Origin of the sequence: Allobosea sp. UNC402CLCol (assembly GCF_000745475.1) — a bacterium.
Taxonomy (GTDB): Bacteria; Pseudomonadota; Alphaproteobacteria; order Rhizobiales; family Beijerinckiaceae; genus Allobosea; species Allobosea spartocytisi.
Genome location: NZ_JQJJ01000013.1, coordinates 115344 through 170482, shown reverse-complemented (window position 1 = coordinate 170482; position 55139 = coordinate 115344). Strand labels below are relative to the sequence as shown.

57 protein-coding genes (2 of these 57 cut by a window edge) are annotated in these 55139 nt (G+C 67.7%); 39 read left to right on the top strand and 18 right to left on the bottom strand.

Annotated features, from left to right (window positions below; translation table 11 throughout):
- The 4 genes in view from ugpA to GY40_RS17045 are tightly spaced (at most 7 nt apart) and all read left to right on the top strand, a layout consistent with a single transcriptional unit that may run on beyond the window.
- Positions 1 to 649, top strand: the 3' portion of a protein-coding gene (gene ugpA / locus GY40_RS17060; protein ID WP_038364681.1) for a sn-glycerol-3-phosphate ABC transporter permease UgpA. Its footprint begins 233 nt before the window's first position; 649 of the gene's 882 nt are visible here — the last part of the coding sequence; its start codon lies off the left edge, out of view; its stop codon occupies positions 647 to 649.
- Positions 649 to 1398: a creatininase family protein gene (locus tag GY40_RS17055; RefSeq protein ID WP_038364679.1), complete on the top strand. Its 750-nt coding sequence runs from the start codon at positions 649 to 651 to the stop codon at positions 1396 to 1398. Before ugpA ends, GY40_RS17055 begins: the two co-directional genes overlap by 1 nt.
- Positions 1398 to 2246: a sn-glycerol-3-phosphate ABC transporter permease UgpE gene (ugpE, locus tag GY40_RS17050; RefSeq protein WP_038364677.1), complete on the top strand. Its 849-nt coding sequence runs from the start codon at positions 1398 to 1400 to the stop codon at positions 2244 to 2246. The genes GY40_RS17055 and ugpE overlap by 1 nt, the downstream gene beginning before the upstream one ends.
- A gap of 7 nt (positions 2247 to 2253) precedes the next feature.
- On the top strand, positions 2254 to 3333 hold the full coding sequence (locus tag GY40_RS17045) for a sn-glycerol-3-phosphate import ATP-binding protein UgpC (RefSeq protein WP_038364675.1): 1080 nt from the start codon (positions 2254 to 2256) through the stop codon (positions 3331 to 3333).
- A 123-nt stretch (positions 3334 to 3456) separates the two neighbouring features.
- Here the strand turns inward: GY40_RS17045 and hemW are convergent, their stop codons facing one another.
- The 3 genes from hemW to rph are packed head-to-tail and all read right to left on the bottom strand — an operon-like array spanning position 3457 to position 6019.
- Entirely contained in the window at positions 3457 to 4656 is a 1200-nt protein-coding gene (gene hemW / locus GY40_RS17040) for a radical SAM family heme chaperone HemW (protein WP_197062768.1), read from the bottom strand.
- Positions 4653 to 5300: an RdgB/HAM1 family non-canonical purine NTP pyrophosphatase gene (gene rdgB, locus GY40_RS17035; protein WP_038364674.1), complete on the bottom strand. Its 648-nt coding sequence runs from the start codon at positions 5298 to 5300 to the stop codon at positions 4653 to 4655. Before rdgB ends, hemW begins: the two co-directional genes overlap by 4 nt.
- 2 nt (positions 5301 to 5302) lie before the next feature.
- Positions 5303 to 6019, bottom strand: coding sequence for a ribonuclease PH (rph, locus tag GY40_RS17030; RefSeq protein ID WP_038364673.1), 717 nt, complete (start codon positions 6017 to 6019; stop codon positions 5303 to 5305).
- Between the two features lie 144 nt (positions 6020 to 6163).
- Between rph and hrcA the strand changes: the two genes are divergently transcribed.
- The 3 genes from hrcA to GY40_RS17015 all read left to right on the top strand — a co-directional run bounded on the left by hrcA (position 6164) and on the right by GY40_RS17015 (position 8228).
- Positions 6164 to 7249, top strand: a complete 1086-nt coding sequence (gene hrcA, locus GY40_RS17025) for a heat-inducible transcriptional repressor HrcA (RefSeq protein WP_051988210.1) — start codon at positions 6164 to 6166, stop codon at positions 7247 to 7249.
- Positions 7250 to 7287: 38 nt separating this feature from the next.
- On the top strand, positions 7288 to 7908 hold the full coding sequence (locus tag GY40_RS17020; RefSeq protein WP_038364670.1) for an ankyrin repeat domain-containing protein: 621 nt from the start codon (positions 7288 to 7290) through the stop codon (positions 7906 to 7908).
- A 68-nt stretch (positions 7909 to 7976) separates the two neighbouring features.
- Complete coding sequence (locus GY40_RS17015; protein ID WP_038364668.1) at positions 7977 to 8228, top strand: DUF3297 family protein; 252 nt, start codon at positions 7977 to 7979, stop codon at positions 8226 to 8228.
- Positions 8229 to 8355: 127 nt separating this feature from the next.
- Here the strand turns inward: GY40_RS17015 and GY40_RS17010 are convergent, their stop codons facing one another.
- Both GY40_RS17010 and GY40_RS17005 read right to left on the bottom strand, forming a co-directional pair.
- On the bottom strand, positions 8356 to 8898 hold the full coding sequence (locus GY40_RS17010; protein WP_051988209.1) for a GNAT family N-acetyltransferase: 543 nt from the start codon (positions 8896 to 8898) through the stop codon (positions 8356 to 8358).
- Positions 8895 to 9494, bottom strand: coding sequence for a helix-turn-helix domain-containing protein (locus GY40_RS17005; protein WP_038364665.1), 600 nt, complete (start codon positions 9492 to 9494; stop codon positions 8895 to 8897). Before GY40_RS17005 ends, GY40_RS17010 begins: the two co-directional genes overlap by 4 nt.
- A 269-nt stretch (positions 9495 to 9763) precedes the next feature.
- Between GY40_RS17005 and lepA the strand changes: the two genes are divergently transcribed.
- Positions 9764 to 11569 (top strand): translation elongation factor 4, encoded by a 1806-nt coding sequence (gene lepA / locus GY40_RS17000; RefSeq protein WP_038364663.1) that lies wholly within the window; start codon positions 9764 to 9766, stop codon positions 11567 to 11569.
- Positions 11570 to 11728: 159 nt separating this feature from the next.
- On the opposite strand, the gene xylB is transcribed toward lepA, so the two are convergent.
- Both xylB and xylA read right to left on the bottom strand, forming a co-directional pair.
- Positions 11729 to 13180: a xylulokinase gene (gene xylB / locus GY40_RS16995; RefSeq protein WP_038364661.1), complete on the bottom strand. Its 1452-nt coding sequence runs from the start codon at positions 13178 to 13180 to the stop codon at positions 11729 to 11731.
- A 9-nt stretch (positions 13181 to 13189) separates the two neighbouring features.
- Positions 13190 to 14497, bottom strand: coding sequence for a xylose isomerase (gene xylA, locus GY40_RS16990; protein WP_038364659.1), 1308 nt, complete (start codon positions 14495 to 14497; stop codon positions 13190 to 13192).
- Between the two features lie 139 nt (positions 14498 to 14636).
- Between xylA and GY40_RS16985 the strand changes: the two genes are divergently transcribed.
- The 6 genes from GY40_RS16985 to GY40_RS16960 all read left to right on the top strand — a co-directional run bounded on the left by GY40_RS16985 (position 14637) and on the right by GY40_RS16960 (position 21626).
- A complete protein-coding gene (locus tag GY40_RS16985) occupies positions 14637 to 15659 on the top strand; it encodes a LacI family DNA-binding transcriptional regulator (RefSeq protein ID WP_038364657.1) in 1023 nt (340 codons plus the stop codon).
- A gap of 115 nt (positions 15660 to 15774) precedes the next feature.
- Entirely contained in the window at positions 15775 to 16830 is a 1056-nt protein-coding gene (locus tag GY40_RS16980) for a sugar phosphate isomerase/epimerase family protein (protein ID WP_038364655.1), read from the top strand.
- 10 nt (positions 16831 to 16840) lie between these two features.
- The gene (locus tag GY40_RS16975; RefSeq protein WP_038364654.1) at positions 16841 to 18013 is read left to right on the top strand and encodes a Gfo/Idh/MocA family protein; all 1173 of its coding nucleotides are present in this window, start codon (positions 16841 to 16843) and stop codon (positions 18011 to 18013) included.
- Positions 17998 to 19566 (top strand): sugar ABC transporter ATP-binding protein, encoded by a 1569-nt coding sequence (locus GY40_RS16970; protein ID WP_051988208.1) that lies wholly within the window; start codon positions 17998 to 18000, stop codon positions 19564 to 19566. Before GY40_RS16975 ends, GY40_RS16970 begins: the two co-directional genes overlap by 16 nt.
- Before the next feature lie 77 nt (positions 19567 to 19643).
- Complete coding sequence (locus GY40_RS16965) at positions 19644 to 20591, top strand: ABC transporter permease (RefSeq protein WP_248311212.1); 948 nt, start codon at positions 19644 to 19646, stop codon at positions 20589 to 20591.
- Between the two features lie 96 nt (positions 20592 to 20687).
- Complete coding sequence (locus GY40_RS16960; RefSeq protein WP_038364652.1) at positions 20688 to 21626, top strand: ABC transporter substrate-binding protein; 939 nt, start codon at positions 20688 to 20690, stop codon at positions 21624 to 21626.
- A gap of 193 nt (positions 21627 to 21819) precedes the next feature.
- On the opposite strand, the gene GY40_RS16955 is transcribed toward GY40_RS16960, so the two are convergent.
- On the bottom strand, positions 21820 to 22155 hold the full coding sequence (locus GY40_RS16955) for a GIY-YIG nuclease family protein (protein WP_038365164.1): 336 nt from the start codon (positions 22153 to 22155) through the stop codon (positions 21820 to 21822).
- Between the two features lie 129 nt (positions 22156 to 22284).
- On the opposite strand from GY40_RS16955, the gene GY40_RS16950 reads away from it, so the two are divergent.
- The gene (locus tag GY40_RS16950; RefSeq protein ID WP_038364650.1) at positions 22285 to 23055 is read left to right on the top strand and encodes an SDR family NAD(P)-dependent oxidoreductase; all 771 of its coding nucleotides are present in this window, start codon (positions 22285 to 22287) and stop codon (positions 23053 to 23055) included.
- Positions 23056 to 23152: 97 nt separating this feature from the next.
- Here the strand turns inward: GY40_RS16950 and GY40_RS16945 are convergent, their stop codons facing one another.
- Positions 23153 to 23845, bottom strand: a complete 693-nt coding sequence (locus tag GY40_RS16945) for a GntR family transcriptional regulator (protein WP_197062767.1) — start codon at positions 23843 to 23845, stop codon at positions 23153 to 23155.
- A 308-nt stretch (positions 23846 to 24153) separates the two neighbouring features.
- Here GY40_RS16945 and GY40_RS16940 point away from each other — a divergent pair, with 308 nt between their 5' ends.
- From GY40_RS16940 to GY40_RS16895, 10 genes are all read left to right on the top strand, one after another.
- Complete coding sequence (locus tag GY40_RS16940; RefSeq protein ID WP_038364649.1) at positions 24154 to 25686, top strand: ABC transporter substrate-binding protein; 1533 nt, start codon at positions 24154 to 24156, stop codon at positions 25684 to 25686.
- Positions 25683 to 26636, top strand: a complete 954-nt coding sequence (locus GY40_RS16935) for an ABC transporter permease (RefSeq protein ID WP_038364647.1) — start codon at positions 25683 to 25685, stop codon at positions 26634 to 26636. The genes GY40_RS16940 and GY40_RS16935 overlap by 4 nt, the downstream gene beginning before the upstream one ends.
- Positions 26633 to 27460, top strand: coding sequence for an ABC transporter permease (locus GY40_RS16930; protein WP_038364644.1), 828 nt, complete (start codon positions 26633 to 26635; stop codon positions 27458 to 27460). Before GY40_RS16935 ends, GY40_RS16930 begins: the two co-directional genes overlap by 4 nt.
- 44 nt (positions 27461 to 27504) lie before the next feature.
- Positions 27505 to 28332 carry a creatininase family protein gene (locus GY40_RS16925; protein WP_038364642.1) on the top strand — a complete coding sequence of 276 codons (828 nt, stop codon included), beginning with the start codon at positions 27505 to 27507 and terminating at the stop codon, positions 28330 to 28332.
- Between the two features lie 78 nt (positions 28333 to 28410).
- Complete coding sequence (locus tag GY40_RS16920) at positions 28411 to 29466, top strand: extracellular solute-binding protein (RefSeq protein ID WP_038364639.1); 1056 nt, start codon at positions 28411 to 28413, stop codon at positions 29464 to 29466.
- Between the two features lie 21 nt (positions 29467 to 29487).
- Positions 29488 to 30543 (top strand): ABC transporter ATP-binding protein, encoded by a 1056-nt coding sequence (locus GY40_RS16915; RefSeq protein ID WP_038364637.1) that lies wholly within the window; start codon positions 29488 to 29490, stop codon positions 30541 to 30543.
- Positions 30540 to 31382: an ABC transporter permease gene (locus tag GY40_RS16910; RefSeq protein WP_051988207.1), complete on the top strand. Its 843-nt coding sequence runs from the start codon at positions 30540 to 30542 to the stop codon at positions 31380 to 31382. The genes GY40_RS16915 and GY40_RS16910 overlap by 4 nt, the downstream gene beginning before the upstream one ends.
- Positions 31379 to 32167: an ABC transporter permease gene (locus GY40_RS16905; protein ID WP_038364633.1), complete on the top strand. Its 789-nt coding sequence runs from the start codon at positions 31379 to 31381 to the stop codon at positions 32165 to 32167. The genes GY40_RS16910 and GY40_RS16905 overlap by 4 nt, the downstream gene beginning before the upstream one ends.
- A gap of 68 nt (positions 32168 to 32235) precedes the next feature.
- Positions 32236 to 32913, top strand: coding sequence for an RraA family protein (locus GY40_RS16900; protein WP_038364631.1), 678 nt, complete (start codon positions 32236 to 32238; stop codon positions 32911 to 32913).
- Between the two features lie 58 nt (positions 32914 to 32971).
- On the top strand, positions 32972 to 33937 hold the full coding sequence (locus tag GY40_RS16895) for a 2-hydroxyacid dehydrogenase (protein ID WP_038364629.1): 966 nt from the start codon (positions 32972 to 32974) through the stop codon (positions 33935 to 33937).
- Between the two features lie 9 nt (positions 33938 to 33946).
- Here GY40_RS16895 and GY40_RS16890 read toward each other — a convergent pair whose 3' ends face one another.
- The gene (locus GY40_RS16890) at positions 33947 to 35833 is read right to left on the bottom strand and encodes a TRAP transporter large permease (RefSeq protein ID WP_038364628.1); all 1887 of its coding nucleotides are present in this window, start codon (positions 35831 to 35833) and stop codon (positions 33947 to 33949) included.
- 189 nt (positions 35834 to 36022) lie between these two features.
- Here GY40_RS16890 and GY40_RS16885 point away from each other — a divergent pair, with 189 nt between their 5' ends.
- Both GY40_RS16885 and GY40_RS16880 read left to right on the top strand, forming a co-directional pair.
- On the top strand, positions 36023 to 36490 hold the full coding sequence (locus GY40_RS16885) for an MmcB family DNA repair protein (protein WP_038364626.1): 468 nt from the start codon (positions 36023 to 36025) through the stop codon (positions 36488 to 36490).
- 138 nt (positions 36491 to 36628) lie between these two features.
- Positions 36629 to 37798, top strand: coding sequence for an MFS transporter (locus GY40_RS16880; RefSeq protein WP_038364624.1), 1170 nt, complete (start codon positions 36629 to 36631; stop codon positions 37796 to 37798).
- Between the two features lie 69 nt (positions 37799 to 37867).
- Here GY40_RS16880 and GY40_RS16875 read toward each other — a convergent pair whose 3' ends face one another.
- From GY40_RS16875 to GY40_RS27635, 3 genes are all read right to left on the bottom strand, one after another.
- Positions 37868 to 38434, bottom strand: coding sequence for an ActR/PrrA/RegA family redox response regulator transcription factor (locus GY40_RS16875; RefSeq protein ID WP_038364622.1), 567 nt, complete (start codon positions 38432 to 38434; stop codon positions 37868 to 37870).
- 88 nt (positions 38435 to 38522) lie between these two features.
- The gene (locus GY40_RS16870) at positions 38523 to 39842 is read right to left on the bottom strand and encodes an ActS/PrrB/RegB family redox-sensitive histidine kinase (protein WP_038365158.1); all 1320 of its coding nucleotides are present in this window, start codon (positions 39840 to 39842) and stop codon (positions 38523 to 38525) included.
- A 29-nt stretch (positions 39843 to 39871) separates the two neighbouring features.
- Positions 39872 to 40042, bottom strand: a complete 171-nt coding sequence (locus GY40_RS27635; protein ID WP_156115984.1) for a hypothetical protein — start codon at positions 40040 to 40042, stop codon at positions 39872 to 39874.
- A 126-nt stretch (positions 40043 to 40168) separates the two neighbouring features.
- Here GY40_RS27635 and phaZ point away from each other — a divergent pair, with 126 nt between their 5' ends.
- The 6 genes from phaZ (at position 40169) to GY40_RS16840 (ending at position 47029) form a co-directional block, all read left to right on the top strand.
- Complete coding sequence (gene phaZ, locus GY40_RS16865; RefSeq protein ID WP_081925507.1) at positions 40169 to 41470, top strand: polyhydroxyalkanoate depolymerase; 1302 nt, start codon at positions 40169 to 40171, stop codon at positions 41468 to 41470.
- A 74-nt stretch (positions 41471 to 41544) separates the two neighbouring features.
- A complete protein-coding gene (locus GY40_RS16860) occupies positions 41545 to 42285 on the top strand; it encodes a M48 family metallopeptidase (RefSeq protein ID WP_038364621.1) in 741 nt (246 codons plus the stop codon).
- 104 nt (positions 42286 to 42389) lie between these two features.
- Positions 42390 to 42605, top strand: a complete 216-nt coding sequence (locus GY40_RS16855) for a hypothetical protein (protein ID WP_038364619.1) — start codon at positions 42390 to 42392, stop codon at positions 42603 to 42605.
- 113 nt (positions 42606 to 42718) lie between these two features.
- The gene (locus GY40_RS16850) at positions 42719 to 43876 is read left to right on the top strand and encodes an amidohydrolase (protein ID WP_038364618.1); all 1158 of its coding nucleotides are present in this window, start codon (positions 42719 to 42721) and stop codon (positions 43874 to 43876) included.
- A gap of 3 nt (positions 43877 to 43879) precedes the next feature.
- A complete protein-coding gene (locus GY40_RS16845; RefSeq protein ID WP_038364617.1) occupies positions 43880 to 45388 on the top strand; it encodes a serine hydrolase domain-containing protein in 1509 nt (502 codons plus the stop codon).
- 51 nt (positions 45389 to 45439) lie between these two features.
- The gene (locus GY40_RS16840) at positions 45440 to 47029 is read left to right on the top strand and encodes an ABC transporter substrate-binding protein (protein ID WP_038364615.1); all 1590 of its coding nucleotides are present in this window, start codon (positions 45440 to 45442) and stop codon (positions 47027 to 47029) included.
- Positions 47030 to 47038: 9 nt separating this feature from the next.
- Here GY40_RS16840 and GY40_RS16835 read toward each other — a convergent pair whose 3' ends face one another.
- Positions 47039 to 47941, bottom strand: a complete 903-nt coding sequence (locus tag GY40_RS16835; RefSeq protein ID WP_038364614.1) for an aldose 1-epimerase family protein — start codon at positions 47939 to 47941, stop codon at positions 47039 to 47041.
- Between the two features lie 193 nt (positions 47942 to 48134).
- On the opposite strand from GY40_RS16835, the gene GY40_RS16830 reads away from it, so the two are divergent.
- The 5 genes from GY40_RS16830 (at position 48135) to dapD (ending at position 51351) form a co-directional block, all read left to right on the top strand.
- Positions 48135 to 48917 (top strand): VOC family protein, encoded by a 783-nt coding sequence (locus GY40_RS16830; protein ID WP_038364613.1) that lies wholly within the window; start codon positions 48135 to 48137, stop codon positions 48915 to 48917.
- 140 nt (positions 48918 to 49057) lie between these two features.
- Positions 49058 to 49327 (top strand): hypothetical protein, encoded by a 270-nt coding sequence (locus GY40_RS16825; protein WP_038364612.1) that lies wholly within the window; start codon positions 49058 to 49060, stop codon positions 49325 to 49327.
- Positions 49317 to 49634: a hypothetical protein gene (locus tag GY40_RS16820; protein ID WP_051988206.1), complete on the top strand. Its 318-nt coding sequence runs from the start codon at positions 49317 to 49319 to the stop codon at positions 49632 to 49634. The genes GY40_RS16825 and GY40_RS16820 overlap by 11 nt, the downstream gene beginning before the upstream one ends.
- A gap of 53 nt (positions 49635 to 49687) precedes the next feature.
- Complete coding sequence (gene cobF / locus GY40_RS16815) at positions 49688 to 50449, top strand: precorrin-6A synthase (deacetylating) (protein WP_038364611.1); 762 nt, start codon at positions 49688 to 49690, stop codon at positions 50447 to 50449.
- A gap of 59 nt (positions 50450 to 50508) precedes the next feature.
- Positions 50509 to 51351: a 2,3,4,5-tetrahydropyridine-2,6-dicarboxylate N-succinyltransferase gene (gene dapD, locus GY40_RS16810; RefSeq protein ID WP_038364609.1), complete on the top strand. Its 843-nt coding sequence runs from the start codon at positions 50509 to 50511 to the stop codon at positions 51349 to 51351.
- Between the two features lie 100 nt (positions 51352 to 51451).
- Here dapD and GY40_RS16805 read toward each other — a convergent pair whose 3' ends face one another.
- The 4 genes from GY40_RS16805 to GY40_RS16790 form a co-directional block, all read right to left on the bottom strand.
- Entirely contained in the window at positions 51452 to 52009 is a 558-nt protein-coding gene (locus GY40_RS16805) for a DUF1269 domain-containing protein (RefSeq protein WP_038364607.1), read from the bottom strand.
- 85 nt (positions 52010 to 52094) lie between these two features.
- A complete protein-coding gene (locus tag GY40_RS16800; protein ID WP_038364605.1) occupies positions 52095 to 53591 on the bottom strand; it encodes an MDR family MFS transporter in 1497 nt (498 codons plus the stop codon).
- A gap of 110 nt (positions 53592 to 53701) precedes the next feature.
- Positions 53702 to 54106 (bottom strand): VOC family protein, encoded by a 405-nt coding sequence (locus tag GY40_RS16795; protein WP_038364603.1) that lies wholly within the window; start codon positions 54104 to 54106, stop codon positions 53702 to 53704.
- Between the two features lie 34 nt (positions 54107 to 54140).
- Entirely contained in the window at positions 54141 to 54581 is a 441-nt protein-coding gene (locus GY40_RS16790; protein WP_038364601.1) for a MarR family winged helix-turn-helix transcriptional regulator, read from the bottom strand.
- 116 nt (positions 54582 to 54697) lie between these two features.
- On the opposite strand from GY40_RS16790, the gene GY40_RS16785 reads away from it, so the two are divergent.
- On the top strand, positions 54698 to 55139 hold the 5' portion of the coding sequence (locus GY40_RS16785) for a hydrolase (RefSeq protein WP_038364599.1). It continues 89 nt past the right edge of the window; only the first 442 of its 531 coding nucleotides appear in the window; the start codon lies at positions 54698 to 54700; the stop codon falls past the right edge of the window.

The window sequence follows — 55139 nt, the reverse complement described above, 5'->3', positions numbered from 1 at the left end:
GACCTTCGTCTGCGTGTTCTCGCTGTCGATCGCCCTTCTTTTCGCCGTCATGGCCGACCGGCAGATCCGCGGCGCCGAAATCTACAAGACCCTGCTGATCTGGCCCTATGCGGTGGCGCCCGCCATCGCCGGCGTGCTCTGGCTCTTCATGTTCGATCCCTCGCTCGGCATGCTCGGGCGCGGCCTGCAATCCCTGGGCATTGCGTGGAATCCGCGGCTCAACGGCAACCACGCCATGCTGCTGGTGATCCTGGCCGCCACCTGGAAGCAAATCAGCTACAATTTCCTGTTCTTCCTCGCCGGCCTTCAGTCGATCCCGAAGAGCGTGATCGAGGCGGCGGTGATCGACGGCGCCAAGCCGATGCGCCGCTTCTGGACCATCGTCTTCCCGCTGCTCTCGCCGACGACCTTCTTCCTGCTCACGGTCAACATCGTCTACGTCTTCTTCGACACCTTCGGCATCATCGACTCCGTCACCGGCGGCGGCCCCTCGGGCGCGACCGAGACGCTGGTCTACAAGGTCTTCGCCGACGGCAAGGGCGGCTCCAATCTCGGCGGTTCGGCGGCGCAGTCCGTGGTGCTGCTGGTCATGGTCATCGCGATGACGGCGGTCCAGTTCAAGTTCATCGAGCGCAAGGTGAGCTACTGATGGCCTCCGTGCTCTGGATGGACCTGACCGCGGAGGAGTTGCGGGCGAAGGCGGCGGTGGATGCCGTCGTCATCCTGCCGGTCGCCTCGATCGAGCAGCACGGCCCGCATCTGCCCGTCGGCGTCGACACGGTGCTCTGCGGCGGCGTCTGCAAGGCGGCGGCCGAGCGCGCTGATGATGTCGAGCTCGTCGTCGCGCCGACGCTCTGGTGCGGCATGGCCGAGCACCACATGGCCTTCGGCGGCACCTTCACCTTCGACATCCCGACCTATCGCGCGGTGCTCCTTTCGCTGCTGAAGAGCATCGAGCGCCATGGCTTCCACCGCGTGCTGATCGTCAACGGCCATGGCGGCAACATCGCCGCGCTCACCGCCTTCCTGCCCGACTTCGCCCGCGAGACGCGGCTGCATGTCGAGGCGACAACCTATTTCCTGCTGGCGCAGGACGCGCTCCCGTCGCTGCTGGAAGACCAGCAGGGGGTGCAGCACGCCTGCGAGGTCGAGACCTCGATGATGATGGTGCTGGCGCCAGGCTCGGTCCGCGAACCGCGCCTGACTGAAGCTTTCGGCGCGCGAGACGGCGCGCCCGGTCGGGCGACCGTCTCGCGGCACCGTTCTTTCCGTGAGATGACCGAGACCGGCGTGATCGGCGATGCCCGCCGTGCGAGCGTGGAAAAGGGCCGGGCCTGCCTCGATGCCTGCGCCGAGGCGCTGGCCGGGCTCTTGCGCGAGATGGGGAGGGCCGCCTGATGGTCGAGGACCGCCGCTTGGGCGACATGCTCGCCTACATCATCCTGACGATCGGTGTGCTGATCGTCGCCTTTCCGGTCTGGCTGACCTTCGTCGCCTCGACCTGGGACGCGGCGACCGTGATCAACGGCCATATGCCGCTCTATCCCGGGCCCTATTTCTTTGAGAACTACAACCGCATCCTGTTCATCGGCACGTCCAGCACGACGCGCGAGCCGGTGGTGCACATGCTGCTGAACTCCTTCATCATGGCGATGGCGATCGCGCTGGGGAAGATCTTCATCTCCGTGCTCTCGGCCTATGCGGTGGTTTATTACCGCTTCCCGTTCCGGATGACGGCGTTCTGGATCATCTTCGTCACGCTGATGCTGCCGGTCGAGGTCCGCATCTTCCCGACCTTCAAGATCGTCTCCGATCTGAACATGCTCGACACCTATCAGGGCCTCGCCATCCCGCTGATCGCTTCTGCGACCGGCACGCTGCTCTTCCGTCAGTTCTTCATGACGATTCCCGACGAATTGCTCGAAGCCTCCAAGATCGACGGCGCGGGCCCCTTCAAGTTCTTCAAGGACACGCTGCTGCCGCTCTCGATCACCACGATCGCGGCGCTCTTCGTCATCCAGTTCATCTATGGCTGGAACCAGTATCTCTGGCCGCTTCTGGTGACGACGAAGGACTCGATGCAGACCATCGTCATCGCCATCAAGAAGATGATCGTCACCGCCGACGCCCTGACGGAGTGGCAGCTCGCCATGGCCACCGCCATGCTGGCGATGCTGCCGCCCGTCTTCGTCGTCATCGCCATGCAGAGGCTCTTCGTGAAGGGCCTCGTGGAAACCGAGAAGTAATCCGCGAATGGCTCAGGTCACTCTCAGCAACGTCAAGAAGGTCTATGCCGGCGGCGTGGAGGCCGTGAAGGGCGTCTCCTTCGACATCCCCGATGGCGGCTTCTGCGTGCTCGTCGGCCCCTCCGGCTGCGGCAAGTCCACGCTCCTGCGCATGGTCGCCGGGCTGGAGACGATCTCGTCGGGCGAGGTCGCGATCGGCGAGCGCGTCGTCAACCAGATCGAGCCGGCCGACCGCGACATCGCCATGGTGTTCCAGAACTATGCGCTCTACCCGCATATGAACATCTACGACAACATGGCCTACGGCCTGCGCAACCGCGGCACGCCGAAGGACGAGATCGACAAGCGCGTGCGGGAAGCCGCGCGCATCCTCGCGATCGAGCCCTTCCTCGAGCGCCGGCCGCGCCAGCTCTCCGGCGGCCAGCGCCAGCGCGTCGCCATGGGCCGCGCCATCGTGCGCAAGCCGCAGGTCTTCCTCTTCGACGAACCGCTTTCCAACCTCGACGCCAAGTTGCGCGTGCAGATGCGCGTCGAGATCAAGAAGCTGCAGCGCGCGCTCGGCGTGACCTCGATCTACGTCACCCACGACCAGGTCGAGGCGATGACGCTCTCCGACAAGCTCGTGGTGATGAATGCCGGCCGGGTCGAGCAGATCGGCGTGCCGGCGGATGTCTATCGCAAGCCGGCGAGCAAGTTCGTCGCCACCTTCATCGGCTCGCCGCCGATGAACATCCTGCCGGGCCTCGTCGACGGCCACGGCATCGTCGCGCTGGGCGACACGGTGTTGCAGGTGCATGATTTGCGCGACGACCTGCCGCCGCAGATGCCTGTCGAGGTCGGCCTGCGGCCGGAGGATATCGAGATCGTCTCCGACGATGATGCCGGTTCGCTGCCCTTCGACGTCGAGTTCATCGAGGAGCTCGGTGCGACCCAGCTCTTCCACGGCAAGCTCGCAGGCCAGCCCTTCGTGATGCAGGCGGCGACGGGCGACGTCCCGGCGCAGGAAGGCCGACTCTGGATCACGGTCGATCCCGGCAAGGTCCATGTCTTCGATCCGAAGACGGGCGTGCGGCTGGGGAAGGACTGAGCACGGCACAGCCGTCATGCTCAGGCTTGACCCGAGCATCTCATGACGCGGAGCTTCCGGAGTCTCGTCCTGCCAGAGCTTCTCGGGTCTGCGCTGCGCTCCGCCCGAGAATGATGCCCTGTTTTAGGCCGCCAGATCGGCCACCAGCGCATCGAGCAGCAATGCACCGTCCGGCGTTGCCGCAAGCCGGCCGCCTTGCCGGTGCATCAGCAGCTTCTCGTCGATCAGGCTGGCGATGCGCTTGGCGTTGAGTTCGCGCCCTGACAGCGCCTTGAACACTGTGGGATCGATCCCCTCGACGAGGCGAAGTCCCATCAGCAGGTATTCGTCACCCTGCGCCTCTTCGCTCAAGCGCTCGTCCTCGACCAGCGCATGGCCTTCGGCCTCGACCCGTTCAAGCCAGATTTCCGGCCGCTTCTCGGTCGAATGCGCCATGCGGCCTTCCGCCGTCACCAGCCTGCCATGGGCGCCGGGGCCGATGCCGGCGTATTCGCCATAGTGCCAGTAGACAAGGTTGTGCCGGCACTCGGCGCCCGGCCGCGCATGGTTCGAGATTTCATAGACCGGCAGTCCGTGCCTGGCCGTGATCTCCTGCGTCGTCTCGTAGAGCGCCGCGCCGGCATCGTGGTCGGGAATGGCGAGCTTGCCGGCCCGGAACAATCGTTCGAACGCCGTGCCGGGCTCGATGGTGAGCTGGTAGAGCGAGAGATGCTCGGCCGCATGGCTGATCGCCAGCTCCAGCTCGGCGCGCCAAAGGGCCGGAGTCTGCAAGGGCGAGCGGGCATAGATCAGGTCGAAGGAATAGCGCTCGAAATATTGGCGCGCGATCGCCACCGCCGCCAGCGCTTCCTCAGCCGAATGCATCCGGCCGAGCGCTTTGAGATCGGCATCGTTCAACGCCTGCACGCCGAGCGAGACGCGGTTGACGCCGGCCGCCCGGAAATCGCGGAAGCGCCCGGCCTCGACGCTGGTCGGATTGGCTTCGAGGGACACTTCGCAGTTGGAATCGACCGCCCAATGCTCGCCGATGGCGTCGAGGATCGCGCCGACGGTGCGCCCCTCCATCAGCGAGGGCGTGCCGCCGCCGAAGAAGATCGAGGACACCGTGCGGCCCGGCACCAGCGCGGCCCGATGCGCGATCTCGCGACGGAAGGCGGCGATGTAGCGGGCTTGGTCGGGTGGCTGCAGCCGGACATGGCTGTTGAAGTCGCAATAGGGGCACTTCGCCAGGCAGAAGGGCCAGTGCACATAGACGGCGAAGCCCGCATCCGCAGTCGGATGCAGGAGCGGTGGCCGCTGGGAAAGGGCGGCCCCGGCGCTCACGCCGGCTTCCTCAGGCAGGCGGCGGCGAGCGCATGGAAGGCGCGCGCGCGGTGCGACAGGCCGGGCGAACCGTCGGCCGGGATGCCGTGCTTCTCCTCAGCCGTCATCTCGCCGAAGGTCTTGTCATGGCCATCCGGCAGGAAGATCGGATCGTAGCCGAAGCCGCCCGCGCCCCGGATCCGCTCGGTGATCGTGCCGTAGACGCGGCCCTCGAACAATTCCTGGTGCCCGTCCGGCCAGGCGATGACCAGCGCCGAGACGAAATGCGCCTTGCGCTGCTCGGGCGCATGGGCGCCGCGCTTGGCGAGTTCCATCTGGACGCGGGCGATCGCCGGGGCGAAATCCTTGCCCGGCCCGGCCCAGTTGGCCGAGAACAGCCCGGGCGCGCCGTCGAGCGCGTCGATGCAGACGCCGGAATCGTCGGAGAGCGCGGGCAATCCACTCGCCTTGGTCGCGGCGACCGCCTTGATCGCCGCATTCTCCGAGAACATGTAGCCATCCTCGACCGGCTCGGGCAGGCCGAGCTCCCCGGCCGAGACCAGTTCGATGCCGTAAGGCGCCAGCAAGTCGCGCATTTCGCGCAGCTTGCCCTGGTTATGGGTCGCGATCACGACCTTGCCGGTGAGGAGGCGGTGGGTGGTCATCGTCAGGCCACCGCGGCCTTCTGCAGCGCGACGAGCTTGGAAACGCCGCCCTTGGCGAGCTTGAGCAGCGAAAGCAGCTCCTCTTCCGAGAATGGCGCCCCCTCGGCCGTGCCCTGCACCTCGACGAGGCCGCCGGAGCCGGTGATGACGAAATTCGCGTCGGTCTGCGCGCCGGAATCCTCGACATAGTCGAGATCGATCACGGGCTGCCCGGCGACGATACCGCAGGAGACGGCGGCGACATGGTCCTTCAGCGGATTGGTGCCCTTGAGCAGGTTGCGGCCTTCCATCCACTTCAGCGCATCGTGCAGCGCGACCCAGGCGCCGGTGATCGAGGCCGTGCGGGTGCCGCCATCGGCCTGGATTACGTCGCAATCGACGACGATCTGGCGCTCGCCGATCGCGGTCAGGTCGACCACGGCGCGGAGCGAACGGCCGACGAGGCGCTGGATTTCCTGGGTACGGCCGGAGGGCTTGCCGGAGGTGACCTCGCGGCGCGTGCGCTCATGCGTGGCGCGCGGCAGCATCGAATATTCGGCGGTGACCCAGCCCTTGCCGGTGCCGCGCAGCCAGGGCGGACCCTTTTCCTCGACGGTCGCGGCGCAAAGCACCTTGGTCTCGCCGAACGTCACCATGCAGGAACCCTCGGCATAGCGCACCACGCCGCGTTCGAGCGTGACCTTGCGCATCTCGTCGGCGGCGCGTTTGGAGGGTCGCATGAAATGATCCTGTCTTGCGGGGAGAGGCGGCTTGTAGGCTCTCCCACGTCACCGGGCAAGGCAGGGCGAGCCATATAGCCCTCTTGATCCGCGCGCCCGCCATGCCGACAATAGGGCACGTGCGCGATTTCGCAGCCGAGGTTCATGAGCGCTCATACAACCCGCCCGGAGACGACGAGCAGCCTGGTCGAGATCGACCAGCGCTCGCGCGAGATCTTTCGCCAGATCGTCGACGGCTACCTGACGACCGGCGAGCCGCTCGGCTCCCGCAACATCGCCCGCCTGCTGCCGATGGCGCTCTCGCCCGCGACGGTGCGCAACGTCATGACCGATCTCGAGCTTGCCGGGCTGATCTATGCGCCGCACACCTCGGCGGGGCGCCTGCCCACCGAACGGGGGCTGCGCTTCTTCGTCGATGCGATGATGGAGGTCGGCAACCTCACATCCGACGAGCGCAAGCGGATCGAGGCCCAGATCCGGGCGGCGGCGAGCCATCACAGCCTCGACCAGACACTGACGGAGGCGTCCGCGCTGCTGTCAGGCCTCTCGCGCGGCGCCGGCGTCGTCGTCACCACCAAGGCCGATCCGCGGCTGAAGCACATCGAATTCGTCCGGCTCGATCCTGCCCGTGCCCTGGTGGTGCTGGTTTCGGAAGACGGCGCGGTCGAAAACCGCCTGCTCGCCTTGCCGCCGGGCCTGCCCGCCTCGGCCCTGACGGAAGCCGCGAACTTCCTCAACGCCCGCATCCTCGGCAAGACGCTCGGCGAAGTGCGTGGCGAGATCGGGGCGCAGCGCGCGCTGATGGAGCGTGAGCTCGACGCGCTCACCGCCCGCCTCGTCGAAAGCGGCATCGCCACCTCCTCGGGCCCGAGCGGCGATCGCCACCTGATCGTGCGCGGCCAGGCCAATCTGCTCGACGATCTCAGGGCGCAGGAGGATCTGGAGCGCATCCGCATGCTCTTCGGCGATCTCGAGACCCAGACCGACGTGATCGATCTGCTCTCTCGCGCCGAGGAAGGCGACGGCGTCCGCATCTTCATCGGCTCGGAGAACAAGCTGTTCTCGATGTCCGGTTCCTCGATGGTGGCGGCGCCCTTCCGCGATGCCGAGCAGCGCATCGTCGGCGTCGTCGGCATCATCGGCCCGACGCGGCTGAATTATGCCCGCATCGTCCCGATGGTCGACTATACCGCCAAGGTCGTCGGCCGCCTGCTGGACGGCAGCCGGTGACGCGCTGGCTGCGGGCTTTAGCCCTTGGAGCTTGCCTGATGACGACCGCTGCCGCTCATGCCGCCTCCGATCTGCTCGCCGCTGCCGAATCCGGAAGAACGGCCGAGGTGAAGGCCCTGATCGCGAAGGGAGCCGATCTCGAAATGCGCGACTCGCAAGGCCGCACGGCGCTCCTCCTCGCTGTCGCCGGCAACCATGTCGAAATGGCCAGGGCCCTGCTCGCCGCCGGTGCGAGCCCCAACACGCAGGCCGCCAACCGCGACACGCCCTGGCTGCTCGCCGGTGCCTCCGGCCGCACGGACATCATCGCGGCGATGTTGCCGCTGAAGCCCGATCTGCGCTTGCGCAACCGCTATGGCGGCAATGCGCTGATCCCGGCCTGCGAGCGCGCCCATGTCGAGACGGTGAAGCTGCTCCTAACCAGCGGCATCGACGTCAATCACGTCAACGATCTCGGCTGGACCTGCCTTTTGGAAATCGTGATCCTCGGCGATGGCGGCCCGCGCCATCAGGAGGTGGCGAGGCTCGTCCTCGCCGCAGGCGCCGATCCGAACCTCGCCGATCGCGACGGCCTGACGCCGCTTGCCCATGCTCGCGCGAGGGGACAGGCAGCCGTGGCTGAATTGATCGAGCAGGCGGGCGGCCGGGCGAAGCGCTGAGTTGGCTTTGAGGGCGGAAGCGGCTATCGAGCGCGGAAAGCAACCGTTTCCGCATTGCAGGTTCCGCCATGTCCGACCAGCTTCCCGACCGTCTCTCCGTCAATCCGGACAGCCCCTTCTATGATGCCGACGTGCTGGCACGCGACATCGGCATTCGCTTCAAGGGCGTCGAGAAGACCAATGTCGAGGAGTATTGCGTCTCGGAAGGCTGGGTGAAGGTCGCGGCCGGCGCCGCCAAGGATCGCTTCGGCCGGCCGATGACGATCACCCTCAAGGGCCCGGTCGAGCCTTATGTGCGCGGCGAGGCCAAGGAAGGCTGAGGCAGCCCGAGCGACCGCCTTTCATTCTCGGGCGCGCGCAGCGGCGACCCGAGAAACTCTCCCAGAGGACGCCGGAGCCTCTTCCGGCGTGAGATGCTCGGGTCGAGCCCGAGCATGACGCCTGTCCTCAGACGAGATCCTTGTAGAAAAACGTCGAGCCGCATTCGGCCCCGTCCGGCATCAGCGCGAAGCGCGGGATGGTGCCGAGCTCCGTCCAGCCCAGCCGGTTGTAGAGCCTTCGCGCGGCACCGTTCTCATCCGTGTCGAGCACCAGCAGGTCGCGTCCCCTTTCTCGGGCGATGGCCTCGGCCCGGCTCATCAGCGCCTCGCCGATCCCCTGCCGGCGCGCGCGGGAATGCACCAGCACCTTGGCGATCTCGGCGCGATGCGGCTGGTTCGGCTTGCCGATCAGATGAAGCTGAGCCGTCCCGACGATGCCGTCCGCATTGCGGGCGACGAACAGCACGATCTGTCCTCCCGCGACGCCAGCCGCGACATCGCGCCAGAAGCGCTCGTAATCGGCGGCCGTATTCCACGCCATGAAGCCGACCGAGGCGCCGTTGGCGACGCAGTCGCGCAGAATCTCGGCCAGCGCCGGCAAGGCGGCCCCAGCAGCCGGAGCGTCGAGGATGTCGATGGCGATGTCGGTGGTCGTGGGGAGAGCGTTCATGCGGCATGTCCCGGAAAAGTACCGCTGCCCGCGGTGAGGATGACGGCGTAGCGCACGGGGTCGGCGCCCGGATTGCGGTAGGTGATCGGGCCGCGCAGATGCATCTGCAGGCAATCGCCTTCGGCGAGAGTGTGACTTGTGCCTTCGACCGTCAGGTCGAGCCGGCCGCGCAGCACCCAGATCTGCTGGTCCAGCGTCGGCGCGCCGGCAGCGCTGTCGAGCCGGACCTCAGCACCCCCCGGCAATTCCACCTCGACGATCTCGAAGCTGGAGCCGGTTCCGCGCGGCGAGACGTTGCGGCGCAGATAGCCGCTTGCCGGATCGCGCCAGACCGGTTGCGACGCGCGGCGCGACAGCGGCCCGGTGCCGGCCTCCTCCTCCAGCAGGGCGGAGAGCGACAGCCCGAGCCCGGAGCCGAGCCGGACCAGCACCGTCGCGGTCGGACTCGATTCGCCGCGCTCGATCCGCGAAATCATGGCGCGGCTGACGCCGGTGCGCTGGGCAAGCTCGTCCAGCGTCAGGCCGTGGCGCTGCCGGGCGGCCTTGAGCCGTTCACCCAGCCGGCGGTCGATATCGGTGTCGCTCTCGAATTCCATGAATGTGAGAATAATTCTTATATATTGGAATTGGCAAGATGCTTTCGTAAGCCTCCAAAACCTCCGCCGTCATCCCGGGCGACCGAAGGGAGACCCGGGGTCCATGCCGGGGCGTTTCCGATGACGGTTCAGGGATGGATCCCGGATCGGCGCCGCTTTGCGGCTTGTCCGGGATGACCGGTGTGGTTCTCGCGCCAGCACATGGCTTTGATGCCGCCTGAATCGCGCAACCGCTTGGCGCAACGCGGCTTCACTGCTATGGCGCGCGCATGAGCACCCGTACCATCGACAACATCCGCAACTTCTCGATCGTGGCCCATATCGACCACGGCAAGTCGACGCTGGCTGACCGGCTGATCCAGCAGACCGGCACGGTCGCCGCACGCGACATGAGCGAGCAGATCCTCGACTCGATGGATATCGAGAAGGAGCGCGGCATCACCATCAAGGCGCAGACGGTGCGGCTCGACTATCAGGCGAAGGATGGCAAGACCTACATCCTGAACCTGATGGATACCCCCGGCCATGTCGATTTCGCCTATGAGGTCTCGCGCTCGCTGGCGGCCTGCGAGGGCTCGCTGCTGGTGGTCGACGCCTCGCAGGGCGTCGAGGCGCAGACGCTCGCCAATGTCTATCAGGCGCTCGACGCCAACCACGAGATCGTCACCGTCCTCAACAAGATCGACCTGCCCGCCGCCGAGCCGGAGCGGATCAAGCAGCAGATCGAGGACGTGATCGGGCTCGATGCTTCGGAAGCCGTGCCGATCTCGGCCAAGACCGGGCTCAACATCGAGGGCGTGCTGGAAGCCATTGTCCAGAAGCTGCCCGCCCCGAAGGGCGACCCCGACGCGCCGCTGAAATGCCTGCTGGTCGATTCGTGGTATGACGCCTATCTCGGCGTCGTCGTTCTCGTGCGCGTCATCGACGGCGTGCTCAAGAAGAACATGACCATCCGCATGATGCGGGCCAAGGCGTCCTACGGCGTCGACCGCGTCGGCGTGTTCAAGCCGAAGATGCTGGAGGTCAAGGAACTCGGCCCTGGCGAGGTTGGCTTCTTCACCGCCTCGATCAAGGAAGTCGCGGACACCGCCGTCGGCGACACCATCACCGACGACAAGCGGCCGATCGCCGAGCCGCTGCCGGGCTTCAAGCCGGTGCAGCCGGTAGTGTTCTGCGGCATCTTCCCGGTCGATGCCGCCGATTTCGAGGTGCTGCGCGCCGCCATGAGCCGGTTGCGCCTGAACGACGCCTCGTTCTCCTACGAGATGGAAACCTCCGCCGCGCTCGGCTTCGGCTTCCGCTGCGGCTTCCTCGGGCTGCTGCATCTGGAGATCATCCAGGAGCGGCTCGAACGCGAGTTCAACCTCAACCTGATCTCGACGGCGCCATCGGTCGTCTATCGCCTGAAGCTGCGCGACGGCACGTCGATCGAGCTCCACAACCCGGCCGACATGCCGGACGTGATGAAGATCGAATTCATCGAGGAGCCCTGGATCAAGGCGACGATCTTCACGCCCGACGAATATCTCGGCTCGGTGCTGAAGCTCTGTCAGGATCGCCGCGGCATCCAGACCGACCTCTCCTATGTCGGCTCGCGCGCCAAGGTGGTCTACGACCTGCCGCTGAACGAGGTCGTCTTCGACTTCTACGACCGCTTGAAGTCGATCTCGAAGGGCTATGCCTCCTTCGACTACGCCATCACCGACTATCGCGAGGGCGACCTCGTGCGCATGTCGATCCTGGTCAATGCCGAGCCTGTCGATGCGCTCTCGATGCTGGTCCATCGCTCGCGCGCCGATGCGCGCGGCCGCGCCATGTGCGAGAAGCTCAAGGAGCTGATCCCGCCGCATATGTTCCAGATTCCGGTGCAGGCGGCGATCGGCGGCAAGATCATTGCCCGCGAGACCATCCGCGCGCTGCGCAAGGACGTCACCGCCAAATGCTATGGCGGCGACGCCACCCGCAAGCGCAAGCTTCTGGAGAAGCAGAAGGAGGGCAAGAAGAAGATGCGGCAGTTCGGCAAGGTCGAAATCCCGCAGGAAGCCTTCATCGCCGCCCTCAAGATGGACGATTGAGCGCGTAGCGCTCGCCGTTCCCAGCAAAAACTCGACCGTCATCCCGGACGCAGCGAAGCGGAGATCCGGGATCGATGTCGGAGCGCTTCCGTTCGGCGCTTTGGCATGGATCCCGGGTCAAGCCCGGGATGACGCGGCGGTTCCGAGGCCAATCGGAAGTCAGGCGTTTCCTTCCCGGCGATAGGCCGCGCGATAGCGCGCATAAAGCCGCTGATAAGCCTCGCGCCACTCGGCGCGCGGCGTGACCACCCTCTCCAGCGCCGGCGGCTTGCATAGCGCCTCCGGCGCCTCGCCGGTGACGGCAAGCCGCGCCAATCGCGCCGCCCCGAAGGCACCGCCTCTTTCGCCGCCGGCGCGGTATTCCAGCGGCCGGTCGAGGATCGCAGCCAGAATCTCGCCCCAGAGCGCCGAGCGCGCCCCGCCGCCGATCACGCTCAGCGTCTCGATGCGCGGCCCCACTGCCTCGAGGGCGGCGAGCCCGTCGGCGAAGCTGAAGCCGACGCCCTCCAGCACGGCCCGGCCGAGATCGCTGCGCCGCGTGCCATGGGTCAGCCCGGCGAAGAGCCCGGTCGCCTGCGGGTCGTTGTGCGGCGTCCGCTCGCCGGAGAGATAGGGCAGGAAGACGACCTCGCCCGGCCGGTCGGTCTCGTTGGCAATCTCATCCAGCAGCGCCGCTTCCGTCGTGCCGGTCACGCCGCTGACCCAGCTCAGGCTCGAAGCGGCGCTCAGCATCACCGCCATCTGGTGCCAGAGGCCAGGCAGGGCATGGCAGAAGCTGTGCACCGCCTGTGTGGGATTGGCCGAGTAGGCGGCGCTGGTCGTGAAGATCACGCCGGACGTGCCGAGCGAGAGGAAGCCTTGCCCCGGCGTGATCGCGCCGATGCCGACAGCGCCGGCCGCATTGTCGCCCGCCCCGCCCGCGACAACGACGCCCTTAGGCAGCCCCCATTCTGTTGCGAGCGTATCGCGCAGTACGCCGCCGGGCTCGCTGCCCTCGACGAGGCGCGGCATCGCCGTCTTGGAGAGCCCGGTCGCGTCGAGCATCGCTTGCGACCAGCGCCGTGCCGCCACGTCGAGCCAGAGCGTGCCGGCGCTGTCCGACATGTCGGAGATCGGCTCGCCGGTCAGGCGCAGCCGCAGATAATCCTTCGGCAGCAGCACCTTGGCGATGCCGGCGAAAATCTCGGGCTCGTGCCGCTGCACCCAGACCAGCTTCGGCGCGGTGAAGCCGGGCATGGCGAGGTTGCCGGTGATCGCGCGTGAGCGCGGTTCGCGCTCCTCCAGCAACCGGCACTCGGCGCCGCTGCGCCCGTCATTCCAGAGAATGGCCGGGCGCAGGACCCGGTCCTGCGCATCGAGCAGCACCGCGCCATGCATCTGGCCGCTGAGGCCGAGACCGCGCGCTCCCGCCATCTCCGCCGGCCGTTCAGCCTTGAGCCGCCTGAGCACTCGGTCTAGCGCCTGCCACCAATCCTCGGGGCTCTGTTCGGACCAGAGCGGCTGCGGCCGCGAGACAGTGAGCGGCTCGCTCGCCTCCGCGACGACGCGCTCGTCCGTGTCGACCAGGACGGCCTTGAGCGAGGAGGTGCCGAGATCGATGCCCAGGAACATCGCCGCGCCTCAGATGAAGCGCTGCACGAGGTTCTCCAGCATCTCCTGCCGCCCCGACACGGGATGCGGCTCCGGTCCGGCAGCCGCCTTCTCGGCGATCTCCGCGAGCGAGAGCCGCCCGGCGAGGATGTCCTGTCCGAAGCCGCCGTCCCAGCCGGCATAGCGGCGCGAGACGAAATCGGCGAGGCTGCTATCCGCGATCAGCTTCTCGGCGTTGAGCAGCGCTCGCGCCAGCAGATCGAACCCGCCGACATGGGCATGCAGCAGGTCGATGGCATCGATCGACTGGCGCCGCACCTTGGCGTCGAAATTGAAGCCGCCGGTCTTCAAGCCCCCCGCCTGCAGGATGCGGTAGAGCACCAGCGTCATCTCGTTGAGATCGTTCGGGAACTGGTCGGTGTCCCAGCCGTTCTGCGGGTCGCCGCGATTGATGTCGAGACTGCCGAGCAGGTCATGCGCCAGCGCATAGGCGATCTCATGCTCGAAGCTGTGGCCGGCGAGCGTCGCGTGGTTGGCCTCGATGTTGAGCTTCACCTCGCCGACGAGATCGTAGCGCGAGAGGAAGCCGTGCACCGTCGCGGCGTCGAAATCATATTGGTGCTTGGTCGGCTCGCAGGGCTTGGGCTCGATCAGGATCGTGCCGGTGAAGCCGATCCTGTGCTTGTGCTCGACGACCAGCGCGAGGAAGCGGCCGAGCTGGTCGAGTTCGCGCTTCAGATCGGTGTTGAGCAGCGTCTCATAACCCTCGCGTCCGCCCCAGAGCACGTAGTTCGTGCCGCCGAGCCGCTTCGTCACATCGAGCACGGCGCGCACCTGCGCGGCGGCATGTGCGAAGATATGCGGGTCGGGATTGGTCGCGGCGCCCGCGGCATAGCGCGGATGCGAGAACAGATTGGCCGTGCCCCAGAGCAGTTTCACCCCCGTCCGCTCCATATGCCCGGCAAAGCGGTCGGCGATGGCATCGAGATTGGACCAGCCTTCGCGGATGCTGCGCCCCAGCGGCACGGCGTCGACATCGTGGAAGGCGAAATAGGGTGCGCCAAGCTTGGCGAAGAAGTCGAAGGCGGCATCGGCCTTCGCCTCCGCCATGGCGAGGGCATCGGGCCCGCCGAGCCAAGGCCGTTCGAAGGTGCCGCTGCCGAAGACGTCGCTGCCGGGCCAGCAGAAGCTGTGCCAGTAGGCCACGCAAGGGCGCAGGATCTCCGCCATCGGCTGACCCAGCACGAGGCGATCGGGCTCGTAGTAGCGATAGGCCAGTGGGTTGCGGCTCTCCGGTCCCTCGAAACGGATCGCGGGCAGATCGGCGAAATAGCTCATGGCGTTCCCTCGGCTTGGAAGCTCGGGCCTTCACCTGCGAGGCCTGGAGAAATGCCTCGATATTTCAGGTGTGACCCATCATTTTGAGTTGCGCACATCTAATCCCGTCTTTATCGCTTTGGGAAGGGGAGGGTGGCGCATGGCGCGGACCACGCTGCAGGATGTCGCGAGCGAGGCAGGGGTCAGCCTCGCCACGGTCGACCGCGTGATGAACGGCCGCTCCGGCGTCCATGCCCGCACCGTCGAGCGCGTCCAGGCGGCGGTGAAGGCGCTCGATTTTCATCCGGATCGCCACGCCTCGCGGCTGGCGCGCGGCCGCGACTACGATTTCCGGATCATCCTGCCCACCGGCGAAAACGACTTCATGAAGATGTTGGAGGGCGAGTTGCGCGAGACTGGCGCGCGGCTGCGGCATGAGCGGATCAAGCTCTCCGTGCAGCAGGTCGACGTCTTCGACGGCCCCCTGCTGGCCGCCGCCATCGAGGAATTGCCCGCGACGATCGACGGTCTTGCCGTGGTGGCGCTCGATCATCCCGCCGTCGTCGAGGCGATCAACAATCTGGTCGCGGCCGGTGTCACGGTGCTGACGCTGGTTTCCGATCTGCCGTCGAGCCGGCGCAGCCATTTCGTCGGCATCGACAATGTCGCGGCCGGGCGCACCGCCGCCAATCTGATCGGCCGTTTCGTGCATGGGTCGGGCAAGGTCGGGCTGATCGCCGGCTCGCTGGCGCTCCGCGACCATATCGAGCGGCAATATGGCTTCGAGCAGGTCATCGCCCGCGAATATCCGAATCTGCAGGTGCTGCCGCTGCGCGAAGGGCGAGACGACAATAGTCGCGTCGAAAGCGCCGCCCGCGCCCTACTGGCCGACCATCCCGATCTCGTCGCGATCTACAGCGCCGGCGGCGGCCAGTCCGGCGTCGTCGCCGCGCTCGAAGCCTCGGGCCGGGCGCGGGAGGTCGTCTTCATCGCCCATGAATTGACGCCGCTCGCACGGCGCCATCTGGTGCGCGGCACCATCGACGCCATCATCAATCAGGATGCCGGCCACATGGCCCGCAGCGTCGCGCGCGTGCTGCAATCGGCCCGCGAAGGCGCGCCGATCGTGCCGGGGCAGGAGCGAATCCGCATTGACGTGTTTTTGCGAGACAACTTGCCTTGAGCATGGCAATCTGAGGTACGCACCGCAAAGCCGGCGATAAGACCGAGAGGCGGGCAGACGATGGACGGCTGAGCGGAACGGCAGTTTCCGAAAGGCCGACGGGAGGAGACGAGGGATGAAAACGATCAAGGGACCGGCGATTTTTCTCGCCCAGTTCGCGGGCGACGCCGCTCCGTTCGACTCGTTCGAGGCGATCTGCGCCTGGGCCGGATCGCTCGGCTATGAGGGCGTGCAGATCCCGAGCTGGGACGGGCGCCTCTTCGATCTGAAGAAGGCTTCGGACTCCAAGGATTATTGCGACGAGATCGCCGGCATCGCCCGCTCCCACGGCTTGGCCATCACCGAGCTTTCGACCCATCTGCAGGGCCAGCTCGTCGCCGCCCATCCGGTCTATGACGAAATGCTCGACGGTTTTGCGGCCCCGGAGGTGCGCGGCAATCCCAAGGTGCGGCAGGCCTGGGCGGTCGACCAGTTGAAGCGCGCCGCCCGCGCCTCGCGCCATCTCGGCCTCGACGCCCATGCGACCTTCTCCGGCGCGCTCGCCTGGCCCTTCCTCTACCCTTTCCCGCAGCGCCCGGCCGGGCTGATCGAGACGGCCTTCGCCGAACTCGGCAAGCGCTGGCGGCCGATCCTCGATGTCTTCGACGAGAACGGCGTCGATGCCTGCTTCGAACTGCATCCGGGCGAGGACCTGTTCGACGGCACGACCTTCGAGATGTTCCTCGACCATGTCGGGCAGCATCCCCGCGCCAACATCCTCTACGACCCCAGCCATTTCGTGCTGCAGCAGCTCGACTATCTCGCCTTCATCGATATCTACCGCGAGCGCATCAAGGCCTTCCACGTGAAGGATGCCGAGTTCAACCCGACCGGCCGCCAGGGCGTCTATTCCGGCTATGCCAACTGGGTCGACCGGGCGGGGCGCTTCCGCTCGCTCGGCGACGGGCAGGTCGATTTCGGGTCGATCTTCTCGAAGATGGCGGCGAACGACTTCGCCGGCTGGGCCGTGCTCGAATGGGAATGCGCGCTGAAGCACCCGGAGGACGGCGCGCGCGAGGGTTCGGAGTTCATCCGCAGCCACATCATCCGCGTCACCGAGCGCGCCTTCGACGATTTCGCCGGTGCCGGCACCGACGAGGCCGCTAATCGCCGCCTGCTGGGCATCGGCTGAGGAGGCGCGCATGGTCATCGAAGCAGGCAGGCAGACGGGCCACGGCCACCGCATCCGCCTCGGCATGGTCGGCGGCGGGCAGGGCGCTTTCATCGGCGGGGTGCATCGCATCGCCGCAAGGCTCGACGACCGCTATGAGCTGGTTGCCGGGGCGCTCTCCTCGGAGCCGGAGCTGGCGAAGGCCTCGGCGCGCGAGCTCGGCCTCGCGGAAGAGCGCGCCTATGGTTCCTATGAGGAGATGGCCACGGCCGAGGCGGCGCGGCCGGACGGCATCGAGGCCGTCTCGATCGTCACGCCCAATCACATGCACGCGCCGGTTGCGCGTGCCTTCCTGAAGGCCGGCATCCATGTCATCTGCGACAAGCCGCTGACGACGACGCTGGCGGAGGCGCGCGATCTCGCCGCCCTTGTGCGCGAGAGCGGCAGGCTCTTCATTGTCACGCATAACTACACCGGCTATCCGCTGGTGCGGCAGGCGCGCGCGCTGGTCGCGAGTGGCGCGCTCGGCACGCTCCGTCTGGTCCAGGTCGAATACGCCCAGGACTGGCTGACCGAGAAGACCGAGGCGACCGGCCAGAAGCAGGCCGCCTGGCGCACCGATCCGAAACAGGCCGGCGCTGGTGGCGCGCTCGGCGATATCGGCACCCACGCCTATAATCTCGCGAGCTTCGTCACCGGCCTGAAGCTCAAGGAGCTCTGCGCGGAGCTGACGAGCTTCGTCGAGGGGCGCGCGCTCGATGACGATGTCCAGATCCTCTTGCGCTTCGAGGGCGGCGCCAAGGGCGCGCTCTGGGCGAGCCAGGTCGCGCCCGGCAACGAGAACGGGCTGAAGCTGCGCGTCTATGGCAGCAAGGGCGGCCTCGAATGGGCGCAGGAGAACCCGAACCAGCTCTGGTTCACGCCCTTCGGCGAGCCCAAGCGCCTGCTGACGCGCGGCGGCGCCGGCGCCCTCTCCGAAGCCGCGCGGGTGACGCGTATCCCGAGCGGCCACCCCGAGGGTTATCTCGAAGGCTTCGCGACGATCTACAGCGAAGCGGCCAACGCGATCATCGCCGCGCGTGGCGGCGCCAAGCCCGATCCGGCCGTGACCTATCCGACGGTCGAGGACGGGCTTGCCGGCATGGCCTTCATCGAGGCGGCGGTCGCCTCCTCCAGGGCGGGCGGGCGATGGACGAGCCTCTGATCCATCACGGTGGCGCACCGCCGGGCGCCAGCCCGCCCGTGCTGGCGGCGCGGGGCGTCGCCAAGGCCTTCGGCCCGGTCGAGGTGCTGACCGATGTCGGGCTCGCGCTGGCGGCCGGCGAGGTCCATGCCGTCATCGGCGAAAACGGAGCCGGCAAATCGACGCTGATGAAGCTGATTTCCGGCCATCTCGCGCCGACGCGCGGGGCGATTGAGATCGACGGCGAGGCCGTGCATTTCGCCGGCCCCGTCGATGCCGAGAGCCGCGGCATCGTGCTGGTGCATCAGGAAATCCTGCTCGCGCCGCATCTCACCGTGGCGCAGAACATCTTTCTCGGCCGCGAATTGAAGCGCGGCCTGATGGTCGACGACCGCGCCATGAATGCGCAGGCCGCCGCGGCGCTGCGCCAGCTCGGCGTCGACATCGACCCGAGGGCGCTGGTGTCCCGCCTCTCCATCGCCCGGCGCCAGCTCGTTCAGATCGCCCGCGCCTTGGCTGTGCCGCACCGCGTCGTCATCTTCGACGAGCCGACGGCGTCGCTGACCCCCATCGAGACCGAGGCGCTGCTCAAGGTCATCCGCGCTCTGAAGGCGCGCGGCGTCGCCATCCTCTACATCTCCCATCGCCTGCCCGAGGTCGCCGCCATCGCCGACCGCATCACCGTGCTGCGCGATGGCCGGCTGATCGCGACGCGCGACGCGGACACCCTCTCGCCCGTCGAGATGGCCCGGTTGATGGTCGGGCGCGACATGGCGCAGCTCTATCCCCAGCGCAGCGAGGCGCCGCCCGGCGCTATCGCCCTGGAGGTTCGCGATCTCTCCGTGCCGGGCTTCGCGGCCGATATCTCCTTCACCTTGCGCAAGGGCGAGATCCTCGGCTTCGCCGGGTTGATCGGCGCCGGCCGCACCGAGCTGATCGAGGGCGTCACCGGCTTGCGTCCCGCTCACGGCGCGGTCTCGGTTGAAGGCAGGCCGATCCGCCTGGGATCGGTGCGCGAGAGCATGCAGGCCGGAATCGTCTATCTGAGCGAGGACCGGAAGGGAAAGGGCCTGCTGCTCGGCCAGAACCTGCGGGTCAACCTGACGCTCGCGGCGCTGCGCCGCTTCCTGCGCCATGGCTTCATCGACCGGCAGGCCGAAGAGCGCGAGCTCGACGCCGCCATCGGTGCCTTCGATATCCGGGCGAGGCGCAAGGAGATGCTCGCCGGCCAGCTTTCGGGCGGCAACCAGCAGAAGCTGCTGCTCGCCAAGATGATGCTGCTCGCGCCCGAGATCGTCATCATCGACGAGCCGACGCGCGGCATCGACATCGGCACCAAGCAGCAGATCTATCGCTTCATCGCGAAGCTGGCGGCGGAGGGGAAGGCGGTCATCGTCATCTCCTCGGAGATGCAGGAACTGATCGGCATCTGCCATCGCATCCTGGTGATGCGCGCCGGCCGCCTCGTCGGCGAGGTCGCGGGCGAGGCGATGACCGAGGACGAAATCGTCGTCCATGCCACCGGCGTCAGCGCCATGGCGGGTGACGCATCCATGAGGGCAGCCCAGCCATGACCGACGAAGCCCGGCCACTCGACCTCGACAAGGATGGCGGCCGCAGCGGCCTGGCCCGCTTCTTCGGCGAGATCGACATGGCGGCGGTCGCGCCCTTCATCGCGCTCGCGGCGCTGTTCCTGCTCGGCGCGCTGCTCAACCCGAATTTCCTCACGACAAACAACCTGATGAACGTGCTGACGCGCTCCTCCTTCATCGCGATCATCGCGGTGGGCGCGACCTTCGTGATCTCGGCCGGCGGGCTCGATCTCTCCGTCGGCTCGTCGGCGGCGCTGGTCGCCGGCATCATGATCCTGTTCCTGAACGGCGGCGGGCTCGATGGTGGCACGCTGCTGATCGGCGCGGCGATGGGCGTCGCGATCCTCGTCGGCGGCCTGGCGGGCCTCGCCAACGGCGCGGTGACGGTGCTCGGGCGGATAGAACCCTTCATCGTCACGCTCGGTACCATGGCGATCTTCCGCTCGGTCACGACCTGGCTCGCCGATGGCGGCTCGATCGCGGTCAAATCCCCGGACGTCCGCGGGCTGCTGCGGCCGATCTATACCGGTACCGTCTTCGGCCTGCCGGTGCCGGTCCTGATCATGGCGGTGGTCGGGCTCGTCGGCGCCTTCATCCTCTACCGCACGGCCTTCGGCCGCCATGTCATCGCGGTCGGCTCGAACGAGGATGTCGCGCGCTATTCCGGCGTCCATGTCGGGCGGGTGCGGGCGCTGACCTATGTCATCCAGGGCGTCTGCGTCGCCATCGCGGTGATCGTCTATGTGCCCCGGCTGGGCGCGGCGACCGCGACGACCGGCCTGCTCTGGGAATTGCAGGCGATCACGGCTGTCGTCATCGGCGGCACGGCGCTGCGCGGTGGCGTCGGCCGGATCTGGGGCACGATCTGCGGCGCTTTCATGCTCGAGGTCGTCGGCAACATCATGGTGCTGTCGAGCCTGGTCAGCGAATACCTGATCGGCGCCGTCCAGGGCGTGATCATCGTCATCGCCATGCTCGTCCAGAAATCGCTGATGCGGAGGAGCTGACGCCCGCATTCCGACACGGCCGGCGGCACAGGGCTCCCGCCGGTTCCGATCCAAAGGCCCGAACCCGATAACCACAAGAAGCAAGGGAGTGAGACAATGCGCAGGATCATGATGGGCCTCGCGGCCGCCGCCCTCACGGCGACGCTTGCCCAGGCACAGCAGAAGAACGTCACCATCGCGGTGTCGATTCCGGCCGCCGACCATGGCTGGACCGGCGGCGTGGTCTATCACGCCGAGCGCGCCGCCAAGATCCTCCAGGCCAATCATCCCGGCCTCAAGATCATCGTGAAAACCTCGCCGAACGGCGCCTCCCAGGCCAATGCGCTGGAAGACCTGACGACGCAGAAGATCGACGCGCTCGTCACCCTGCCGCACAATTCCGACGAGCTCACCGACCCGATCCGGGCGGTGAAGAAGAAGGGTGTCTTCGTCACGGTGGTCGACCGGGCGCTGACGGATCCGACGATCCAGGACCTCTATGTCGCCGGCAACAATCCCGAGCTCGGCCGCGTCGCCGGCCTCTATCTCAAGGAGAAGCTCGGCAAGGGCGACATCGTCGTCATTCGCGGCCTGCCGATCGTCATCGACGAGGAGCGCCAGAAGGGCTTCGACGCGGCCATCGCCGGCAGCGGCATCAAGGTGCTGGAGAAGCAGTTCGGCAACTGGTCGCGCGACGACGCCTTCAAGGTGATGCAGGACTATCTGACCAAATATCCGAAGATCGACGCCGTCTGGTGCCAGGACGACGACATGGCGGTCGGCGTGCTCGAGGCGATCTCCCAGGCCAAGCGCACCGACGTCAAGATGGTCATCGGCGGCGCCGGCATGAAGGAGATGATCAAGCGCGTCGCCGACGGCGACAAGATGATCCCCGTCAACGTGCTCTACCCGCCGGCGATGATCGCGACGGCACTCGAGCTCACCGTCGCGAATTTCTACGACAAGGTGCCGGTGCGCGGCCGCTACATTCTGGACGCGACGCTCGTCACCAAGGAGAATGCGAGCGAGTTCTATTTCCCCGATTCGCCGTTCTGAGCGCAGATCGGAGCGGCGGATGACCGGGAGGGGTCCTCCCGGGCAAGCTGCGATGCGGCATGAGGGCTCCAGAGCAGAGGCGCTCCGGAGCCCTTTTGCTTTTGAGATTGCATCGATTTCACACGGGAACCGAACTGTCATCCCGGGATTGATCCGGGATCCATACCGGAACGCCACCGATCCAGGCTGGATGTCAGATCGCCTCGGCACCGAGCTTCGCCAGCCAATGGCCGAACCGTTCCTTGAGAAGGCGGTCGCGCACATAGGCGAGACTCTCCTCGTCGAGCCGCTCCAGCTCCTCCAGCCGGAAGGCCTCCGGCCCATGCGCGTCCCAGGCGGCCTGCAGCCCGCGATGGGTATGGCTGCGGTGGCGCAAGGTGAAGCGCAGCCGGTTCTCGATGCTGCCGAGATCGGTCGCGCGGCCGACCCAGCGCTGGCCGCTCGGCTCGCAGCGCAGCAGATAGATGCCCGCCGCCGTCTTGCGTTCCTTGTAGGCGGCAACGGCCGCCTTCTTCTCTTCACTGCGCATGGCCGGCCTCGTCGAGGGATCGGGATGCATAATATAACCCGGATGTTAATAGGGCAAGAAATTTATCCGGGTATATTATCGGCAACGCCGCCGCTTGATCCTCGGCTCTGCTCGTCCGAAGGTTGACCGATGAGCGAGAGCGAACCTGTCCTTCTCTTCGGCGACCTGTCCGGCAAGACCGCGCTCGTGACCGGAGCTTCCGGCGGTCTCGGCCTTCATTTTGCGCGGCTGCTCGCGCGCTATGGTGTCGCCGTGACGCTGGCGGCTCGGCGCAAGGCTGCCCTCGACTGTGCCTGCGCGGAGATCGCTGATGCCGGCGGGGAGGCGCAGGGCCTCGCGCTCGACGTTGCCGATGCGCGCTCCGTCCGGACAGCGCTGGAAGGCCATTCCTTCGACATCCTGATCAACAATGCCGGAATCAGCGGCGCCGCGCCGGCCGCCGAACTGGGCGAGGAGGAATGGGACCGCGTCCTCGACACCAATCTCAAGGGCGTCTTCGTGGTGGCGCAGGCGGTCGCGCGCGGCATGCGCGCCTCCGGCCGGGGCGGGGCGATCGTGAACATCGCCTCGATCCTCGGCCATCGCGTCGCCGGTGGCGTCAGCGCCTATGCCGCCTCCAAGGCGGGCGTGATCCAGCTCACCAGGGCGCTGGCGCTGGAATGGGCCCGTGACGGCATCCGGGTCAATGCGCTCTGCCCCGGCTATATCGAGACCGACATCAATCGCGATTTCTTCGCCAGCGAGCCCGGCCAGAACCTGATCCGCCGCATCCCGCAGCGGCGATTGGGCCGGCCCGAGGAGCTCGACGGGGCGCTGCTCCTGCTCGCCTCGCAAGCCGGCAGCTACATCACCGGCTCGACCGTGGAGGTCGATGGCGGCCACCTCGTCTCGTCGCTCTGATGGCTGTCCTAGTACTTGATCACGCCACAGCGCCGGAAGGCGTCTTCGACCTGTCGGGTGGCCGGGCGACCTCTTGAGCATCGGCGCTCCGCGCCGGTCAGGGCGATTCCGGCGCGGTCCGGTTCGGAAGCTGGGACAACACGCCCATGATGGGCCGCAGATGCTGCTCGAGGATGCCGAGCGCCTTCGCCTCGTCATACTCGCTCAGCGCCTCGATGAGCGCGTGATGTTCCTTGCGGATGCGCGCGATCCGGCTCGGATCCGTGCTGATCGCCGTCATCGCGACGCGCTGCTGGCGCGCCCCGAGCGACTGGTAGAGCTCGGACAGCACGACATTGCCGACAGCGGCGACCATGGCGAAATGGAAGTTCCGGTTGAGCTCGATCCGGCCGAAATAGTCGCCCTCCGGCCGCTCGTCGAGCTGCGCGAGGATGGTGCCCATTTCGGCGGGCAGCGGGATCTCCTCACGGCAGATCCGGCTGATGGCGTGGCTCTCGATCATCCGCCGGGCTTCGTAGAGATCGATGAGCTCCTGCGCCGTCACCTGCCGCACCAGCGCGCCGCGGCGCGGCAGCAGATCGATGAAGCGTTCGGCCTCGAGCCGGTGGAAGGCTTCGCGCACCGGCGTGCGCGAGACGCCCAGCGCGGAAGAGATCTGCTCTTCCTCGACGAAGGAGCCCCCCACGAAGCGGCCGCGCAGGATCTGCTCGCGGACGTAGAGATAGACCCGCTCGCGCGTCGGCCGGCCGCGCTCCTCGGCGGGCTCGTCCTGAAGCTCGATCATCGCCATGAGCGTATCATCCCGAAAAGTGCATTCCTTTTCGATATGATGCCATGCCGAGTTGACTGTGGACATCAAAAAATCCGCCACGTATACGTGATGCATCAGAAGCGAGGGGTGCGTCCTATTGGTGGCGCGCGACCTGCGCCGGGGAACGTTAAGCCGTGCACCTGCCGACTGTGATTCATGCTGTTTTGGCCTGTCGGGCGCCGCATTCGCGCGGCTGTCGTCGGCCGGGCACGGCATGGCTATTGCACATCGCAGGCTGACGCGGAGATCAGCAAGCACGCGCGCCAGCCAGAGCAGAGGATCAGCCGATGAGCATCTCCCGCCGTTCTCTCTTGGGTGCCGGTCTTGCCGCTCCGGTACTGGTTTCGCCCCTGTTCAGGCAGTCCGCGCAGGCCCAGCGCGCGAACGGCATCATCCGCTACGGCCTTTCCGCCTTTCCGCCCAATCTCCAGCCCTGGGTCTCGACCGGCGCCTCGGCCGGCACGGTCAAGATGCTGATCCATCGCAGCCTTGTCTCCTACGGGCCGGACGGGGAATTGCGCGGCGAGCTCGCAGAATCCTGGTCGCGTGACGCCGAGGGGGCCTGGGTCTTCAAGCTCCGCCCGGGCTGCGTCTTCCAGAACGGCGACCCGGTCACCGCCGACGACGTCAAATGGTCGATCGAGCAGATCGCCGGCGAGAAATCGACCGCCTATATGCGCGCCCAGTTCCAGAGCATCGAGCGCGTCGAGATTCCCGATCCGGCGACGGTCCGTCTCGTCACCAAGGAGCCGCTGGTGACGCTGCCGAGCTGGTTCGGCAACTACAACACCTTCATCCTCTCGCGGAAATCGACGGCGAACGAGCCGATCGGCGCCGGCCCCTTCCGGCTGGTCGGGCAGGAGCGCGGCACCTCGCTCGACCTCGCGGCCTTCGACAAGTTCTACAAGCCGGGTTTCCCCAAGCTCAAGGGCATCAAGTTCGTCGTCTATGCCGACGAGAACCTGCGCAACGCGGCGTTGATGTCCGGCGATGTCGACATGATCGAATACGTGCCCTGGCAGTCGATGGCGGCGGTGGAGGCCGATCCGCGCCTCAAGCTCGACAACCAGGAAGGGCCGTTCATGGACGTGCTCTTCAACGGCACCAAGCCGCCCTTCAACGACCCGCGCGTGCGCCGCGCCGTCGCCCATGCCGTGCGCCGCGAGGACATCGTCAAGGCTGCCTTCTTCGGCCGCGGCAAGCCGCTCGAAGGCCTGCCGATCGTCGAGGGCACACCCTGGTACGACGACAAGCTCGCCCATGGCTGGAACTACGATCCGGCCCGCTCCAAGGCGTTGCTGGCCGAGGCCGGCTTCGCCAACGGCTTCCAGACGACGCTGCTGTCGACCGCCCAGTTCGGCATGCACAAGGACACCGCCGAGATCGTCCAGCAGCATCTGGCAGCGGTCGGCATCCAGTGCGAATTGCAATTGCCGGACTGGTCGACCCGCGTCAGCCGCGGCATGCGCGGCCAGTACGACATGGCGATCCACGGCGTCTCCTCCGACAACAACGATCCGGACGGGCTGACGGTGGTGCTCGACACCACGCTGTCGCCGGCGCATGGCCGCTCGTTCAAGGTCGATGCGCCCCGCACCATCGCGGCCCTCGCGCGGGGCCGGGCCGAGTTCGACCAGGCCAAGCGCGTCGCGATCTACAAGGAGATGCAGGCCGCCGCCTTGGAGGAGGTGCCGCTGGTCGGCCTCGCCTGGCGCCAGCAGGGCTATGGCATGGACAAGAACGTGATGGGCTTCGTCAACCTGCCCGGCGCCCTGACGAACTCCTCCGGCAACATGCTCGAGCAGACCTATTTCGGATGAGCACGGCCTGGCTGACACGGCGGGTCCTGCTGACGCTGGCGATGGCCTGGGTGGTCGCGACCATCGTCTTCCTGGCACTGCACATGGTGCCGGGCGATCCGGCAGAGCTCCTGCTCTCGACCTCGGGCGCGGCGCCCGATCCGGCCTCCGTCGCGGAATTGCGCGAGAAGCTCGGCCTCGACCTGCCGCTGCTCACGCAATACGGGAACTTCCTCGCGGGTCTGCTGCGCGGCGATCTCGGAAACTCCCTCGTCGATGACTACCCCGTGCTGCAGGAGATCGGGCTGCGGCTGCCGCGCACGCTAGAACTGATCCTCGCCGGCACCGTCATCGCCGTTATCTTCGGCGTGCCGGCTGGGGTCTATGCGGCTGTCCATCGCGGCGGAGCCTTCGACCGCGCGGCGTCCTGGATCACGGCGCTGCTGCTCGCCGTGCCGGTCTTCGTCGTCGGTACGCTGCTGGTGCTGCTGCTGGCGCAGACGCTCCGACTCATGCCGGCGGGCGGCTATGTTCCCTTGGCCCAGGACCCGGCACAGCATCTCAAGCTGCTGACGCTGCCCGCCATCGCGATCGCGAAAGGCCTGGCGGCGGTGCTGTTTCGCATGACGCGCGCGGCGACGCTCGATGCGCTCGCCCATGACTATGTCCGCACCGCTCGCGCCAAGGGACTGTCGCCCCGCCGCGTCCTCGTGGTGCATGTCCTGCGCAACGCCCTGAACCCGGTCGTCACCGTGCTCGGCCTGCAGATGGGCACGCTGCTCGGCGGTACCGTGCTGGTCGAATATGTCTTCAACTGGCCGGGGCTCTCCACGCCGCTGCTGCGGGCGGTCGAGGGGCGCGACTACCCGATGGTGGTTGGCATCATCCTGACGATCTCCGTGCTGTTCCTGCTGATCAACCTCGCCGTCGAGCTCCTCCATGCGGCGATCGACCCGCGGGTGCAGGCATGAGGCTCGCACGCGCCAAGGGCCTGAGGCGCCTCATCCTGCCCGCCGGCGTCGTCAGCCTGATCGTGCTCGTCGCGCTCGCTGCCCCGCTCCTGCCGCTGCCGGACCCGATCCGGCAGGATGTCGCCCAGCGCCTCGCCGGCCCGATGTCGGGCTCCTGGCTGGGCCGGGACGAGTTTGGCCGCGACGTGCTCTCGCGGTTGATCTGGGGCGCGCGCACCAGCCTCTCCGTCGCCTTCGCCTCGGCTGTTGTCGCCGGCCTCTTCGGGGTCACGCTCGGCCTGATCGGCGGCTGGACCCGGAGCTGGGGCGCCTTCCTGACCGTGCGCAGCGTCGAGATCATCATGTGCTTTCCGCCGGTGCTGCTGGCGCTGCTGGTGGTCACGCTGCTCGGACCGGGCGCAGGCACGCTGCTGCTCGTGCTCTCGGTGCTCTACGTGCCGGGCTTCGCCCGCGTGACCTATGCCGAGGTGCTGGCAGTGAAGGGCCGCGACTATGTCGAGGCGACGCGTGCGCTCGGCGCCACCTCCACGCATCTGCTGTTCCGCACCGTGCTGCCGAACATTGCCGGCCCGCTGCTCGTGCAGTTCTCATTAGCGGTCGCGGCGGCGGTGGTGATCGAGAGCGGCCTGTCCTTCCTGGGCCTCGGCGTCGTGCCGCCATCGCCCTCCTGGGGTCTGATGATCCGCGGCGCGCGGGCGACGATGGAGCAGGCCCCGCTGCTGCTGCTCTGGCCCTGCGCCGCGCTGACGCTGACCATCCTCGCCATGAACCTGCTTTGCGACGCCTTGCGCGATCTGCTCGATCCGCGCACGGCGGAGCACTGATCTCACCGCTCTATCAAGATCAAGCCTGAAGGAAGGACGAAGCCATGGCCGCCAAGACAGATCCCCTCGTTCACATGGGGACGATCACGGGCGGGGAGGCCCGCCAGATTCTCGAAGCGAACCCGGTCATCCTGCTGCCGATGGGCAGCCATGAGGATCAGGGCCCGCACGCGCCGATGGGCGACTATCTTCTCGCCGAGAAGATCGCCGAGCTCGCCGCCATCCGCGCCACCAAGGCCGGTACGCGCACGCTGGTGGCGCCCGTCCTGCCCTTCGGCGGGGCCGACTGGTTCGGCGCCATGACCGGAGGCATCGCCATCTCGCAGGCGACGCTGACACAGGTCATCGCCGAGATGGTCGAGTCGCTGCACCGCAACGGCCTGACGCGGATCATCGTCATCAACGGCCATGGCGGCAATGTCGGGCCGATCGCCGAGGTCGCGCGCGAGCTCTATCTGCGCGAGCAGATCGTGCTGCCGAGCCTTTATCTCTGGCGCATCGGCTACGGCCTCCTGCCCGGCATCCTCGGCGGCGCCGACAAGGCGGCGGCGGTCGCCGGACACGGCTCCGATCCGCTGACCTCGATCGGCCTGCACCTCTTCCCCGAGCTGATCCGCAAGGACCTGATCCCGGAGGGCAAGCCGCTGAAGAAGGACCCGGTTCTCGATCTGCAGTTCACCGGCCTCGGCACGGCGAGCTTCGAGGGCCATGAGGTCGCGATGCCCAACGAATACGACGAGGTCTACAATCTCGGCGTGGCCAAAGGCGACCCGCGCCTGTGCTCGGCCGAGACGGGCGCTGCCCTCACCGAGAAGCTGACCGATATCTGCGCCCGTTTCATCGCGCATTTCGCCAGCAAGGTCTCGGCCTGACGATTCCGCCTGCCGCGGTCGCCCGCGGCAGGCTCGCCCATGCCCAGCGTTCGCACTCGCCAGTTGCAGGAGGTCCCCATGCCGACACGCCGCCTCATCCTCAAGACGGGTCTTGCGACCATCGCCATGCCGGCCGTTCTGCGCGCGCAGGGCCTCAGCGGTCAGATCACCCTGCAATCCTATTCCGGCATCTTCCAGGACAACTACACCAAGGCGGTGATCGAGCCCTTCATCGCGGCCAATCCCGGCGTGAAGGTGAATTTCGTGCCTGGCGGCACCTCGGCCCAGATGGTCGGCACCATCCGCGCGCAGAAGGCCGACCCGCAGATCGACGTCTCGATCATGGACGTCACCACCTCCAGCATCGGCAATCTCGAGGGCCTGTTCGAGAAGCTGACCCCGGCCGAGTTCCCGGTGCTCGACGAATTGCTGCCGGAGGCGCGCAAGGCCGGTGGCGAGTTCGGTCCGGCCGTGACCTTCGACCATCTCGTGCTGGTCTATGATGCGGCGCTGACCCCGCCACTCGCTAAACTCGCCGATCTCTGGCGCCCGGATCTGAAGGGCCAGATCGCCCTTTCGGCCCCGCCGAACATCCAGGGCCTGGCCCTGACCGCCATGGTCGAGAAGATGGAAGGCGGCGACTATCGCAAATCGATCGACGCCGCGATGAAGAAACTCAGGGAGCTCGCCCCCTCGGTCAACACCTTCGAGCCCAATCCGGACGGCTACTCGCTGATCCTGAACGGCGTCGTCAAGGTCGCGACCGGCTGGAACGCCCGCTCGCAGCTCTATGGCGATCAGTCGAACGGCAAGATCCGCACGCTGCTGCCGCCCGAGGGCTCGGTCTTCCAGATCAACACCATCAACCTCAGCGCCGGCTCGAAGAACCGCGCCGCCGCTGCCGCCTTCGTCAGACACGCCCTCTCCCAGCCGGCGCAGAAGGCCTTCACCGAGCGCATGTTCTACGCGCCGACCAACGCCAAGGCCCAGATCGACGCCAAGGCCGTCGCGCGCACCGCCGCCGCGCCCGAAAGCCGCTCCACCATGATCCCGCTCGACTGGAACGACATCCTCAAGGTGCGCGACCAGTGGAACAATCGCTGGCGGCGCGAGGTCATCGCGGCGGCGCGCTGAGCGGGCAACGGGTAAGCGACGATGAGCTATCTCGAACTTGCTGGGCTGCAGAAGCGCTATGGCGCCTCTGTCGCAGTCGACGACGTCTCGCTCGCCGTGGAGAAGGGCGAGGCGGTCGCGCTGCTCGGCCCCTCCGGCTGCGGCAAGACGACGACCTTGCGGATGCTGGCGGGGCTCGTCGAGCCCGATCGCGGCGCAATCCGTGTCGATGGCATCGCGATGACCAATTTGCCGGCTCATAAGCGCAATATGGGCTATGTCTTCCAGTCCTATGCGCTGTTTCCGCATCTGAGCGTGGCTGGGAACGTCGCCTTCGGGCTGGAAGAGCGTCGCCGGCCGAAGGCCGAGATCGCGCGGCAGGTCGAGGACGCGCTGGCGCTCGTCCGTCTCGCGGGGCTCGACCAGCGCCGCCCGCGCGAACTCTCGGGCGGGCAGCAGCAGCGCGTGGCGCTGGCTCGCGCGCTGGTGATCCACCCTTCCGTGCTGCTGCTCGACGAATCCCTCTCCAACCTCGACGCCAAGCTGCGCGACGCGATGCGCCACGAGATTCGTTCGATCCAGCGCTCGCTCGGCATCACCACGCTCTTCGTCACGCATGATCAGGTCGAGGCCTTGACCATGTGCGATCGTATCGCCGTGATGCATCGCGGCCGCATCGCCCAGATCGGCACGGCCGAGGATATCTACGAGCGCCCGGCGACCCGCTTCGTGGCCGAATTCGTCGGACGCGCCAACGCCCTGCCGGCGACGCGCGGTCCAGACGGCAAGGTCCTGCTCTGGAACGAACCGCAGCCCGTCACCGCTCCCGCCAGCGGGGAATTCGACGTCTTCGTGCGGCCGCAGCGCATGCGTATCGTTCCCCTTTCGGAGGCGGTCGGCGCGGAGACTGTCCGGGTGAGCGGGCGCATCCTGCGCAGCGTCTTCGTCGGCGACCATGTCGAGGTGCTGGTTGAGGGCGCGGGCGGGCAATTGACGGTCGAGATGCCGTCGGGCAGCCCGGCGCTGGCTGAGGGCGCCGAGGTCGCGGTTATCTGGCGGGCGCAGGACAGCCTGCCCTTCCCGCGCGAGGCGCCATGAGCGCGACGCGCCGACTGCGGCTGCTGCTGGTACCGGCCGGACTCTTCGTGCTGGCCATCTATGCCTGGCCGACCCTGCTCCTGCTGCGCAACGCCTTCAACGAAGTCGGCCCGACCGGCGCGCTGGTCGCGGCCTGGTCGCTGAAGACGGCCGCCGACACCTTCGCCGACGGCTTCACCTTCGAATTGACCTGGAACTCGATCTGGCTCTCGCTCGTCGCGACGGCGATCGCGCTGGCCTTGGCCTATCCGCTCTCGCTCTTCCTGTTCCGCACGACCTCGCGCTGGCGCGGCGTCCTGGCCGTGATCGCCATCCTGCCGATGCTGATCTCCGGTGTCGTGCGCGTCTTCGGCTGGCTCGCCATTCTCGGCGATCGCGGGCTGGTCAACGGCCTGCTGCAATGGCTTGGTCTGATCTCGGCGCCGCTGAAGCTCGTCTTCAACTGGACCGGTGTCACCATCGGCCTGGCCGAGAGCATCATGCCCTACATGATCCTCGCCTTGCTCGCCGGCTTCGGCCAGCTCGACCGGACGCTGGAGGAGGCGTCGCGCTCGCTCGGTGCTTCGCCGTTCCGAACCTTCCTGCGCGTCACGCTGCCGCTCAGCCTGCCCGCCATCGTGCTGGCGGCGGGGCTCGGCTTCGTCCTCTCGATGTCGGCCTATATCACGCCGAAACTGCTCGGCGGCGGGCGTGTCTTCGTGCTGGCGACCGAAATCTTCGAGCAGGCGACGACCAACACCAACTGGCCGGCGGCCGCGGTGCTCGCGCTCTACACGCTCGTGCTCCTGCTGGTGCTGCTCGCCTTCTCCAACCTGCTGGCCCGGAGGCTGAGGCGATGAACGGCGCCGGCCCCGTCCTCTCCGGCATCGCGGCACTCGTCTATGCGCTGATCCTGGCGCCGATCGTCGTGGTCTTCACGCTCGCCTTCTCGGCGGATAACTTCATCCTGTTCCCGCCTTCCGGCTACTCGCTGCGCTGGTTCCAGGCGCTCGCCGGGAACGCTCCGCTGCTGTCGGCGCTTGGCTTGAGCGTGCAGGTCGCGAGCGTGGTGACGCTGTGCTCGCTCCTCGTCGGCGTGCCCGCCGCGCTGGCACTGGCCAAGGGCGAGTTCCGGGGCAAGGACGCGCTGACCGGCTTCTTCCTTGCGCCGCTGCTGCTGCCGACGCTGATCACCGGCCTCGCATTGCTGCTGTTCTTCACGCCGCTCCGGCTCACCGCGACGCTGCCCGGCCTCGTCCTCGGCCATATGACGGTGACGGTGCCCTTCGTCATCCGGATGATGGCGACGGCGCTTGCGAACCTCCCGCACGACATCGAGGCCGCCGCCGCAACGCTCGGCGCCACGCCCTGGCGTGTGGTGCGGCGCGTGACGCTGCCGCTGGCGGCGCCGGGGCTGATCGCTTGCGCCTGCCTGTCCTTCCTGCTCTCCTTCGACGAGACGGTGATCTCGCTCTTCATCGCCGGCCCGCGCGCCTCGACCCTGCCGGTCGAGATGGTGCGCTATGTCGAAGGCCGCACCGACCCGCTGATCGCGGCGCTTTCGGTCGTTCTCATCATCGCCACGCTGATCGTCGTCGTCGCGGTCGAACGCCTTGTCGGCGTCGCCCGCGCCGTCGGACGATAGCTTGGAAGCATCATGTCGTCCGAAAACCGGTCCCCACTTTTCGGCGTCATGCCTCAGGAGAAGACACCATGCCCGATTACCGCATCGCCCCCATGCCCGAGCAGCTTCCGGCCGCGCTCGTGGAGAAGCTGCTCAAGGTCGAGACCGCGACCGTCGGCCACTCCCAGCATTGGGGCTTCATGGATCGCGGCATCCAGCCGTTGCTGCGCACGAAGCGCATCGCCGGCGCGGCGGTGACGCTCGCCATTCCCGGCCAGGATTCGACTTTGCTGCATCACGCGCTCGGGCTGCTCCGGCCGGGCGACATCCTCGTTGTCGACCGCCTGGGTGACGACAAGCACGCCTGCTGGGGCGGCGGCGTCACCGTCGCGGCCAAGGCGGCCGGCGCGCTTGGCGGCATCGTCGACGGCCCCTGCACCGATCTGACCGAGATCCAGGATTCCGATTTCCCGATGTGGTGCCGCGGCATGTCGCCGATCACCACCCGCCTCTACAATCTCGGCGGCACGCTCAACCATCCCATCTCCTGCGGCAATGTGCCGGTGAAGGCAGGTGACGTCATCCTGGCCGACGAATCCGGCGTGCTGGTGCTGCCCCGCGAGGAGGCCGAGGCGATTGCCGACGCGGCCATCGCCCGGCAGGAGCGTGGCGAGAAGACGCAAAACCGCGTCAAGGCCGGCGAGAAGCTCGGCGACATCTCCGGCGCCACCAAGATGGTGCTCGACGCGCTGGCCCAGAACGGCTGAGCCGCCTCGTCCCGAAGCCTCCACACGACACCTTCGCCTTCAAGACCGGAATCCCATGATGTCTGAGACCATCGTCCTGCTCGATATGACCACGCCGGAGCGCGCCGACCGCCTGCGCGCGCTCCTGCCGCCGGGCTTCGTCCTGACCCATGGCACGGCGCGCGGCGATGAGCATATGAAGGAGATCATCGCCGAGGCCGACTATGCCATCTCCGGGCAGGTCGGCGTCTCGCGCGAGGTGCTGGCGGCGGGCAGGAAGCTGAAGCTCCTGCACAAATGGGGCGTCGGCTACGACAACATCGACATTGCCGCTGCGAAGGAGCTCGGCATCAGGGTCGCGCGCACCACCGGCTCCAACGCCGTTCCGGTCGCCGAATTCGCGCTCGGGCTGATGCTGTCCTCGCTGCGCTTCATCGCCTATGGCCATGAGGAGCTGAAGAAGGGCCATTGGGCGACCGGCAAGCTGCCCGGCGACACCTACATGCTCTCCGGCAAGACGGTCGGCATCGTCGGCTTCGGCGCCATCGGCAAGAACGTCGCCAAGCTGCTCAAGGGCTTCGGCTGCAAGATCCTCTACAGCAAGCGCACGCCGCTCAGCGCAGCTGAGGAGGCCGAGCTCGGTGTCAGCCACGCCTCGCTGGCGCAGATCCTGGCGGAGGCCGATGTCGTCTCGCTGCACTGCCCGCTGACGCCGGAAACCACGAACCTGATCGATTCTGCCGCCCTCAAGGCGATGAAGAAGACGGCGGTGCTGGTCAACGTCGCCCGCGGCGGGGTGGTCAACGAAGCCGATCTGGTCACGGCGCTGCGGGCGCGGGAGATCGCGGGCGCCGCGATGGACGTCTATTCGGTCGAGCCGCTGCCGCCGGACAGCGAGTTGCTGACCCTCGACAATATCGTGGTGACGCCGCATCTCGCCGCCATGGCGGCCGACAACTTCGCGCCGACGGTCAAGCGCATGTTCGCCAACATGGTGCATGTCTCGCGCGGCGAGCCCGTGCCGGAGCGCGACATCGTCGTCTGACCGGCAGCCTCAACTCCTGAGGAAGCCGATCGATATCCACGGGACCGCTGCGACGATCAGCAGCCCGATGAGAAGGGCCGCGATATAGGCCCAGATGTATTTGAGGCCATCGTCGGGGTTGATCTTCGAGATGGCGCAGGCGCCGTAATAGCCGACGCCGAAGGGCGGGGCGAAAAGGCCGATGCCCATCGCGAAGATCACGACCATGGCATAATGGACCTCGTGCACGCCGAGCTGGTGGGCGATGGGGAAGACGAGCGGCCCGAACAGCACGATCGCCGGGATGCCTTCCAGCACCGAGCCGAGGACGGTGAAGGCGACGATCGAGATGCCGAGGAAGCCCCAGCTTCCGCCCGGCACGGCGGCCATGGCCTGGGCGAGGTCGCGCGAAAAGCCGGACTGGGTCAGGCCCCAGGCCATGGCGGTAGCGCAGCCGATGATGAAGATGATCGCGCCGGTGAGGGAAGCGGTCTCGACCAGCATCTTCGGCAGGCGCCGCCAGTCGAACTGGCGGTAAAGCAGGAGGCCCGCCAGAATCGCATAGGCGATACCGATGGTCGAAACCTCCGTCGCCGTGGCGACGCCTTCGACGACCGCGGCGCGGATGACGAAGGGCAGCGCGATGGCGGGTGCGGCGATCAGGGCGAGCTTGGCGATCTCGCGGCGGGAGAAGCGCGTGACGTTGCTGAGATCCTCGCCCCTGCAGCGCCACCAGACGACGACGCAGAGCGCAGCACCGAGCACGACGGCGGGCAGCATGCCGCCGGTGAACAGCGCGGCGATCGAGACGCCGGTGACCGAGCCGATGGTGATCAGCACGATCGAAGGCGGGATCGTCTCGGTCTGGGCGCCGGTGGCGGAGAGCAGCGCGACGAGGTCGCCGGGCTTGGCGCCGCGCTTCTGCATTTCCGGGAAGAGCACCGGGGCGATCGCGGCCATATCGGCGATCTTCGAGCCGGAGATGCCGGAGACCAGATACATCGCGCCGATCAGCACATAGGACAGCCCGCCGCGGACATGGCCGAGCAGCGAGGCGAGGAACTGGATCATGGCGCGCGCCATGCCGGTCATCTCGATCAGGGCGCCGAGGAAGATGAAGAGCGGGACGGCGAGCAGGATGAGATGGCTCATGCCCTCGTCGAGCCGCCCGACCATGACGAGCATCGGTGTCGAGGTCGTGCAGGCGAGATAGCCGAAGGTGGCGAGGGCGAAGGAAAACGCGATCGGCACGCCGGAGAAGACGTTGAGAGCGACGACCCCGACGAAGAAGACGATCAGGTTGAGCTTGCCGAGCGGCTTCAGCATTGGGCCGGCGAGCCAGAACAGGACGACGAGCGCGAGCGTGACGGCGCCCGCCAGCAGCACCGGCTTCCATGAGCCGAAGCGGACGAGGCGCAAGCAGGCGACGACGAGCATCAGGGCGATGCCGATGGGGAGCGCGCCTGCGCGCCAGGCATTGGAGATCCCCAGCGCCGGCGTGACGATGAAGTTCTCTTCCTCCGCGTATTCCAGCGCATGCGGCAGGATCATCAGCAGGAAGGCGATCGCGGCGGTGACGGCGAGCGCCTCGAGCACCGCACGGGTGCCGGGCGAGACGCGGCTGACGAGCCCGGTCATCCGCATATGCTCGCCGCGCCTGAGCGCGATCACCGCGCCGAGCATCGACAGCCACAGGAACAGGATCGAGGCGAGCTCGTCGGACCACACTAGCGGTGCGTGGAAGACGTAACGCGCCAGAACGCCGGCGCCGAGCAGCGAGATCTCGACGACGACCAGAATCGCCGCGATCGTCTCGACCAGCAGGCCAAGCACCCGCTCGACAGGGGCGGCAGCGCGCCCAAGCGCGGTCGCGGAAACATCCGCCGAAATCGGCAGGCTTGCGCCGTGAGCATCCATCGAGACGTTTCCGCTTATCGTATTTTGAGCCCTTATAGGCCGGGGTGGGTCCGGGAGACTAGCCGTAACGACGGGTTCTCCCGTTCGGCATGCACGCACCTCGATGCGTTGGGCCGCCTGGCTCAGGCCGATATCCCGTCAAGCAGTTTCGCGGGTTGCCTTTTTGGAAACAAAGAGAGAACATGGGCCATGTCCATCACCGACGCCATTCTCAACCCGCCGCCGGCGCGGCCGGATATCACTCGCGCCGTCTGCCGGGGCGCCAGCCGGCATCTGCGCGAGCGCGGCCATGCCATCGTCAAGGAGATGACCTTCGCCAATGGCCGGCGCGGCGACATCGTCGCGCTGTCGCCCGCGGGCGAGCTTTGGGTGGTCGAGGTCAAGTCCGGGCTCGCCGATTACCGGGTCGACGGCAAATGGCCGGATTACCGCGACTATTGCGACGGTTTCCTCTTCGCCGTGGCGCCGGAATTCCCGCGCGAGATCCTGCCTGATGATGTCGGGCTGATCGTCGCGGACGCCTATGGCGGCGAATTGCTGCGCGAGCCGCCGCGCCATCCGCTCGCGCCGGTGCGTCGCAAGATGCTGACCATCGCCTTCGCGAAGCTGGCGGCGGGGCGTCTGGCGCTGCTCGAGGACCCGCCCGGCGCGGGCTGAGCGTCGGAGACGGCAGCGTTCCGTGTAGCCGGGTGCCCTGTCGTGAATTCATCTCACAGATGATGATCCGCCCCTCATACTAATTCACAGCCGCTTCAGGGGCTATCTCCGGGACAAATTTCGCATCCGGAGGCTTCCATGCCCGTTGCCCTTTATGCCCTGACCGTCGGTGCCTTCGGCATCGGCGTCACCGAGTTCGTGATCATGGGCCTGCTGCTGCAGGTCTCGGGCGATCTCGGCGTGTCCATCCCCGTCGCCGGCCTGCTGATGACCGGCTATGCGCTCGGCGTCTTCGTCGGCGCGCCCATCCTGACCATCGCGACGCGCGGTCTGCCGCGCAAGACGACGCTGCTCGTGCTGATGGCGATCTTCACCCTCGGCAATCTCGCAGCCGCCCTGGCGCCGAGCTTCGCCTGGCTGATGACGGCGCGCATCGTGACCGCGCTGGCGCATGGCACGTTCTTCGGCGTCGGCTCGCTGGTGGCGACGAGCCTCGTCGCGCCCGAGCGCAAGGCCTCCGCCATCGCGATCATGTTCACCGGCCTGACGCTTGCGACCCTGCTCGGTGTGCCCTTCGGCTCCTGGCTCGGCCTCGCCTTCGGCTGGCGCTCGACCTTCTGGGCGGTCACCGCCATCGGCATCCTGGCTTTCCTCGTGCTGGCGGCCTTCGTCCCCGCCGACAAGGAGCGCGTCGTCCCGGGGCCGCTCGCCGAGGAGCTGAAGGTGCTGGCGCGGCCCCAGGTCCAGCTCGGCCTCGTCATGACCGTGCTCGGCTTCGGCGGCATCTTCGCGATCTTCACCTTCATCCAGCCGATCCTCGTCCAGCTCGCCGGCTTCAGCGAGGCGGCTGTCTCGCCGGTGCTGCTCGTCTTCGGCGGCGGCCTCGTCGTCGGCAACCTGCTCGGCGGCCGCTGGGCCGACCGGAGCCTGGCGCCGGCGCTGATCGGTTCCCTCGCCTTGATGACCGTGGCGATGTTCGCGTCGGGCTTCGCCTTCCACAGCCAGACCGGCGCGGTGATCGCTGCCTTCGTGCTGGGTGCGGCGGCCTTCGCCACGGTGGCTCCGCTGCAGATGTGGGTGCTGCAGCAGGCGGGCGGCGCCGGCCAGGGCCTTGCGTCCAGCCTGAACATCGCCGCCTTCAATCTCGGGAATGCGCTGGGCGCCTGGCTCGGCGGGCTGGTGATCTCGCATGGCCCCGGCCTTGGCGCGATCGCGCCGGTCGCCGCGCTGGTGCCGCTCGCGGCGCTGGGGCTGGCGGCGGTCGCGCTGACGTTGGATCGGAAGGCCGCGCGGACGGTCTGCGCCTGAAGAAGACGCTTCGGAAAGCAAAACCCCGCCGGATCGTGATCCGGCGGGGTTTTCGTTATCTGCCTGGCGTCAGCGTGGTGCGCGCTTGGCGAGGATGCGCTGCAAGGTGCGCCGGTGCATGCCGAGGCGACGCGCCGTCTCGGAGACGTTGCGGTTGCAGAGCTCATAGACGCGCTGGATATGCTCCCAGCGCACCCGGTCTGCCGACATCGGATTTTCCGGCGGCGAGGGGCGGGCGTCGCGGGCGGCGGCCAGCGCGGCGTGAATTTCATCGGCATCGGCCGGCTTGGCGAGGAAGTCGAAGGCGCCGAGTTTCACGGCGCTGACCGCCGTCGCGATATTGCCGTAGCCGGTCAGGACGACGCCGCGCGCATCCGGGCGGCGCTCCTTCAGCCGGGCGATCACGTCGAGCCCGTTGCCGTCGCCGAGCCTGAGATCGATCACCGCGAAGGCGGGTGCCGCCTCTTCCACGGCGGCGAGGCCGGCCGCGACGCTGTCGGCGATACGCACGATATAGCCGCGGCCTTCCATGGCGCGGGCGAGGCGGGTCAGGAACGGCTTGTCGTCGTCGACCAGCAGCAGGGACATGTCGGCGCCGGTTCCGGGCCTGTCGATCTCGCTCTGGGTATCCTGCATTCTGGTCTCCTTGCCGCTTGTCCATGCGCGCTGCGGTTGCGCGGGTTTTGGGATCGTTTCGGTTGTTCGCAGGGCTTTGGCCCCGCGCTCAACCCCTCTCATGTAGTGCGGATGGCGGGGCTGCGGTACCCCCGAAGGCCGGAAGGTCGGCTTCGAAGATGTCGCGGGGCCAGTCGATCCGGATCGAGGCGCCGCTCTCCGGCGCCGGCCGGTTCGAGAATTCGATCGAGGCGCCGCCGCGTTCGAGCAGCGTCTTGGCGATGAAGAGCCCGAGGCCGAGCCCGCCGCCGGCGCGGTTCTCCGCAGTCCCGCGCGAGAGATAGGGCTCGCCCGCCCGCATCAGCACGTCGGGCGGAAAGCCCGGCCCGTCATCGGCGATGGTCAGCGTGACATGGCTTGCGGTCCAGGAGGCACGGATCGTCACGGCCGCGCGCGCGAAATCGACGGCGTTGTCGACGATGTTGCCGAGGCCGTAGATCATGCCGGGATTGCGTCGACAGACGGGCTCCGGCTTCTCGCCTTGCATGGTGATCTCGAAGGGCACGCCGAAGGGTCGCTGCGGCCCGGCCGTTTCCTCGATCAGCAGGCGCAGCGTCAGCCTGTCGAGCGGGCCGGCATCTTCGTCCTGCAGGCTGGAGAGCTTGGCGAGGATGCCGCGGCAACGCTCGACCTGCTCGCGCAGCAGCGCGATGTCCTCGGCCATCTCCCCGTCGGGCGGGGCGAGGCGCGTCAGCTCGCGGGCGACGAGCGCGATGGTGCCGAGCGGCGTGCCGAGCTCATGCGCGGCAGCGGCGGCGAGCCCGTCGAGCTGCGAGAGATGCTGCTCGCGCGCCAGCACGAGCTCGGTCGCCGCCAGCGCATCGGAGAGGTCGCGCGCCTCCTTGGCGACGCGCCAGGCATAGATGCCGGTGAAGGCGAGGCCCAGCACCAGCGCGGCCCAGTTCCCGAGCTGGTAATAGGGCGGCAGGGTCGGCCGGTCCGGCCCGGCCCAGGGCAAGGGCAGGTGGAAGCGGCTGAGCACGGTCGCCAGCGCCGCGGCGAGCAGGCCGAGCACCAGCGTGCGCTGCGGCGGCAAGGCGGTCGCCGAGATCAGCACCGGCGCCAGGAAGAGGATGGCGAAGGGGTTCTGCAGCCCGCCGGTCAGGTAGAGCAGCGCCGCGAGCTGGACGATGTCGAAGGCCAGCAGCGCGGTTGCCGGGGCGTCCCTCAGCCGGTGGCTCAGCGGAAAACGCACGCGCAGCGCGATGTTGAGCCAGGCCGAGATCGCGATGACGCCGAAGCACCAGCCGAAGGGCAGGAGAAAGCCGAGGCCGAAATGGACGCCGGCGACGGCGACGCTCTGCCCGGCGATGGCGAGCCAGCGCAGGCGCACCAGCGTGTCGAGCCGCAGATGCCGGTTGGAGCGCATCAGGGCGGGCGTCGTCAGGTCGGAGGCCGTCACTGTTCCAGAACCTTGCCCAGGACCTTGCTCAAGACCTTGCTCAAGACCTTGCCCAAAATCTCGCCTAAGACCGCGTTCGACACCCCGTTCAACACCTTGCGATTGCTGCCGTCCTGGCTCCGTCCGAACTGCTGCGGAGCGAGGTTCCTGCCATTGGCCATCCACATGTCAGAGAATCTTAGCCTTTAGCCGGGTTGAATGAGAACAAAATCAACGTAAGGTGCGTTGTTGCGACGCATCATCGTTTTGCTGCGCCGCCGGAAGGACGTCAAAATCGCATGTACGGGGCCGCCATGTCGTTTGCCTATCATGCCTATGAAGCGGTTCACATGCTGGTGAGCCCGATGCGCGGCGTCTCGGACGCGATGCAATTGGCGTTCAAGAACCCCGCCAATCCGCTGACCTATACGCCGATGGGCCGCAGCGTCGCTGCGTCCTGCGAATTGTTCGAGCGCATGACCCGCCGCTACGGCAAGCCGGCCTTCGGCCTCGACGAGACGACGATCAACGGCGTCAAGGTTCCGGTCGAGGAGCGCGTCGTCTGGGAACGGCCCTTCTGCAAGCTCGTCTATTTCGACCGCAAGATTCCCGGCCGCCGCAAGCCGCAGCCCAAGGTGCTGATCGTCGCGCCGATGTCCGGTCACTATGCCACGCTGCTGCGCGGCACGGTCGAGGCCTTCCTGCCCGGCCACGAGGTCTACATCACCGATTGGGCCGATGCCCGCCTCGTGCCGCTCTCGGAAGGCCGCTTCGATCTCGATGACTACATCGATTACGTCATCGACATGGTGCACAAGCTCGGCCCCGACACGCATGTCATGGCGATCTGCCAGCCTTCGGTGCCGGTTATTGCTGCGGTCGCGCGGATGGAGGCCGAGGGCGACAACGGCGCGCCGCGCTCGATGACGCTGATGGGCGGGCCGATCGACACCCGCCGCTCGCCCACCGCGGTCAACCAGCTGGCCATGGAGCGCGGCACCGACTGGTTCCGGCGCAACTGCATCACCACCGTGCCGTTCCCGCATATGGGCGCGTTCCGGCAGGTCTATCCCGGCTTCATGCAGCTGTCGGGCTTCATGGCGATGAACATCGACCGCCACGTCACCGCCCATTACGACATGTTCAAGCATCTCGTTTCCGGCGACGGCGATTCCGCCGAGAAGCACCGCGATTTCTACGACGAGTATCTCGCGGTCATGGATCTGACGGCGGAATTCTACCTGCAGACGGTCGACACCGTCTTCGTCAAGCACGCCTTGCCGAAGGGCGAGATGATGCATCGCGACAAGCCGGTCGACCTCACGGCCGTCCGCCGCGTCGCGCTGATGACCGTCGAAGGCGAGCTGGACGACATCTCCGGCGTCGGCCAGACCAAGGCGGCACATGATCTCTGCGTCAATATTCCCGACGCGAAGCGGGTCCACTATCTCCAGCCCAAGGTCGGCCATTACGGCGTCTTCAACGGCTCGCGCTTCCGTGCCGAGATCCAGCCGCGCATCTCCGATTTCATGGTCAGCCTCGACATGGAGGCCGCCAAGGACCGCCGCGACGAGAGCGCCGGCGAGCAGCGCAAGGCGTTGAAGATCGCGGGCTGAGCCTTCCCGGCTGACGGAGGCTGCGGCGCGCAGCCTCTTCCGCATCGCCCGCGAATCCCGCACAATCACCGCGCATGCGCATCTCCCTGTTCAAGCGCCAGCCCGACCCGGACCGCATCGACGTGGTCCATGCCGGCCAGCGTTTTCCCGTGCTGGTGAAGCGGCGCGCCAATGCGCGGCGCATGACCCTGCGCGTCTCGCAGGCGACGGGCGAGGTCACCCTGACCTTGCCGGAACGGGCCGATTTCGCCGCCGGCCGGGCGTTCGCCGAGAATCATGGCGGCTGGATCGCGGCCCGCATCGCCAAGCGCCCCCTCGCCGTGCCTTTCGAGCCCGGGCAGGTGATTCCGCTGCGCGGCGTGCCGCATCGCATCGTCCACTGGTCGAAGGCGCGGGGCGTGACGCAGGCGACGACGGACAGGGATGGCGCGCCGATCGTCGCGGTGGCGGGCGAGGGCGCCCATGTCCCGCGCCGGGTCAAGGATTTCCTCAGGCGCCTCGCGCTCGAGGATCTCGAGAAGGCGGTGCGCCGCCACACCGCCAATCTCGGCATTCCCGCTCGCAAGATCACGATTCGCGACACCACGAGCCGCTGGGGCTCCTGCTCCGCGCAGGGGCACTTGAATTTTTCCTGGCGGCTGATCCTCGCCCCGGCCTTCGTGCTCGACTATCTCGCCGCCCATGAGGTCGCCCATCTCAAGGAGATGAACCACTCGCACCGCTTCTGGGCGCTGACGCACAAGCTCTGCCCGCGCACGGAGGAGGCCGAGGCCTGGCTCAAGCGCCATGGGGCGGGGCTGCACGGCTTCGGTTGAGGCGTCGCGGGCAGGCTTCGCCAGCCCTCTTTCCGCCGTTAACCACTTTCTGAAAATTGTGCCCGCACACTGGGCGCCGATTCGCTTTCAGTGTGAGTATGCTTATGGGTCAGGTCATCGCGTTCCGTCGTCCGCCACAGCCCGCCCCGGCCGGGCAGCCCGTCCTGGGCCTGTTGTCGGCGGTTGATTTCGCTCTGCGCGACCTCGCCGAGATCATGCCCCACATCGCCCTCGATTCCGCCCGCCAGCAGGCCGAAGCCTGCCGCACCATGCTGGCCGAGGCGTTCGACGCCGAGATCGAGGCCGAGCTCGGCAACTGAACCGTCGCTGCATGGCGCCCCGGCCTCTGTGAGGCTTGCCGGGGCGTCAGAATTGTCGAACCTCTGATGGAAAGAGCCGGCTGAATCGCCGGCTGGCCGTGGGAGGTTTGCGGATGTTCCTGAGCAACAGCGACATGGTCGATCTGGTCGATCTCAGGCATCGGCTGCATCGCCGGCCCGAGATCTCCGGCGAGGAACGCGAGACCGCCGCCACCATCGTCGCCTTCATCGAGCCGACGCAGCCGGACCGCATCGTCACGGGCCTCGGCGGCCATGGCGTCGCGGCGATCTACGAGGGCGCCGAGCCCGGACCGACGGTGATGATCCGCGCCGAGCTCGACGCGCTGCCGATCGAGGAACTCTCCAGCAGCGATTATCGCTCTGAAATCCCCGGCAAGGGCCATCTCTGCGGCCATGACGGCCATATGACCATCCTGGCCGGGCTGGCGCGCGGGCTCCACCGCAATCCGCCCAGGCGCGGCCGCGCCATCCTGCTGTTCCAGCCGGCGGAGGAGACCGGTGCGGGAGCGGCCGCCGTCATCGCCGATCCGAAATTCGCCGCGATCGCCCCCGATTACGCTTTTTCCCTGCATAACCGCCCGGGCGTGCCGGTCGGCCATGCCCGCATCTCGGAAGGCGCGGCGAACTGCGCCTCGCGGGGCATCAGGATCGTGCTCACCGGCGAGACCTCGCATGCCTCGACGCCGGAGCATGGCCGCTCGCCCGCGCCCGCGATCGCGACGCTGATCCCCGCCCTGACGGCGCTTGGGCCGGGCGGCCCGCTCGACGAGCATTTCCGTCTGGTCACCGTCACCCATGTCGAGATCGGCGAGCCGGCCTTCGGCATCGCGCCCGGCCATGGCGAGCTCTGGGCGACGCTTCGCACCGTCAACGACGCGCAGATGGGCGCGCTCTGCGCGGCGGCGGAAGCGCTGGCGCGCGAGGCGGCGGAGGCGAGCCGGCTGACGGTGGAGATGAGCTATCACGACATCTTCCACCATTGCGAGAACGAGCCGGAGGCCGTCGCCATGCTGCGCCGGGCGATGGACGAGGAGAACATCCCGCACGGGCCGACCAAGCCGTCGCGTGGCTCGGAGGATTTCGGCCTGTTCGGCCGTGGTGCGAAATCGGCGATGTTCCTGCTCGGTTCGGGCGATACCGCCCATCTGCACAATCCGGATTTCGACTTCCCGGACGACGCCATCGGCACCGGCGCGCGCGTCTTCATGCGGGCGCTGCGCAATCTCCTCGGCGAAGCGCAGCCGGCCTAAGTCATGGCAGCGCATTGGACAGAGGCCGCCGCGCGCGCGGCCGACATCGCCGCCACCTGGGATCGGGACGCCGGGCCGGGTGGCGCCGTCGTGCTCTTCGACCGCGACGGGGTTCGCGAGGCGTTTGCCGGCGGGTTCGCCAGCATCGAGCACGGCCTGCCCTTCACGCCCGCCACGCCGAACCGCTTCGCCTCGATCAGCAAGCATGTGCTGGCCGTGGCGCTGCTGCGCGAGAGCGTTCCGCTCGACGCCCCGCTCGGCCGCTGGCTGCCCGAACTGCCGGCGCCCTTGGCTGAGGTCGAGCTCGGCCGCGCCCTCGACATGACCGGCGGCCTGCCGGACATGATGGAGGCCTTCTGGCAGCAAGGCGCGCCCTACACGGCGACCTTGAGCGCCGACGAGATCTACGCGCTCGCCTGCCGCTTCCCGTCGCTGAGTGCGCCAGCGGGCACGGAGATGGCCTATTCCAACACCGGCTGGCGGCTGGGGCAGCGCATCCTCGAGAAGCTGACCGGCAAGCCCTATGGCGAGACCGTCGCCGCGCTGTCGGGCGAATTCGGGCTCTCCTTCCGCCTGCCCTATGACGGAGCCGAGATCGTGCCCGGCCTCGCCACCGGCTATTGGCGCGATGGCGCGGCCTGGCGGCGTGGCCATTACGGCTTCCATTTCTCCGCCTCCGGCGGCATCGCCGGCTCGGCCGCCGACCTCGCCGGCTGGTTTTCGGCTTTGCTCGCCGGCCGCGGTCCGCTCGCCGGCATGCGGGAGCGGCTGACGGCGCCGCGCCATTTCGGGGATGGCAGCGAGAGCGTCTACCGGCTCGGGCTGGTCTGCAGCCGTCTCGGCGGCATCGACGTTGTCGGCCATGGCGGCTCCCTGCCGGGCTATCGCAACCACGCCCTGATGGCGCTCGCGCTCGGCGTCGGCGTGGTCGTGCTGACCAATCGCGAGGAGGAGGCGCTCTGGCCGGCGCTGACGGTGCTGGCGGCCTTGCTGGGAGAGCCGCTGCCGGCTGCGGCAGAGGCTCCTGTGGGGCTCTTCGCCAGCGAGGAGGGCCCGTTCTGGGCCGAGCTGACCGCCGATTCGATCAGCTTCATGGGCGGTTATGAGCGTCTCGTCGCCGATGGCGAGGGCGGCCTGCGCAGCCTGCCGGCCTATCTCGACATCCGCCTGCGGCGGGAGGGGGCGGACGGCCTCGCCGGCCTGATCGGCGGCGTCCGGCGTTCGCTGCGACGCGTGCCCGCCGACACGCCGTTCGACGCGCGATTGATCGGCCGCTGGCGCGATCCGCATTTCGGCACGGAGATCGCGATCCGGCCAGATGGCACCGCGCTATGGCCCTGGCCGGCCGGCGGCACCGCGACCCGGCTGACGCCGCTGCCCAACGGCCGGGCGCTGGCCGATCTCGCGCACGGACCCTGGCGGGCGCGACCTTGCCTCTGGCTCGACAGTACCGGCGGTTTGCGGGTCGCCGGCCACCGGGCGAGGATCTTGCAGATGGAGCGTGTCGGCTAGGCGCTCCTGAGGGGGAGGCGCCGGCCTGACGAAGACTGGAGGAGGTTTCCGATGCGTCTAACCCGCCTTGCAACGGCTCTTGCCCTGGCGGCGACGGCCCTGCTGCCCCTAGCCGCCCGGGCACAGACGCAGCCGGCGCCGAACCGCGTGCTGCGCGTCGCGCCCCATGCCGACCTCAAGACGCTCGATCCGGTCGCAGCCTCGATCGTCATCACCCGCATGCACGGGCTGATGATCTACGAGACGCTCTTCGCCTGGGATTCGAACCTCCAGCCCAAGCCGCAGATGGTCGAGAGCTTCGAGACCTCGCCGGACAAGCTGACCTGGTCGTTCACCCTGCGGCCCGGCCTCAAATTCCATGACGGCCAGCCGGTGACGACGAAGGACGTCATCGCCTCGCTCGCGCGCTGGATGAAGCGCGACACCATCGGCGGCAAGCTCGCCGAATATACCGAAGGCATGGAGGCGGTCGACGCCAGGACCTTCAAGCTGAAGCTCAAGCGCCCGCTCGCGCTGGTGCCCTTCGCGCTCGGCTCCGCTGTCGGCCAGATCCCGGTGATCATGCGCGAGGCCGATGCCAAGAGCGACCCGATGAAACCGATCACCGAGGCGATCGGCTCAGGCCCCTTCACCTTCAATCGCGCGGAATGGCGCAGCGGCTCGAAGATCGTCTACGACCGCAACTCCGATTACGTGCCGCGCTCCGAGCCGGCCGACGGGCTCGCGGGCGGGCGGGTCGTCAAGGTCGATCGCGTCGAATGGCTGATCATGCCGGATGCCGCGACCGCTGCGGCCGCACTCCAGACCGGCGAGATCGACATCTGGGAGCAGCCGAGCCAGGACCTGATCCCGACGATCACTTCCAATCGCGACGTTAAGGTCGAGCGCTATTCCAACCTCGCCAATCAGGTGATGCTGCGGCCGAACCATCTCTATCCGCCCTTCGACAATCCCAAGGCCCGGCTCGCGCTCGCCTATGCCACGGACCAGGCCGATTTCCTTGCCGCCGGCTTCGGGGATGAGGAATGGTGGAAGCGCTGCAACGCCTATTTCGTCTGCGGCAGCCCGAACGGCACCGAAATCGGGACTGAAGCCTATGCCAAGCCCGATCTCGAGAAGGCGCGCCAGCTCCTGAAGGAAAGCGGCTACAAGGGCGAGAAGCTGGTGCTCTCGACCAGCAATGACATCGCGCCGATCGGCCGCATGGCCGAGGTCGCGGCCGATTCGCTGAAGAAGGTCGGCTTCAATGTCGAGGTCCAGTTCGCCGATTGGGGCGCCGTCACCACCCGCCAGCAGAACAAGAGCCCGCCGGATCAGGGCGGCTGGAACCTCTTCGTCACCTATGCCTCCGGCGCGACCATGCAGTCGCCGCTGACCAATATCGGCACCAACATGGCCTGCGAGCGCGCCTGGGCCGGCTGGCCTTGCGATGCCGAGGCCGAGAAGCTGCGCGGCGCCTTCGTCGATGCGCCCGACGATGCCAGCCGGCAGCTTGCGCTCGAGGCGCTGCACAAGCGGCTGGCGGAGGTGCAGCCTTACCGCGTGCTCGGGCAGTTCGATCAGCCCTATGCCCGCCGCAGCAATATCAGCGGTGTGCTGGCGGCGCCGGTCATGCTGTTCTGGAACATCGAGAAGAAGTGAGGCCGCGCTCTATCTTGGCGAGCGCGTCGGAATGAAATGCGGCTCGGCCCGCCAGACGAAATCGCGGCTTTCGCCGGGTGCGAGCTTGAGCACGCCCGGCTTGTCCGCGAATTCGCCCTGCCAGCCGATTGGGCTCGCCATGCTGAACCAGGGCTCGATGCAAAGGAAGGGCGCGCCCGTCGGCTTCGACCAGATGCCGAGGTCCTTGTAGCCTTCCCAGCTCACGCTCAGTGCCCGGACCTCGCGCCCGGCTTCGTCGAGAGCGGCGAAACGTACGGCGTGATTGGCGACATCCGCAATGACGATGGCGTCATTGGCGAAAAGCCCCTCGGTCAGTTCGAGCTCCCGCCCGGCGAAAGGCAGCGGCAGCGCCGGGCCGAGCAATCCACCCGCGACGCCGAAGCCGGGGCCGGGTTCGGCTTGCGGGAAACTCAGCCTGTGCCGCTCCTTCGGAACGCCCCCGGCCAGGGGCCAGAGGAAAGCCGGGTGGGCGCCGACGCCGCAGATCAATGCGGTCTGCGCTGGATTTGTGACATGCGTCGTCACCGACAGCGCGCCATCCGCGATCTCGTAGGTCATCCGCAGCACGAAGCGGAACGGATAGATTGCGAGCGTCGCCTCGCTCTCCCGCAATTCCAGCACGGCGCGGCTTTCGCTGCGCTCGACCCATGCGAACAGGCTGTCGCGGGCGAAGCCGTGCTGAGTCAGGTGGTAGGCGCGGCCCTGATGGATCAGCGTGTCCTCCGCCAATCGTCCGACGATGGGAAAGAGCACCGGCGCATGGCGCGGCCATTCCGGCCCGCCATGCCAGAGCAGCGGGCCATCCGCATCCGAAAACGCGATGACTTCACCGCCTTGCGCGCGGATCGTCGCCTTCAGGCCGCCGGAGGCAATCTCGTGGGTGTCGCTCATGGTTCTTCTCCGCCGGCGGCCTGTCCCTGTCGATAAGGCAATCGCCGGCCGCTGGGAATCCGTATGGCCGCACAGGCGCTGCGCGAGGCCCAGCCTTGCCGGCAGGCCGCTTGCCGAAGCCGGCCCTTTCGGGCGATCTGGCGGCGCGGGGGCCGTCGAAGCCATCGCGAGCCATGCCTGAGCAGGACCGGCCATGCCCTTCACCATCGACCATATCGTCATCGCCGTCGCCGATCTCGACCAGGCGACGCGGGATTATGAAGCGCTGGGCTTCACGGTTCTTCCCGGCGGCGAGCATCCGCGCGGCTCGCGCAATGCGCTCGTGGTGCTGGCGGATGGCGCCTATCTCGAGATCATCGCCTTCCCGACCCCGGTTCCGGATTTCCGTTGGTGGGAGGTGTTCCGGGCGGCCGGCCCCGGCTTCGTCGATTACGCCTTGCTTCCGGATGATTTCGAAGCGGACATCGCGCGCCAGCGTGCCGCCGGCATCGAGCTGGAGGGCCCGATCGACGGCAGCCGGCTCCAGCCCGACGGCAGCCGCATCGCCTGGCGTTCGGCGCGCCCGCTGGAGCCGGATATCCCGTTTCTGGTCGAGGACACCACCCCGCGCCATCTGCGTGTGCCGGAAGGGGCGCCGCGCATCCATGCCAACGGTGTGACCGGCGTGGCGGCCGTAACTGTGGCCGTGCGCGATTTGGCTGCCGCGACGGCGCGCTACCGCGCCTTGCTCAGGCAAGAGCCTGTCGCGGTCGGCACCGTGCCGGGGCTCGGCTTCGGCCTCGCGCAGTTCCGCATCGGCGAGCAGATATTGTCCATCGTCGCGCCCCGCGACGGAGGCCAGGCGCCTTCGTCGCATCTGGCGGCGCGCGGCCAGGGCATCTGCGCGCTGTCCTTCTTCGGGGCCGAGGACATCGCTCTCGACCGGCGGGCGAGCCATGGCGCGCCGCTGGAGATCGTGCGGCGCCGGCGGTCATGATCTGGTCACGCGCATCGGCGACAAGGGTGCGTTTACATTCGAATCATTATATTTATTCAATAAAAACAACGACTTGAACGAATCGCGCTGCTCACCTATGTCTCCTTCCGCTGAAGGAATCGACGGAGGGAAGTGCCAGCATGACCGGCATCACCGAAGCAGATGTCGCGGCCGTCATCGGCCGAATCGACGAGATCATCATGCGGGAGGTGGTCCGCACCGGCGCGAGCCGGCCGGAACTGCGCCGCGCATTCGCCCTGGCCAAAGGGCCGGCCGATTTCTCCACCCATACCGCCTTGCCGGCGCGCATGCGGCGCCTTGTCGACCTGCTCGCTGTCGCCTTGCCCGAGCAGGGGCCGCCGCCGCCCCATCGTCCCGCGGCGATGCGGGGCATCGACCGTGCCGCCTGATCTGTCGGACGGCGAGATGCTCGAAGCGGCAGGGCGCGACATCCGCGAGGCGATGATGGCGGCGTTCTGCGCCGCGCTGCAGGGGACCCGGCTGCCGCCTCTGGCGCTGGTCGAACTGACGGCGGAGGCGCTGGGATCGATCTACAGGGAGGTGGCGGATGCTCATTGCGGCAATCGGCCGTGCCCTTGTGGCTGGCAGCCATGTCCTGCGGCGGATCTGGAGGCGCTTGAGGGGGCGCTGAAGCGCGGCGCGGCGCTGTCGCGGCATCCGGACCTCGCGCGGATGGCGGTGGCCGGCCGGGCCTGATCTCGCATTTCGGGCCGGGCTCATGGTAAGTCGCTGCGAGCCTTCGGAGCAGCATGCGCAACATCCTCGTCATCGGCATCGGAGCCGGCAATCCCGACCACGTCACGATCGAGGCGATCGAAGCGCTCAACCGCGCCGATGTGCTGTTCATTCCCGACAAGGGCGAGGAGAAGGCGGCGCTGCGCCACCTGCGCGAGGCCATTTGCGCGCGTTTCATCCGCAAGCCCGGCTATCGCAGCGTGCCGGTTACCATTCCAAGGCGGGCCGAAGCCGGCGACGACTACCAGGGCGTGGTCGACGATTGGCATGCGCGCATCGCGGCCAGCTACCGGGGCTTGTTCGAGAGCGAACTGGCCGAGGGCGAGACCGGCGCACTGCTCGTCTGGGGCGATCCGGCGCTCTACGACTCGACGCTGCGCATCATGGAGCGGGTCGCGGCTTCCGGCCTCGATCTCGACTGGCAGGTCTATCCCGGCATCAGCAGCGTCCAGGTGCTGGCCGCCCGCCACCGCATTCCGTTGAACACCATCGGCGCGCCGATCCTGATCACGACCGGCCGGCGGCTGGCAGTGGGCTTCCCCGTCGATCAGGACAGCGTCGTGGTGATGCTCGACGGGGAACAGGCCTTCGCCAAGATCGCTCCCGACGGGCTCGACATCTTCTGGGGGGCCTATCTCGGCACGGCCGACGAGATCCTGCTCGCCGGGCCGCTTGGGGAGACCCTCGCCGAAATCACCCGTGTCAGGGCCGAGGCCCGCGCCCGCCATGGCTGGATCATGGACACCTATCTGCTGCGCCGTCGCGCTGCGGCTTGACGGACGCGCGCTCATCCGCCATCGCTCCGGCCGTCCTTCAAGCGCCGGAGCCGTGTCCCATGTCCCTCGCCGATCTCGCCGCCATCATCGACGCCGCCTGGGAGAACCGGGCCGAGATCGGCATCTCGACCAAGGGCGCCGTGCGCGAGGCGGTCGAGCGGGCGATCGAGATGCTCGATGCGGGCGAGGCCCGCGTCGCGGAAAAGCAAGGCGCGGATTGGATCGTCCATCAGTGGCTGAAGAAGGCGGTGCTGCTCTCCTTCCGCCTCACCGACAACATGATCATCGCCAACGGCCCGGGCGAGGGCGTGTTCTGGGACAAGGTGCCGTCGAAGTTCGAGGGCTGGGGCGAGAACCGCTTCCGCGCCGCCGGCTTCCGGGTCGTGCCGCCGGCCGCCGCGCGCAAGGGCTCCTACATCGCGCCGAACGTCGTGCTGATGCCGTCCTTCGTGAACATCGGCGCCTATGTCGACAGCGGCACCATGGTCGACACCTGGGCGACGGTCGGTTCCTGCGCCCAGATCGGCAAGAATGTGCATCTCTCGGGCGGCGTCGGCATCGGCGGCGTGCTCGAGCCGCTGCAGGCCAACCCGACCATCATCGAGGACAACTGCTTCATCGGCGCCCGCTCCGAGGTCGTCGAGGGCGTGATCGTCGGCGAGGGCTCGGTGCTCTCGATGGGCGTCTTCATCTCGGCCTCGACCAAGATCGTCGACCGCGCCACCGGCCAGGTTCATATCGGCAAGGTGCCGCCCTATTCGGTGGTCGTGCCGGGCTCGCTGCCGGGCAAGCCCTTCCCTGACGGCACGCCGGGCCCGGCGCTGTCCTGCGCCGTCATCGTCAAGACGGTCGACGCGCAGACGCGCTCCAAGACCGGCATCAACGAGTTGCTCAGGGACTGAGAACGCGTACCGTCATTCTCGGGCGAAGCGCAGCTTCGACCCGGGAATCTCCGGCAGGAGTTGCTCGGGTCGAGCCCGAGCATGACGGGAAGGTGATCGCTCAGCCCACGGGCGAGGGAGCGCCGGTTCCCTGCGGCGCCGGCGCGGCGTCGGCTGCCGGCGGCATGGTCGCGTGGGCATCGGCCAGCGCGTCGCGCAGCTTCTGCTCCTGCGAGCGGTCGAGCGAGGTCTTGAGCACGGTGCCGCCGGTGCCGCGGATCGCCTCCAGCACCTTGTCGCCGGTCACCTTCTTGACCAGCACGAACAGCGCCGCATTGCCGGGCTGCAGGCTGCCGGCGAGGTCCTTCATGAACTTGTCGTCGATGCCGTAATCGGTCAGCGCGCCGCCGAGTGCGCCGGAGGCCGCGCCGAGCGCGGCGCCGAAGAGCGGCATCAGGAAGATCGCACCGATCAGCAGCCCCCAGAACGAGCCGGAGACCGCGCCGAGCGCCGTGGTGTTGAGCAGCTGGTTGAGCTTCACCTTGCCGTCTTCATGCATCACCGCGATGGCGGCGTCGCCGATCTCGATCAGATATTCCTTCTGCAGGCCGATGAGCTTCTGGCGCATCTCCTCGGCGCGGGCCTCGGTCGGATAGACGATGACGACGAGATCGGACATGGCGGCGCTCCTGCTGCAAAGGCGGTGAGCCTGCCTCGGGCAGATGACAGGCAGATGGAAACGCGCCGCCGCCGGCCCGGTTCCGTCACTCCATCGCCGCGGCGGCCGTCGCAGCCTCGGCCGCCCCGCCGCGCAGCGGCAATTCCTCCATCCAGGTGATGAAAGCGAAGGCCAGCGCGAAGCCGAGGAAGGCCGCGCCGAAGACGTAGCGGAACAGCGTCACCATCATGTCGCGATCGACGGTGCCGAGTTTCAGCGCTTCGGGCGAGAGCTGGGCCGTCTCGCCGCCGACGCCGCCGAGTACGATGGCGCCCAGGGCGGCGACGATCAGCGCGCCGCCGATCTGCCGGAAGAAATTCGCCACGCCCGTCACCGTGCCGAGCTGATGCGGCCTGACGGCGTTCTGGATCGAGACCGTCGCGACGGGCAGCAGCGTGCCGAGCCCGAGGCTGACGATCGCCAGGATCATGCAGAACGGCACCAGCGGGATCCGGCCGGAAAACACGGCCATCACCGCGGTCCCCACGGCCGCGACGGCGAGCCCGACCATGGGCACGCGCTTGTAGTGGGTGAGCTTCGTCATCGCGCGCCCGGAGGCGGTGGCGCCGATCACCGTGCCGCAGGTCAGCGGCAACAGGCCGAGCCCGGAATAGGTCGCGCTCAGCCCCATCACCGTCTCGAAATAGAGCGGCAGATAGATGGTCAGGCCGATGAAGGTGCCCATGCCGAAGCCGGCAGCGACCGTGCCGGCGCGCACCACCCGGTTGGTCATGATGTCGAGCGGGATCAGGGGCTCGCTGGCCGTGCGCTGGCGCCAGGCGAACAGGCTCCACAACACCAGCGTGGCCGCGATGAGCCCCGCGATCGGCGCCGAGCGCCACGGATAGGCCGTGCCGCCGGAGGACAGGGCCAGCAGCAGCGAGAGCGTTCCCGCCGTCATCAGCATGGCGCCGAGAACGTCGAGCTTGTGCGGCCTTTCATGCCGCGGCAGGCGCTTCAGCGCCGCGCTCGACATCCAATAGGCGCCGAAGCCGAGCGGAACGTTGATCCAGAAGATCACGGACCAGTGCAGCTTCTCGGCCAGCACACCACCCAGCACCGGGCCGATCAGCGAGGAGGACAGGAAGACGCTGGCGAAATAGACCTGATAGCGGCCCCGCTCCCGTGGCGGCACCATGTCGCCGACGATGGTCTGCGCCAGCGCGATCAGGCCGCCGCCGCCCAGCCCTTGTACGAAACGGGCGACGATCAGCAGCCAGAGATTGGGCGCCAGCGCGCAGGCGACCGAGCCGATCACGAAGACGACGATGCCGGAGAGCAGCACGACGCGCCGCCCATGGATGTCGGCGAGCTTGCCGTAGAGCGGCGTGACCGCGGTCGAGGCCAGGAGATAGGCGGTGACGATCCAGGGCAGATGGGTGACGTCGCCGAGCTCGCGCCCGATCGTCGGCAGCGCGGTCGCGACGATGGTCTGGTCGAGCGCGGCCAGGAACATCGCAACCATGACGCCGATCAGGATCGAGCGGATATCCGCATGCGTCAGCGGCGCGGCATGCGCCTGTGTCTCGACCCGCTTGTCCATGGAGCCTGCAGCCAAACTTGCATCTGGGGAATGGCCACAGGTTAATTCCACGACGCATCATGCGCTAGGAGCGGGGCGTGGGGTCGGCTCTGCGGTGGAGACGGGTCGGCTCAACCCTGGACGGCAGCCGGGTCCATCCACATCACTTCCCAGACATGGCCGTCGAGGTCGCGGAAGCCGTGACCATACATGAAGCCATGGTCCTGCGGCGCGTTGTAGGTCGAGCCACCGGCGGCGACGGCGGCCTTCACGATCGCGTCAACATCCGTCCGGCTCTCCCGCGACAGGCAGGTCAAGACCTCGATGCTCTCATTGGTGTCGGCGATGGGCTTCGGCGAGAAGCTTTCGAATTTCGCGTGGGTCAGCAGCATCGCGAAGATGGTGTCGCTGATCACCATGCATGCGGCGGTATCGTCGGTGAATTGCGGATTGAAGGAGAAGCCGAGCGCCTCGAAGAAGGCGATCGACCGGGGCAGGTCCTTCACCGGCAGGTTGACGAAGATCATTTGGGCCATGGGTGTTCCTTCGGTGAAAGCGACGGGGTTGACGTCAGACGATGCGGCCGAGTTCCCGCCGGAGACGAGGCGGGTCGTTGAGCTGGGCATCGACGATCTCATGGGTCCGCTGCCAGATCGGCACCGCCTCGGACAGCAGCGCGAGGCCCGCCGGGGTCAGCGAGAGCCGCCGGCTGCGCCGGTCACGCGGATCGGCCGCGATGCTGACGAGCCCGCGCCGCTCCAGCGGCTTCAGGGCTGCGGTGAGCGTGGTGCGATCCATGGCCAGCAGTTCCGCCACCGGCTTGAGCGAGGGCGGTTCGGGCCGGTTCAGCGACATCAGCAGCGAGAATTGCCCGTTTGTCAGCCCGAGCGGCCGCAGCGCCTCGTCGAAGCGGCGCGCCAATGCGCGGGCCGCACGCTGCACATGCAGGCACAGGCAACAGTCGCGGACAAGCAGGGTCGTCTCGAAGGGGACGCTTCGTGGTTCGGTCATGATCCTTTTCTGTTGATATCAACGATTCCTGTCAAGCCGGAAGCGACGCTCTGCCGGCTTGACGGTCGTTGCCGGGTGAGATGCCTATGGCGCACTTGTCGCAGGGAACCGGACCGATGCCGCTCATGAATGCAGGGAACGCCGTGCTGCTGGTCATCGATCTGCAGGCCCGGCTGGTGCCGGCGATCCATGACGGAGGACGGGTCCTGGCCAATGCGGTCCGCCTCGTCGAAGCGACACGCCTGCTCGACATTCCCGTGATCGTCACGGAACAGAGCCCGTCCAAGCTCGGCCCGACCGTTCCGGAACTCGCCGGAGCCGCCCCTGCCATCGCCAAGACGAGCTTCGACGCCTGCGCCGAGCCCGCCGTTCTCGAAGTCCTGGGCGGCGACAGGGACATCCTCATCTGCGGCTGCGAGGCGCATGTCTGCGTCGCCCAGACGGCCATCACCCTGCTCGAGCATCGTCGCCGCGTCGTGGTGGTGGAGGATGCCGTCGGCTCCCGCGCGCCGGACTCGCATGCTGTCGCGATCCGCCGCCTCGCGGCGCATGGGGCGG

Coding starts and splice junctions, on each gene's coding strand:
- GY40_RS17055 (WP_038364679.1), top strand. CDS start 649: ATGGCCTCCGTGCTCTGGATGGACCTGACCGCGGAGGAGTTGCGGGCG.
- ugpE (WP_038364677.1), top strand. CDS start 1,398: ATGGTCGAGGACCGCCGCTTGGGCGACATGCTCGCCTACATCATCCTG.
- GY40_RS17045 (WP_038364675.1), top strand. CDS start 2,254: ATGGCTCAGGTCACTCTCAGCAACGTCAAGAAGGTCTATGCCGGCGGC.
- rdgB (WP_038364674.1), bottom strand. CDS start 5,300: ATGACCACCCACCGCCTCCTCACCGGCAAGGTCGTGATCGCGACCCAT.
- rph (WP_038364673.1), bottom strand. CDS start 6,019: ATGCGACCCTCCAAACGCGCCGCCGACGAGATGCGCAAGGTCACGCTC.
- hrcA (WP_051988210.1), top strand. CDS start 6,164: ATGAGCGCTCATACAACCCGCCCGGAGACGACGAGCAGCCTGGTCGAG.
- GY40_RS17020 (WP_038364670.1), top strand. CDS start 7,288: ATGACGACCGCTGCCGCTCATGCCGCCTCCGATCTGCTCGCCGCTGCC.
- GY40_RS17015 (WP_038364668.1), top strand. CDS start 7,977: ATGTCCGACCAGCTTCCCGACCGTCTCTCCGTCAATCCGGACAGCCCC.
- GY40_RS17010 (WP_051988209.1), bottom strand. CDS start 8,898: ATGAACGCTCTCCCCACGACCACCGACATCGCCATCGACATCCTCGAC.
- GY40_RS17005 (WP_038364665.1), bottom strand. CDS start 9,494: ATGGAATTCGAGAGCGACACCGATATCGACCGCCGGCTGGGTGAACGG.
- lepA (WP_038364663.1), top strand. CDS start 9,764: ATGAGCACCCGTACCATCGACAACATCCGCAACTTCTCGATCGTGGCC.
- xylB (WP_038364661.1), bottom strand. CDS start 13,180: ATGTTCCTGGGCATCGATCTCGGCACCTCCTCGCTCAAGGCCGTCCTG.
- xylA (WP_038364659.1), bottom strand. CDS start 14,497: ATGAGCTATTTCGCCGATCTGCCCGCGATCCGTTTCGAGGGACCGGAG.
- GY40_RS16985 (WP_038364657.1), top strand. CDS start 14,637: ATGGCGCGGACCACGCTGCAGGATGTCGCGAGCGAGGCAGGGGTCAGC.
- GY40_RS16980 (WP_038364655.1), top strand. CDS start 15,775: ATGAAAACGATCAAGGGACCGGCGATTTTTCTCGCCCAGTTCGCGGGC.
- GY40_RS16975 (WP_038364654.1), top strand. CDS start 16,841: ATGGTCATCGAAGCAGGCAGGCAGACGGGCCACGGCCACCGCATCCGC.
- GY40_RS16970 (WP_051988208.1), top strand. CDS start 17,998: ATGGACGAGCCTCTGATCCATCACGGTGGCGCACCGCCGGGCGCCAGC.
- GY40_RS16965 (WP_248311212.1), top strand. CDS start 19,644: ATGGCGGCGGTCGCGCCCTTCATCGCGCTCGCGGCGCTGTTCCTGCTC.
- GY40_RS16960 (WP_038364652.1), top strand. CDS start 20,688: ATGCGCAGGATCATGATGGGCCTCGCGGCCGCCGCCCTCACGGCGACG.
- GY40_RS16955 (WP_038365164.1), bottom strand. CDS start 22,155: ATGCGCAGTGAAGAGAAGAAGGCGGCCGTTGCCGCCTACAAGGAACGC.
- GY40_RS16950 (WP_038364650.1), top strand. CDS start 22,285: ATGAGCGAGAGCGAACCTGTCCTTCTCTTCGGCGACCTGTCCGGCAAG.
- GY40_RS16945 (WP_197062767.1), bottom strand. CDS start 23,845: ATGGCGATGATCGAGCTTCAGGACGAGCCCGCCGAGGAGCGCGGCCGG.
- GY40_RS16940 (WP_038364649.1), top strand. CDS start 24,154: ATGAGCATCTCCCGCCGTTCTCTCTTGGGTGCCGGTCTTGCCGCTCCG.
- GY40_RS16935 (WP_038364647.1), top strand. CDS start 25,683: ATGAGCACGGCCTGGCTGACACGGCGGGTCCTGCTGACGCTGGCGATG.
- GY40_RS16930 (WP_038364644.1), top strand. CDS start 26,633: ATGAGGCTCGCACGCGCCAAGGGCCTGAGGCGCCTCATCCTGCCCGCC.
- GY40_RS16925 (WP_038364642.1), top strand. CDS start 27,505: ATGGCCGCCAAGACAGATCCCCTCGTTCACATGGGGACGATCACGGGC.
- GY40_RS16920 (WP_038364639.1), top strand. CDS start 28,411: ATGCCGACACGCCGCCTCATCCTCAAGACGGGTCTTGCGACCATCGCC.
- GY40_RS16915 (WP_038364637.1), top strand. CDS start 29,488: ATGAGCTATCTCGAACTTGCTGGGCTGCAGAAGCGCTATGGCGCCTCT.
- GY40_RS16910 (WP_051988207.1), top strand. CDS start 30,540: ATGAGCGCGACGCGCCGACTGCGGCTGCTGCTGGTACCGGCCGGACTC.
- GY40_RS16905 (WP_038364633.1), top strand. CDS start 31,379: ATGAACGGCGCCGGCCCCGTCCTCTCCGGCATCGCGGCACTCGTCTAT.
- GY40_RS16900 (WP_038364631.1), top strand. CDS start 32,236: ATGCCCGATTACCGCATCGCCCCCATGCCCGAGCAGCTTCCGGCCGCG.
- GY40_RS16895 (WP_038364629.1), top strand. CDS start 32,972: ATGTCTGAGACCATCGTCCTGCTCGATATGACCACGCCGGAGCGCGCC.
- GY40_RS16890 (WP_038364628.1), bottom strand. CDS start 35,833: ATGGATGCTCACGGCGCAAGCCTGCCGATTTCGGCGGATGTTTCCGCG.
- GY40_RS16885 (WP_038364626.1), top strand. CDS start 36,023: ATGTCCATCACCGACGCCATTCTCAACCCGCCGCCGGCGCGGCCGGAT.
- GY40_RS16880 (WP_038364624.1), top strand. CDS start 36,629: ATGCCCGTTGCCCTTTATGCCCTGACCGTCGGTGCCTTCGGCATCGGC.
- GY40_RS16875 (WP_038364622.1), bottom strand. CDS start 38,434: ATGCAGGATACCCAGAGCGAGATCGACAGGCCCGGAACCGGCGCCGAC.
- GY40_RS16870 (WP_038365158.1), bottom strand. CDS start 39,842: ATGCGCTCCAACCGGCATCTGCGGCTCGACACGCTGGTGCGCCTGCGC.
- GY40_RS27635 (WP_156115984.1), bottom strand. CDS start 40,042: ATGTGGATGGCCAATGGCAGGAACCTCGCTCCGCAGCAGTTCGGACGG.
- phaZ (WP_081925507.1), top strand. CDS start 40,169: ATGTCGTTTGCCTATCATGCCTATGAAGCGGTTCACATGCTGGTGAGC.
- GY40_RS16860 (WP_038364621.1), top strand. CDS start 41,545: ATGCGCATCTCCCTGTTCAAGCGCCAGCCCGACCCGGACCGCATCGAC.
- GY40_RS16855 (WP_038364619.1), top strand. CDS start 42,390: ATGGGTCAGGTCATCGCGTTCCGTCGTCCGCCACAGCCCGCCCCGGCC.
- GY40_RS16850 (WP_038364618.1), top strand. CDS start 42,719: ATGTTCCTGAGCAACAGCGACATGGTCGATCTGGTCGATCTCAGGCAT.
- GY40_RS16845 (WP_038364617.1), top strand. CDS start 43,880: ATGGCAGCGCATTGGACAGAGGCCGCCGCGCGCGCGGCCGACATCGCC.
- GY40_RS16840 (WP_038364615.1), top strand. CDS start 45,440: ATGCGTCTAACCCGCCTTGCAACGGCTCTTGCCCTGGCGGCGACGGCC.
- GY40_RS16835 (WP_038364614.1), bottom strand. CDS start 47,941: ATGAGCGACACCCACGAGATTGCCTCCGGCGGCCTGAAGGCGACGATC.
- GY40_RS16830 (WP_038364613.1), top strand. CDS start 48,135: ATGCCCTTCACCATCGACCATATCGTCATCGCCGTCGCCGATCTCGAC.
- GY40_RS16825 (WP_038364612.1), top strand. CDS start 49,058: ATGACCGGCATCACCGAAGCAGATGTCGCGGCCGTCATCGGCCGAATC.
- cobF (WP_038364611.1), top strand. CDS start 49,688: ATGCGCAACATCCTCGTCATCGGCATCGGAGCCGGCAATCCCGACCAC.
- dapD (WP_038364609.1), top strand. CDS start 50,509: ATGTCCCTCGCCGATCTCGCCGCCATCATCGACGCCGCCTGGGAGAAC.
- GY40_RS16805 (WP_038364607.1), bottom strand. CDS start 52,009: ATGTCCGATCTCGTCGTCATCGTCTATCCGACCGAGGCCCGCGCCGAG.
- GY40_RS16800 (WP_038364605.1), bottom strand. CDS start 53,591: ATGGACAAGCGGGTCGAGACACAGGCGCATGCCGCGCCGCTGACGCAT.
- GY40_RS16795 (WP_038364603.1), bottom strand. CDS start 54,106: ATGGCCCAAATGATCTTCGTCAACCTGCCGGTGAAGGACCTGCCCCGG.
- GY40_RS16790 (WP_038364601.1), bottom strand. CDS start 54,581: ATGACCGAACCACGAAGCGTCCCCTTCGAGACGACCCTGCTTGTCCGC.